Raw genomic sequence first — 57,671 nt, 5'->3', positions numbered from 1 at the left:
GCGCGAAGTCCGGACAGCTTCACCTATCGGCTTCAAGTAAAAAAGCGGGACAGCTTCCCTAAAAGATGTCTGTTGCTTTTGTATATGGTTATTTTTAATTTGAATTATGCACATTGTTAAAATAGTAAAATTGAATTTTGTGGTTTTTATTCTAATCGTTGAACCCACCCATCCCACTCCAATAAAATGGTGTTTTAAGGAATTAATTCGTGTCTATACCATGCACATTTGAAAAAACCTACCAAGAAAAGAATCGAATAACTGCTGATCAAAAGCCCTGCAAAAGTGTGTATGCATTATAAATTGTCACAAATACCTCTTCCTCACCCTGCCCGGCTTTTTTAAATCGTGTAAATCTACTATAATAAAAGAAAAAATCTGGAGCTGTTTGCATGAATATTGATGAATTAAAATCCGTTTTTTTACACAGAACCCCGGATATACTGGGCAGTGAAAATCTGTCTAAATTTTCATTGCTGCTTCCTCTCGTTCAAAAAGAAGATGGACTTCATGTTTTATTTGAAGTCCGTTCTCTGTTTATGCGGCGGCAGCCAGGTGAAATTTGTTTTCCCGGCGGTAAAATTGACCTTGACGATCCAGATCCTGAATTTGCGGCAATTCGGGAAGCACACGAGGAACTTGGGGTTCCAGCGGAGAATATTGATCTTCTCTTCCCTCTTGACTTTATGCTCTCCCCGTTCGGTACGATTATTTACACCTACGCAGGAATGATTAACTTGTCCGAAATGAATTTAAACAAGGCGGAAGTCGATGAAATATTTACAGTGCCACTTGATTTTTTATTAAAAGCAGTTCCGGACATTCATTACATTCAGCTGCGACCTGAGCCGGACGAAAATTTTCCATTTCATTTAATTAGCCAGGGAAAAGAGTACAACTGGCAAACAAAATCAATGGAAGAATATTTTTATTTTTATGAAAACCGAATCATTTGGGGATTAACCGCCCGGATTCTTAAGCATTTTCTTGATGTGATCCGGGAGCACCCACCTGTACTTGACAAATAGTCAGAATATACGATAATAAAGAAGAATATTGATAAAATGATGGGATCAGTAAATGACATGTATCCGGATCAGAGAAGGGGTTCACCGGCTGAAAAACTCCTGCGGAAAACATCATTGAACCTGCCCTAGTAAACATTGCTTATGAAAACATAAGCCGGTTTTTCCCCGTTACGGATGTAAAGTGGGCGCAGTTTCGCGTCAAAAAAGGTGGTACCACGGAAAGCATACCCGTCCTTTATGGACGATTCGGTGTGCTTTTTTTTATTGAAAAGGAATGAAGACTCATGAAAAAACAACGTATTGTCGTGAAAATCGGCAGCAGTTCGTTAACAGATCACAGCGGAAATATTGTTGAAGAAAAAATTGCTGACCACACGTCGGCTATTTCGGCGATGAAACAAGCGGGACATGAAGTCATTGTTGTCTCATCGGGTGCAGTGGCTGCCGGCTTTCGGGCACTCGGTTATCCATCCCGCCCGAAAGTGATGGCTGCCCGCCAGGCATCTGCCGCCGTTGGGCAAAGCTTATTAATTCAGCGATACATTTCGCACCTGTCACCAAAGGGCATTACAGCTGCTCAAATACTTTTGACGAAAGGCGATTTTTACTCAAAAGGACGGTTCCAAAATTTTTATACATCGATGACCGAACTTTTAAATCGCGGTGCCGTGCCGATTATTAATGAAAATGACTCTATTTCAATTGAAGAATTGACGTATGGAGACAACGATATGCTGTCAGCACTCGTCAGCGGCTTTTTGCAGGCGGATGGACTGGTCATTTTAACTGATATTAATGGGCTTTATGACAGCAACCCGAAAACAAATCCGGATGCGAAGCGGTTTAATTTCGTCCCTGCTATTTCTAGCGAGATGCTCCAAGCAGCCGGTGGAAGCGGGTCGTCAGTCGGAACCGGCGGCATGAAATCCAAACTATTAGCAGCGGATAAAGCACAATCTCTTGGTGTTTCTGTTTTTATCGGCAATGGCACTGGTGAACGCAAGCTGCTGGACATCGTCGAAGGAAAAGGCGATGGAACGTACATCGGATCACCGATGCAACAGCATATGCAGCGAAAAAAGCAATGGCTTGCCCACCACGCTAAACCATCTGGAACCATTACGATTGATACTGGGGCGGAAACCGCCGTCCTAAAGGGTCGGAAAAGCCTCCTTCCTGTTGGAATTATAGCTATCGACGGTTTATTCGATGCACTAGATGTAGTGGATGTGCGCAATAAAAACGGCAATCTCCTTGGCCGCGGCCAAGTATTTTATTCATCTATCGACCTTGAAAAAGTGAAAGGACTGCCAGGCCCTGAAGCAAAAGCGTATTCAATTAACGAACGGGCTGAAGTGATTCATCGTGACAACTGGGTCACATTAAAAAATGAAGGCTAGGAGTGGGGAAAATGAGTGAACTTTTACAAAAAGCCACGCTTTTAAAACAAGCATCTTTTGACATGGCGATGAAATCAACGAAAGAGAAAAATGACGCACTTCTGCTTATTGCAGATGCTTTAATCGATCAGACACCTGCTATTTTAGCTGCTAATGAGCAAGATATGGATGCGGGGCGCGAAGCCGGTTTCACCGATTCACTGCTCGATCGGCTGCAACTGACTGAAGACCGCATTTCAGCGATTGCAAACTCAGTCCGTCAGCTGACGAAATTAGACGATCCGATTGGGGAAGTCGTGGAATCATGGACAACGGAACACGGCCTGAATATTGAAACGATTCGTGTTCCGCTTGGCGTTGTCGGCATGGTCTATGAAGCACGCCCAAATGTAACTGTTGATGCTGCGACACTTTGTTTGAAAGCAGGCAATGCAGTATTGCTGCGTGGAAGCACATCTGCCCTCCATTCCAATAAAGCGCTGACTGCTGTTATGAAGCAGGCACTTGATCAATCACCAATTCCAACTGACGCGCTCCAGCTTTTGGAGGATACAAGCCGAGCGACCGCATCAGAAATGTTTAAGCTAAATGATTATTTAGACGTGCTCATTCCGCGCGGGGGCGCCGGATTAATTCAATCTGTTATCAAGCAGTCTACAGTTCCTGTTCTTGAAACAGGCGTTGGCAATTGCCATATTTTCATCGATGAATCGGCCGAAAAAGAGATGGCTATAAACATTGCATTAAATGCAAAAACACACCGTCCATCTGTGTGCAATGCAGCAGAAAGCCTTTTGATCCACCGTGATTGGCCGTACCAGCAGGAATTAATGTCCGTCCTTCAGACTGCGGGTGTAGAAGTGCGTGGAGATGAAGAATTAACCCGTGAGTATAATAATGTCATTCCTGCTTCTGAAGAAGACTGGGGACAGGAATACTTAGCAATGACACTTTCTGCTAAGCTCGTTGGAGATACGCGGGAAGCCGTTTCTCATATTAACCGCTACGGTACAAAGCATTCCGAAGCGATCGTAACAGAAAACGATGAGCATGCGGATTTATTTTTCCGTGGGATTGATGCCGCCGTTTTATACCGAAACGCCTCCACACGATTTACAGATGGAGAACAATTTGGTTACGGCGCTGAAATTGGTATTAGTACACAAAAGCTCCATGCGCGTGGTCCAATGGGATTAAAAGCGATTACAACAGTGAAATCACTCGTCCGCGGTTCCGGGCAAATACGGCATTAAAAAAGCGCGCGGGAATTATTTCCCGCGCGCTTTTTTACATAAATGCTTTGTGAATGTAGCTGCTTTCTTTTAAGATAAAACCATCCTGGATAAGCGATTCCCAAAGCGCACGATCAATCGCGTAAGGCGACTGTGCCTGCAGCTGTCTTAATGTTTGTTTATTTAAAACAAAAGAGTAAGAAAAACCATCGATAATAAAAAAACCAAATACATCCTCTGATTGCTTTTCCCAGTTGAATAAAAGCATGGTGTTAACGCCCCAATCAACCAGCTGTTTCTCCATGCAGTTAATAACATGAAAAAAGAAGCTTTCCTGATCCATTACTTTGGCTAAATAACCGCGCAGCATTCCAGATGTATTCATATATCGCATCCCCCTATTGCCCATTAAATCGCATAGTTTTTTCTTCCCTTTTCTTACTCTTTTAAACGAAAAAAAGCGCATCAGAACACGATACGCTTTCTGATTTATTATTTTACATCATTAATAACGAGTTGTTCCCCGTTTTCTACATAAACGAATGTTACACTATCGCCTGTTTCCATCGCTTCAAGTTTGGCCATCGTCTCACTGCCGGCTTCTACCTGATACGCGTTTGGTACGCCGTCTACTTCAATTTCAACTGTATGGGGATCAGCCAGACCATTGAATGTACCAGTTGCTTCTGTTCCTTCAACCGATGATTCTTCTGTTTCATTTTCAATGCTCTCTTGTACATCATTCGTGCCTTCTTCAACTGTTTCACCAATGCCGGCCGCCTCTTCTTCGACTGCATCTGCCGCTTCTCCAAGGCTGTCCCGGGCATCCTGTGTGGCTTCATCTACTTCTTTAGCAGCATTTTCTGTTGATTCAGATGCACTGCCTGCTGCATCTTCAGCCGTTTGTTCTGCTTTTTGTGTTTCCTCTGTTTCTTCTGTTTCTGCCGGTACTGTTGTTTCCTCTACTGTATCTTCTTCAGGTGCCGCATTTTCAGAATCTGCTGAACAGCCGGCAAGCAATCCTCCAGTAAGTATTGCAGCACCCATCAAGCCTGTTATCTTCTTCATTATGTACTTCCTCCTTACATGTTGTTACCACACATCATACTTGTTTTTTCTTTTGAAGAAAAGCAATATGGCAATAAAGGGGAAGGAATGAACGCTTTTCGCTATTTCGATGGTCCTGCCAGTCAAGGTGGATCCGGTCGATATGTTTTTTTAAATGGCACAAAGATGGAATCAATCTGTCTTTGAATTCTGAACGGGTTTAGGCTCATCAGTATACGTGGTTTATCATTATACAGCCACATGCTTTTGCGTTCAGTTCGGTGAATCAAGACACTTCCTCTTCTTTTGCCCATTCAAGCACCTCTTTCGCATAATAAAATTATAATTTTACTTCTTTTTATATCATACGAATTGAATATGAATAATATGTGAATATTTTCTAAATAACTGTAAATTCACCTTTCTTTTTTCAATTCCTTGAAAAAGCGGTATAATTACTTGTTGAAAGATAAAGAGGTGTTTCAAATGAAAAATATAATTTCGCCTGCGTTTGATCCGTGGGAAAGCTACATAGATATCGATCAGTCCAGTTCTGCCGGCTGTCCAATATTGAATTTACGACGACGACTGTGACCGCGCGACAGAAAGGAACAGTTTACGATAGATAAAGTGACATAGTTTATAATCCTGCCCATCCTACAGCTCTCCTTTGTATTTAATTACAGTAACAAAGTCCTTTTCTCCACCTACATCAGACTGCTCTTTCCAATAGTAAACTTTATCTACAATCTTATGTAACAGCTTATTAGCCTTTGTAGGATTAGCCTCTACATCCATAGAAAAAAGCATCTCTACCTTAGCCTTAGCTTTCTTATGTCTGTCTACCTCAGACTTAGCATCTGCTCCCTCTAGGTTTTTCAGCTCCTGCTGTACTGCTATCTGTTGCTCCTTAATGGACTTAATCTCATCAGTAGCCTCATCCTGCTCATATATACCTGCTTTAAAGCCATCCTGTACCCTTTTTTTTTGAGCCTCTAACTTATTGTATTGGAGAGTTAGCTCCTGTTGTTTAACAGCTACAGCATTTAAGGAGGTATTATCACCTGCTACAATAGCCTCTATCTTTGCATCTAAGTCTGTCAGATACTCCCTGAGCTTGTTAAATATGTCCTGCTCTACTCTAGCTGACCTGATACCATTGTTTTTACATCTAGCCTCTCCTGATGCCTTATGCTCTGCTTTAGCTTTCTGACCTTTAGAGGCATGACAGTTAAGGACATACAGCTCTCTAGAGTCCTTATCTAAAGCAGCTCTCCCTTTCCTGTTATTGTATTTCATACAAAAGGATAATGTTTGTCCACACTTAGGACATACAAGCAACCTAGACAGAGTATATATGCCTCTCTGAGACTGCTGAGGTACTACCCTTTTACCTACTCTTATAGCCTGAGCCTTATTGTAAGTATCAGCATCAATTAAAGCAGGATGAGCCTCCTCTACATGGATAACATCCTCACCCTCTAACTCATAATGTACAATCCCTCTGTAAGCTACATTAGACAGTATTAAGGATGTAGCTCTGACTGTAAAAGGCTTACCTGCTCTAGTCAGCTTACCTCTCATAGCTAATTGCTCTACAATCTCAGCCTGATTAAGTCCATCATTGACATACATACTATAGATGTCCTCTACTACTTGAGCCTCTACAGGATGAGGTATCAGATGCTTTGCCTCATCTTTATCATAGCCATAAGGAGCAATCCCAAAGAATACACCTTTCTTAATAGCTTGGATTCTACCCCTTTTGAGCTTTCTCTTAGTCATCCTCATAAAATGGTTATACATCTCAGACTGAATACCTGATGTAAAAATGTCACCATCATTCATAAAGTTATAAGTTTTGTTAAGAGTAAAGAGCTGTAATCCCTCATTTTTCATAAACCTAACAAATAGTCCAAAGTCTGTTCTATCCCTTGTTAATCTGTCTTGGTCTGTACAAAGGACTCCATCATATATATTCCTTTTCAGCTCCATCAACATCCTCTGAAACTGTGGTCTATTCCAATCCTCAGAGCTACCCTCCTCAGAGAATACCTCATACTCCATATTATTCTTTTCTGCATAATCAGTAAGTAGCTCAAGCTGTCTGCCTATCTCCATACTGTCAGCATCTTTAAGCCCTGACTTTCTTACATAGATTGCTACTAGCTTTTTCTGTACTTGTGCCATCCCTTAACTCCCTTTCTTCCTCTATGTAACCTAAAGCCTATTATAACAAGTATTTAGAGAGGTGAAAGATTTATTACATTCAATGTTCCAATGAACTTTACATGTTATAAGGAGTTACACATTGACATAAGTTATGCCACCTGCTCATAATAATAGAGGATTAATAAGATAGGAGTAGTTGAAATGATTAACCAATTTAGAACCATACCCAAAAGCAAGCAGACGCCTGCTACTGATGCATGGGAGGCTTACTTAGATGTAGAGAGATATGGTAAAACAACTTTATCAAGTATAGAATTTACTACCACTACCCTCTGTAATATGAGATGTGCTCACTGTGCTGTAGGACATACCCTCCAACATAAAGACCCAAAAGCATTACCTTTAGAACTACTGATACAAAGATTAGATGAGATTCCTACCTTGAGGACAATGAGCCTCACAGGAGGAGAGCCTATGATGTCCTTAAAATCAGTAGAAAATTATGTATTGCCTTTACTGAAATATGCTCATGAGAGAGGTATATACACTCAGATAAATTCTAACCTGACTCTTGACCTTGACAGATACAAACTGATTGCTCCTTATTTAGATGTATTACACATTTCTCATAATTGGGTAACAGAGGATGAGTTTATAGATACAGGATTTGCCATGATGAAAAGAAAAGGTACAAGGGAACAGAGAAAGGCACTTTTTGACAGAATGATTAGTAACTCTAAAGCTCTGTCTGAAATGGGAGTTATGGTATCTGCTGAGACAATGTTAAACAGCAGAACAGCTCCTCACTTAGAAAAGATTCATAAGCAGGTAGTAGAGGAGATGGGCTGCAAAAGGCATGAAATTCACCCTATGTATGACAGTGGATTTGTTGGTATAACTGCATTAGATAAGATGCAAGATTCCACATATTCCATGAATCAAAGTGATTTCGCAAGTGCACTTGAATCGTTAACTCTGGATGAAACACGCAGTGCGATCCATCATTTGCTTGACGTACGCAATCCGAATGTGTGGATGCTCTTTGGGACGCTGCCGTTTTTTGCCTGCAGCCCGGATGAACGGGATCGTGAGCTTGTCTTCCGCCTGCAAAATGAACCGCTCGTAACTGTCCGCAATGATCCTGATGGCCGTTCACGTTTAAATGTGAATATTTTTTCCGGTGATGTGATTGTGACGGATTTTGCCGATGCCCCGTCTCTTGGTAATATTCAAACCAATACCCTTCAGGAATCCTTTGATGTCTGGACTAATTCCGTGCTGGCGAAGGAAATTGACTGTCATTGTTCTTCCGTTCGGTGCCTTGGTCCGAATTTGCTCGTTAAAAAGGCGTATTATCCCGATTCGGACTTTACAAAACGAAAAGCTTTTACAGAAAGAAAGGAATTTCAGCGATGAAAAAAGAAACAGCAATTTTCGCCGGCGGCTGCTTTTGGTGTATGGTCAAGCCGTTTGATCAGTGGGAAGGCATTGAATTGGTCGTCTCCGGTTATACAGGTGGTCATGTTGAAAATCCAACGTACGAACAAGTAAAAACCGGCAGCACCGGCCATAAAGAAGCGGTGGAAATCACGTATGACGCAGATGTTTTTTCATACGATCAAATCCTTGAAATTTATTGGCAGCAAATTGACCCGACGGATGATGAAGGCCAATTTCAGGATCGCGGTGATTCATACCGAGCTGTTATTTTTTATCTAACAGCTGAGCAGAAAGAAGCGGCAGAGCGTTCAAAAAAGAAGCTTGCGGACAGTGGGTTATTTAAGAAAATGATCGTTACCCCGATTTTGCCGGCAGGCCGCTTTTATCCGGCAGAAGATTATCATCAGAATTTTTATCAAACTCATAAGGAAGAATATGAATCAGACCGTCACCAGTCGGGGCGTGATCAATTTTTCCATGAGCATTGGACAGCTCATGAAGCGAAGCATTAAATCAGATGGAGTCGCCAGCTGGATTAAAGACCAAATTGCCCTCGGCAAATGGTCGCTCGGCATGAAAATCCCAAGCCAGCGCGTTTTAGCCGAAGATTTATCCGTTAACCGCAGTACGGTTATTGCCGCACTTGAACAACTAAAAGCGGACGGCATCATTGAAGGTGTCATGGGAAAAGGAACGATTGTCGCTAATAACACATGGTCTCTTCTCGCTTCACTGCCTCCTGACAATAAGCCGGCATCTCAAACAGCACATACTGGCATTATCGATTTAAGCAAAGGTGAGCTTGCGGAAGATGTGTTTCCAGAAAACTATTTAAATGATATACTCAGCCGGGTGTCAGGAAAAATCAACTCGCTCGGCTATGAAGATCGAGGTGGATATGAACCGCTTCGTGAAGCGATTGCCGGCTATATGACTCGTCAAGGAACGCCCGTTACTCCATCGTCCATATTAATTGTTTCCGGCGCAATGCAAGGGTTTCAATTAATCGCATCCGGCCTGCTCGAACACCGTTCATCGATTTTACTTGAGGAGCCTTCTTATTTGTATTCTATCCATACATTTCAGTCGCTTGGCATGTCTCTAAAAGGCATTCAAATGGATCATGAAGGACTGCGGCCGGAATTACTGCAATCTGCTTGGACATCCGGTCAAAAAGGGGCGCTTTATACGATTCCATGTTTCCATAATCCGACCGGTATTTTAATGAGCGAAGCGAGAAGGAAAGAAATTCTGTCTTATTGCAGCTCAAATAGGCTGCCAATTATTGAGGATGACATATATCGTGATTTATGGCTTGACGCGCCGCCGCCGCCTTCTCTTAAATCGATGGACAGCTCGGGAAATGTCCTTTATATTGGCAGTTTGTCGAAAACGTTAAGCCCTGGTCTTCGTATTGGCTGGATTGCCGGAACTGATTCAGTCATTGAGCGATTATCCAATGTAAAAATGCAGGCGGATTATGGAACAAGTTCTCTCTCGCAGCGTGTGGCTGCTGAATGGCTTGGCGAAGGACTTTACGAACATCATCTTGAATACGTCCGAAAAGAATTGCTGAAACGACGTCAGGCAGCCTCCGCTTCATTACAACGACACTTGTCAGATTTGGCAGAATGGACGATACCAAGCGGTGGATTTTTCATTTGGCTTCGCCTGAATCAAAACATTTCATTAAAAGAATTATGTACAGAAGCATTAAATGAAGGTATTTTATTTCATCCGGGCAGTATTTATACAGAAGGAACGTCACGCGCGATCCGATTATCTTTTGGGTATGCCCCCCCTGATCAATTTGAAGAAGGCATTAAACGGATGAAGAAATGGATTATTGCATTATCTAAATGAAAATAGGAGGAAACAAAACATGATAATTACAGACCATACACTTGAGAAAACGGATGACCCGTTTGGCATTTTAGAAGGAAGTCGGTATGAGTACCATCTTTTTGCAGCAGTTGAAGAGGAAGATGAATTATATTCACCGGAAGGTTTTTACATCCGTGTACTATATGTAGTAACAGAATCGGAACATAAAATAGCCAGCTTGTTTTTGCATAACCGCGCAGATGATACGGTCCTGGATTTTGAACTTGAAGATGATGAAGTAAAACTTGTTCGTGAATATTGCGCGGCCCATTTAAAATAAGCATGTGTAAACCCCGTCTGCATTGTTTTGCTGACGGGGTTTTTAAACTGCATCCTCACTGGCTGTTTCCGTAACAATCAGTCCTTTCTCTTCTATTTTAAATGGCTTTTTGGATATACAATTGAATTTGATCTTCTGTTAAGTTGTGCATAAAGCGATAAAACGGAATACTCTTCATTCCAAAGCCCTCACACATTTGCGTATAATATTCATAAGCTTCTCGATACATTTCCAATTTGCTCACCCTTTCTGTTATATAACAATTTTTATTTTGTGTTATTAATATATAACACAGTAAATGAGTTGTCAAATGTTTTCAAATAAAAAGCAGAAAAAATTCTTTTTTTACTGAACGATAATTTGGTCCTCATCTTCCGGATCAACCGCTTGATCGATAAATACTTTCGTCCGGATATACCATTTATGTGTATCATCTGTTTTGGGTCCTTTTTCAGGAAGTTTTAGTGAAAATGGGATGGAGTCCGCCTCTCCTGCTTTTATGTTTCTGTTTAATTCAATATTCACTTCTTCAATGTGTTTATCATGCCAGGTAAAATCACTGTCTTCTTTTACCTTTTCATATTGTAAATAAAGCAGCACTTGAATTTTTTTGATTGGTTCATCTGCCAGGCCGCCTTCAATAAGAATTCGCCCATTTACTGTTTCACCTAGTGCAGCTGTTTGATTTTCTAAAACCGTATCTACTTTTACACTATCGATTCCAATACTTGAAAAAATTTCTTTCCACATAAATAAATCTCCCCCATTCTTTTTATTTTTATTCCCTTATTTTTATTATTTTAATAAGGTTTTTAAAAATTATTGTTTGAATTTAGCACATAATGTATTAATAAAAAATGCCGTAAAAACGGCATTAAAATTCTTTTTTCCAGACAGGGTAAAAAAACTTAGTTCCTTTTTTATTGGCCGGAAGCAATTTCATGTCAGCTAATAAATGGGAAATGTAACTCAAAAGAAGAACGGCAAGAAGCCCGTCGGATGGGTAAGCCCGTGTAATTTCAGCAGCGACGAAATAAAAAAGCGCGATGCCAACGATCGAATGCGTCCACGTCCGGTGTGAAACGAGTGAAGCAAATAAAATGAAAAATCCTATGTACATGATCCAGGCTTCATTTATGTACCAGCCTGCGTATACAACCAACGCTCCTGTTAAGAAAAGCATCATTCTTTGTTTAATGAATAATCTCGGCAAAAGCAGCAATCCGACGCTGACGATAAATCCGGCCGCCTGCTTTACACCGAAAAGCATAAAATAGCTGTAAAGAGCAAGCAGCAAACCTGCTGCAGCAAAAAATAAAATAAGCCATTTTTTTTCAACGGTAATCTTATTAGCGAGTTTCCCATTTACATCAAGGTCTGGCACTAAAGCAGCAACTGCCCCTGTACAAGCAAAAAGTGCTGTGTCAATCAGCGGCGACTGCATCCAGACCGCCACACCGACACCTGTTGCTGCGCCAATAACCATGTGTGAAGATCCTTTCAATGTTCTCATCCTTTCTCATGCAAAAAGCCGCCCGATGTGAGGCGGCTGTATATCTTTATGAATGTTCAATTACATGCAGGACCCAATCTTGTACTGCTTCAATGTGTTCCGCTGAAATCTCCATTTCGCATAAAACAGCGCCTTTACCGATAATTTTCAACACGGGTACAATTGCCGGTTTTTTTGGGTTATATGAGTATACAACAGTATCCACATGTTTGAGTGGTATACGCGTATGCGTCACCATTCCTGTACTTTTTAAATACCCATCTTCAATTTTAACACTATTTTTCTTCCAGCAATATGATGAATCCGTCACAACTGCTTCTGCTTGACTCTCTGTAAAGATTGCCACCATGATTGATAACCCCTTTTTTTGTTCACCGTAACTACTATAAAATAACAGCTTCTCTTTCATTTGTAAACAGCAATTTTAAGTTTACATAATTAAATTATTGTTTACTTTAAAATTCAAAAAGAAAAAACGGAGCTTTGTCCGTTTTAAATGACTTTTGCTTTAATGTATACATTTGGGTTTTGCGCTTTCACGGATTTAACGAGGCGATCCGGATCACGCAATATAAAAAAGTAAGATACATTGGAGCGTGTATAAACCGCTATCCGTTCTTTTTTTACATACGGACGGACAATATATTTTTCAAAAAAGGACGCATTCTCTGACATTTCATCCATTTCAAATACTTCAACGATTTCGTTCATTGGAATAAATGTCTCCAGGTTGCCTGTTTTTATAACGAGTACTCCATCTTCCACTTTATGACCGGATAATAACCGGCTCACCAGTACTGTTCCGACAATAACAATAATCGCTGCTGCAATATAGATCATAATCATCCTCCTGAGCGCTCTTTATTCATTTCTTTGCCATCACTTATTCTACTCATTTTTTTTGAAAAAACACCTATTTCCAGCTTGGAAATGTAGTGTTTTTGTGCCAAATGCCCGCACACGTATTAATAACGTTTACAAAGTATACGTTTTCAAAATAAGAGCTTCAAAAAATGAAAAACAGGTGAAGCATTAGCTTCACCTGTTATGGTTTCAGTCAGAATTAATTTTTTTCTACGTTAGCAGCTTGTGGGCCACGTGGTCCTTCAACCACTTCAAATTTCACGGTTTGGCCTTCTTCAAGTGATTTGTAGCCTTCACCTTGAATAGCTGAGAAATGAACGAATACATCGTCCTGTCCTTCAACTTCGATAAAACCGAAGCCTTTTTCTGCATTAAACCATTTTACTTTACCTTCTAGCATGTTATGTCCTCCTCGCGCTTGATGCGCAAATCTTTTCTTGCTGTTTGCTGTTATTTCAAGATGAAACACTGGACGTGATTCCTTTTGAAACGAGCGAACAACTATCTTTACTATAGCATCTTTTTTTTTTGCGTGCAACCGCAACCTTTCAATTTTTCTCAATTCCCAATGTTCTTACAATGTGCAAAAGGTGTGCCGGAATGTCCCATTTTATTGTACGATCCGGATAGATCCACACCCTAATAATATCCAATTTATCAAGACCGGTCTCGAGTTTTGAGACCACCCATTTCATACGGTCAAGGCCTGGATTCGCCATAATAAACAGGCTTGGGTTTGCGGCTTCTCCCTGTACACGAATCAATTTTTCAATTTGATCCCCCGTGTTTCCGCGAAGCTGGTTATTATCATATACCATACCTTCCTGCTGTCGTTTCCCACGTGACCCTTTGCATTTTATATAAGCATTCCATTCCTGTTTGGCTGCGACAAGGTCATGCCCGCCGGCTGCTGCTTCCAATTGCACAGTCCAGCCATGTGTGATTAAATAATCTATCACTGCTTTTATTACTTCTTCTTGTGTTAAGACAAATTCATCCGGTACTTTTAGTCGGTCAAGGCTGATCGGCACGTATTTTCCCTCCCGTTCTTCTTTCTATAATACATTCCACTCTAAGGACTTGTTTCCCTGCCTAGCGCAAGACTTTCCGGACAGTATTCACACGGCCTTCATATGGAGGATAAAGCAAATTTGACTGAGGCGATGATTTTTTACGCAAAATGCTTTTTTTATGTGAAAAAAGATCAAAACTTGCTTTTCCATGGTACGCATTCATCCCAGAAGCCCCAACACCGCCAAATGGCAAATATGGACTTGATACATGAATAAGTGTGTCATTAATGCATGCACCGCCAAACTGGATAGACGAGATAACTTTTTCTTCCATTGATTTTTCTTTTGTGAAAACGTAGAGAGCAAGCGGTTTCGGAAACTTTTTCACCCGCTTAATTGCCTGATCCAGTTCCGTATAAGAGAGAACGGGCAAAATCGGACCAAAAATTTCCTCTTCCATTAATGCGTCATCCCATTCCGCTTCAACGATCGTTGGCGCGATAAATAAATCTTCCCGATCCATTTCGCCGCCTTTTAAAACGGTGCCTGCAGTTTTAGAAAGCATTGTTTGCAGCCGGTCAAATTGCCGTTCATTCACAATACGTCCAAAATCCGGGCTGTTCTGTGGATCTTTTCCATAAAAATCAAATACAGCGAGTCTTAATTCTTTTAAAAAGGATTCTTTCACATTTTGATGGATAAGAACGTAATCTGGAGCAATACATGTCTGGCCAGCATTGGAAAATTTACCCCAGGCAATGCGCCGGGCTGCATTTCTCAAATCGGCGGAATAATCGATAAACGCGGGGCTTTTGCCGCCAAGTTCTAATGTTACGGGAATAAGCTGCTTTGCGGCGGCGCCCATGACTACTTTCGCCGTTGCCGCACTTCCGGTAAAAAAGATATAATCGAATGGTGCATTGAGCAAGGCTGTTACGGTTTCTTTACCGCCTTCCTGCACCCCGATAAATGCTGAATCAAACGTTTCTTCAAGGAGCGCTTTTAAGACAGCTGATGTATGTGGAGTGCTTTCTGACGGCTTAACAATCGCTGTGTTTCCTGCCGCAATGGCACCGATGAGCGGTTCTGCGACAAGCTGGAATGGGTAATTAAATGGACCAATAATGAGGATACTGCCATACGGTTCTGGCACAATATAGCTTTCAGCCGGCTGTTGATGAATAGGCGTTTTCACTTTCTCAGCAGCAGCCCATTCCCGCAAATGTCGAATCATGAAACGAATGCTTTCATACAAAAATCCAATTTCGGTTGTATACGCTTCAAATTTATTTTTTCGTAAATCGAGGTGTAATGCTTCCATTATCTCATCTTCACGTTTTTTAATTGCTTGTTTTAATTCCTTCAGACGATTTATTCGCCAGTCAACGCTGCGGGTGGCTCCCGAATCAAAAAAAGCCTGCTGTGCCTGTATCATTTCAGCAACGTTCATGCTCATCATCTCCGCTATGTATTTTCTTTATTTTAACAGCCTCTCTTTAGAGCGTCAAAAATGGCTTTCCTATTCATCGCTAAATGCGTTATGATGACAAGCAGAGGTGACGTTCGTGAAAGTAGTGTTTTGGACAGCTGGTGCTTGTCTTCAGGCAGCGGCTATGTCGATTTTTTTATTTCCGCATGCAATTTCATCCGGTGGGGCGGCCGGCATTAGTATTATGATGAATCATCTATTCCATACGCCTTATGCCGCATCGATTTGGGGTGTTAACGTTGTGATGATCGTGCTGGCGTTTAAATGGCTCGGTCTGAAAACAGCCGCTGGCACCATGTATTGTGTGACGATTGCAGCGATGGTTATTAACTGTTTAACGCCTTTTTTTCCGGTTCCCCTAGGAACAATCTGGACAGACCTTCCTGCCGGTGCCCTTCTTTTCGGCATTGGGCTTGGCATGTTGTTCAAATCGGGCGCTTCTTCCGGCGGTATGGACATCGCCGCTCTTATTCTGTCAAAATGGCGCAATTGGCCGCCGGGCCGGTCTCTTTTTTATATAAATACAACGATCTTAATTGCGACTGGCCTCGTTGTCGATGTAAAAACAATTCTTTACGCAATTGTTTGTCAATGGATCGCGTCGCGTGTCATTGATTTTATTCAGTTATTTTCCATTGAGTCAATACGCAAAAAGCCGCTTCCGAAGCAATAACTTCTAGAAGCGGCTTTTCTTATTTGTTCATAGCAGTTTTGAGCGTCTCGATATTTTGTTCCATAATCGACATATAATCTTCCCCAGCTTCTATATCCTCTTCTGTTAACGTAGCTAAGTTGTGAAGACGAAGGGATTCAGCTCCGATTTCCTTTTGGATCACTTCTGCAATTTTCGGTGTAATGTTCTGCTCAAAAATTACGTAGCGGATGCCATGTTCCGTCGCAGTATCTGCCAGTTCTTTTAACTCTTTTTGTGACGGTTCATCCGTCGGTGATAGACCGGCTACACTAAGCTGTTCAATACCGTATGACTCTTCCCAATAGCCGTAGGCCGCATGAGAAACGAGAATTTCTTTCTGCACTGCTCCATCCGCCATTGTGTGAAAATCTTCATCCAGCTGTTCAAGTTCCTTGGCAAGCGCCTCGTAATTTTCATTGTAAAGCGCTTCTTCATCAGAATTAAGCGCCACCAGCTCATCCTTTACCACTTCGGCCATTTGCTCAGCCAGTGTCGGATCAATCCAAATATGAGGGTCTACTCCGCCGTGATCATGGCCGTCATCCTCTGCTTCATGATCATGTTCGTCCTCTGTATGCTCTTCTTCCCCAGCACTATGTTCATGGCCCGCTTCAATATCCACGTGCTCACCGACGTTAACAATTACGACATCTTCAGCTGAAAGGGTTTCTTCTACTTTTTCTGCAAATGGCTCCAGGTTAAGACCGTTGTACAAAAACAAGTCGGCAGCCGCAATATCAAGCATGGTTTTGGATGTAGGCTCATATGTATGCTCATCTGCACCTGCCGGCAGCATGCTTTCTACTTCTACCGTCCCGCCGCCGATTCGTTCTGTAAAGTATTGGAGCGGATAAATGGTTGTATAAACTGTCAACACTTCATCAGTTGATTCATTTGTTTCATTGGATGTTTCACTGCTTTCATTTCCGCACGCAGCAAGCGCCAATAAAAGGCTCGCAGTTGCCAATGTCCACTTTTTCACGTATATCCCCTCCAAAAGTAAGTGTGTCTTTTATAATATAGTAATCATTCCGATTTGTAAACAGTAACTGTTCCGATTTAAAAAAACATTCACCATTTGGTGAATGCTTGTTGATTATTTCGTTAAAATAATTGGTTCTTCTCTTGTGACTACTACTGTATGCTCAATTTGTGCCACACGGCTGCCATCTGGTGTTTTAAACGTCCAACCGTCACCTGATTCTTTAATCATATCTGCTTTTTCTGAAACAAACGGTTCAAATGCGATCACCATTCCTTCTTTCAAAAGAGCATTGTCCCACGGGTCAAAATAATTTAAAATATGGTCTGGCGCTTCATGAAGCGATTTACCGATGCCATGTCCCGTCAAGTTTTTAATCACTGCAAATCCGTTACGGCGTGCTTCATTAGCCACTGCTTTGCCAATTTGATTTTGCTTCGCTCCTGCTTTAATTTTCAGCAAACCACGTTCAAAAGCCTGTTCAGCCGCTTCACACAGCTTCGTTAAAACAACGTCTCCTTCCCCGACAACAAACGAAATGCCGGTATCCGCAAAGTAGCCATCCAATGAGCCCGAAACGTCAATATTGACAATGTCTCCTTCTTGAATGACGCGGCTGCCAGGAATGCCATGAGCGACTTCATCATTGACGCTGATACACGTAAAACCTGGGAAATCATATTCCCCTTTTGGGCCGGATACCGCTCCATGTTCCGCAAACAAGCGGCCGCCAAGCTCATCAATTTCTTTTGTCGTAATGCCGGGCTTCGTAAAGCTGCGCATTTCATCCCGAATAACCGCGACAATTTTTCCGATCTTTCTTAACGCTTGAAGTTCTTCATCTGTTTTTACAATCATTATATCCATTCCTTCACTTTTAATTTTCCATTACTCATTATAGCAGAATGTTAAGATTGTGTTGAAATTATGTGTTTTCTATGTTTGATCCAGCCCTGGGGTGTTAAACTAAATAGTATACGCGGACAACGCTGTCCCGATCGAAGGAGTGATTCCGATGACAAAATGTGTCATATTTGATTTTGATGGCACCATCTCTGATTCTATTCAAGTGTTTATAAAGGCATACAACGATTTCGCCGAAAAAGAAGGCTACAATCAAGTTGCCCATGAGGAACTTGATGATTTAAAGAAAATGAGCATTCCTGAGCGCTGCCGCCATTTAAATTTCCCAATGCGCAGCATCCCATTTGCTGCTCCGAAGCTGTACCGTTCCGTGCGCGAATCAAAAGCCTCTCTTCCGCTCTTCCCCGGCATTAAACAAATGCTTGATGAATTAAGTAGCCGTGGCATTCACATTGCGATTATTTCATCTAATGCAATAGATATCATCGATCACTGCTTAAAATCGAATGGGATTGATTATATTCACGACATTTTATCGTCCAAATATATTTTCAGCAAAGATAAAATGATCAAAAAGCTGTTAAAACAATACGATTATTCACATGAAGAGGTTTTTTATGTCGGCGACGAGCAGCGCGACATTGATGCTTGCATGAAAACAGGGCTTCGTGCTGTTTGGGCCTCATGGGGGTACGATCACGAATCTCTTATCTCAGGTGAAACCTCGAAAGCAGCTGTACCGGATGACGTTGTCGATTTTGCCTTAAGAGCATAGATGAATCCCCCGCTTGCGCCTTCACCTGCAAACGGGAGATTTTCACTTTAAAAGACAAAAAAGTGCGGATGTAGAATCCGCACTTTTTTAGTGTACTGAACTGGGGACATCCCGATGCTTTTTTCCTCTCGCCCAGCGAATACAAATCATAAGCGTGACGACAATAATAATCGCCCCAAAAATATATGGAAGCCCCATGTTGATATCAAATAACATGCCTGCAAGCGCGGGACCGATCATATTTCCAATACTCATGTATGCATTATTCATGCCGGCAGCAAAGCCCTGCTCATTGCCGGCCATTTTCGAAATAGTCGTGTTGATGGACGGACGCAGTAAGGAAGCCGCGGTAAAGAATACTGCCGAAATAAGCAATACCGATATAAAACCAGTCGCAAACAAAATACTGATCATCGATAGAGCCGCAACAACAAGCATTGTATTCATAATCCGTACTTCCCCAAAACGCTCTAACACTCGATCGAGCACAAAGGCCTGCACGATGACACCAACTAAACCGCCCACAACCATCAAAATGGAAATATCCGATGGGCTGAAGCCGAATTTTTGATCTGTAAACAAACTAATTGTTGATTGGTAGTTCGCAAGCCCGAATGACAAGGTGAACATCATAACGAGCAAAATAAAATAAGGCTTTTTCGTGGAAAGAGCCAGCTGCTTTACAAGCGATTCCCTTTGTTTTGATAATGCTTTTGCTCCTTCTTTTACCGGTTCTTTCAAAAAGAAAACGGAAAGGACCGCTGCCATTGCCGCAACTGTTCCAGCAATGACAAAAGGAGCCCGCAGGCCGAATGCAGCTAAAAACCCGCCGACGCCTGGTCCAACAACGAAGCCGAAAGACATTGCTGCCCCAAGGCGGCCCATTCCTTTTGCGCGCGTTTCCACTGTCGTAATATCCGCCACAAACGCCATCATCGATGGAATCATAAATGCCCCACCAATACCACTGATCATACGTGATACATATAAAAGCGCTAAATGGTTAGAAAATGCGAATAAAAATTGAGCAAGTGAAAATAAAACAAGACCGAAAATGATCGATTTTTTCCGGCCATACCGGTCTGATAAATCACCAGCAAGCGGTGAAAATAAAAACTGGGCAAACGCAAACGTCGCAATAAGAAATCCGAATGTTTTTCCGCCTGCCCCAAACTGATGAATGATCGTCGGCATAATCGGGATAACAAGCCCAATTCCGGTCATGACGATAAACATGTTCATCATTAAAATTAACAGCGGAAATTGCTGTATCTGTTGTCTCGACATGTAAAGCCTTCTTTCTTTTATAAATGAATCGTTTCAGGCATTTTTTGCACAGCCTGTTCTAGCTCTTCTGCGAGTGGCTTCATGGATGGTATGCTTTTCAAGTTAAACAGCATCCCATTAAAAATCGCTGTGCGTGGTTTTACATCAAGTAATTCTTTTTCCAAAATTGTAATCGAATCCAGCACAAAAGCCGATGCTTTTTCCTGAACAGCCATTTCCTTCAGCTTCTTAATAAAGTGAAGAGGATGAATACCCGGCGCACATTGCGGCTCTTCTCTTTTATCTAAATGAGAACTGAAAATCGGCTCCGGTTTTTCATCGAGCATCCACTTGGAAGAAGCATCCAGGTGCTTAAATAAATAATGGGCCAGCTGGTCAAAATCTTGCCGTGATTCTCTTTCGATAATTTCTCTTAGGTATGAAATCATTAATCCCTTTAAAGAAACAGTCAAATCAGCCGCATAAGGAGCAATCTCCTCTCCATACATGGTTATAATCCGCTTTTCAGTCTGCTTTATTAAATGAAAATTTTCCCTGCGGACGAATTCATTTAAAGACGGATCTTCAAGTCCGCGAATTTCTTTCAGCTGCATCATAAAAAATTCCTGAAACGCACAATAATGCCGCGTACGAATCGCGATCTCTCGGATAAAGTCTTCTTGAAGGCTGTCCGATTCGTCTTTAGCGGCTGCGATTTGATCATGAAGCATCTGGTAATAATACGTAAAAATATCGGAAAGCAATTCTTCCTTTGACTTAAAATACGTATATAAACTGCCTTTTGACAAGCCGCATACATCGGCAATTTGCTGCATCGATGTTTGGTGGAAGCTCGTTTTTGAAAACAACTTCATAGCCGTCAGCAAAATTTTTCTTTTTTTCTCTTTCATTTCCGACACCAACCGAACAGTTTTTTATTTGACCATGCAGTCAATCATAGCATATGGCTGTTTAGAACGCACGAAAAATGTTTCGCCTGTCGAAATAACGATAAAAAAATACGCCCGGACATTTGTCTGGACGCAAGTTTATAGCTTGTTGGATTTTAGCAAGTCACGAATTTCAGTTAACAACTCTTCTTCTTTTGTTAATGAAGGAGGGGTTTCTTCCTCTTTTTTCTCTCGCGTATATATTTTATTAAACAGTTTAATAAATAGAAACATAAGCTATTTTTCATGAGGGGAGTCTTTTTTTCCATTTACTCGACGGTTCCACTTTTGTTCGGATTTAAACAGCTTGATAAACAACGTGATGAAAAAAACAGGAACTGCGTAAATAAACATATACAGCAATCCGGCTATCCATTGCATGCTTTCGCCTCCTCAGCTTGATGTTACCTTCGTCTTTCTCATTATATAAGTTGTTTTGTTTTTTTTATACTAATTTGAATTTTGCACATAATGTATTAAAAAAAGCTTCACGTCATTTCGATCGTGAAGCTTTTTTCCTATTCTGCTTCTTTTTCAGTAATAAGAAGCATTTGAACCGCTCCTTGTTCTTTTTCGTCGACAATAAAAGAACCATTCGAGTAGCGGTCTACTTTCTTTAATGAATTCACATTTACTTTTACATCAGCACCTTTTTTCATGCGCACGTAATAATCACGGCTCTCATCCAGACGCGCTGCACCAACGATGCGATGCGGATTTGCTTTTAATTCCCGTAATAATACGACACCCCGCTTAGCACGTGACGCTTGTTCAAACTGGCCAAATCCGCCACGTTTCGCAGATCCGCGATTTGTCACCGCAATGAACTGAGCATCTTCAGCATCGTTTGATACAATGACCGCGACTGTGTAATCATCTTCTTTTAAACTGTTGCCTTTTACCCCAGCGGCACGTGGTCCGACAACCGGCACTTCTTCTTCCGCAAACCGCAGCCCATAGCCATAATGCGTAATCATAAGAACGTGGCCGCTGCCGTCTGTCATAGCCGCTGCACACACCTCATCGTCCCCTTTTACGTTCATAGCGGTTAACGGACGTGAATAACGCTGCACGTTAAATTGTGCAAGCTCAGTTCGTTTGATCATCCCGCTTTTCGTCGCCAGCAAAATAAATTGCTTTGTTGAAAAGTCACGGACTGAAAACGCTGCGATAATCGATTCATCTTTAAATCCGCTGACAATGCCTGATGCGTGCTGTCCAGCGTCTTTCCAGCGAATGTCCGGCAATTCATGCACGGGCAAATATAAATAACTGCCTTTATTCGTAAACACGAGCAGTACATCGGTCGTGTTCATTTCCTGCTTAAAAGTGAGCCCGTCAGACTCTTTCATCGCGGGCAGACCGCCGGATGCCGAATACGAGCGCAAACCGGTCCGCTTAATATATCCTTCACGCGTTACCGAAACGAGAACATCTTCACTTGGTATCATTGCTTTTTGGTCAATTTTAATTTCCTGAATCTCTGCTTCGATGACTGTTCGACGCTCCGTCGCATACGTTTTTTTCATGTCTTTCAACTCATGTTTGATGACAGATTCAAGTTTTTTCGCACTTTCTAAAATCGCCTGCAGCTGCCCAATCGTTTTTTCAAGCTCAGCAGATTCTTTTTCAAGCGCCGTTATATCCGTATTCGTCAAACGGTAAAGCTGTAACGTGACGATCGCTTCTGCTTGTTCTTCAGTAAATTCAAACTGCTCTACCAGCCGATTTTTCGCGTCCTGTTTGTCTTTTGATGAACGAATACAGGCAATAACTTCGTCTAAAATCGATAAAGCTTTCATAAGCCCTGCCACAATATGGTGCCGGGCTTTTGCTTTTTCAAGGTCATAAGCAGATCGGTTTGTCACTACTTCCTTCCGATGTTCAATGTATGCATCAAGCAAACGGTGCAGCCCCATTAAAACTGGCCGCTTATTGTAAATAGCGACCATATTAAAATTGTAGGCTATCTGTAAGTCTGTCGCTTTATATAAATAATTTAAAATAAGTCCAGCATCCGCTTCTTTTTTCAAATCAATGACCACACGAAGACCCGTCCGGTCTGTTTCATCGCGTACCTCAGCAATGCTGTCCAGTTTTCGGTCGACACGTAAATCATCCATTTTCTTTACGAGCGATGCTTTATTAATTTCATATGGAATTTCTGTAATAACAATACGCTGGCGTCCGCCACGCACTTCTTCGATCTCTGCCTTGCCGCGAATGACAATTTTCCCTTTTCCTGTCTTATATGCTTTTTCAATACCGTCAATTCCTTGAATAATACCGCCCGTCGGAAAGTCAGGACCAGACAGAACCGTCATTAAGTCTTCAACCGTACATTCCGGCTTTTCCATTCGCATGATTACGGCGTCAATGACTTCATCGAGCCGATGAGGTGGAATTTCAGTCGCATAACCCGCCGAGATTCCTGTTGACCCATTCACAAGTAAATTCGGGAACCTGGCCGGCAAGACGACCGGCTCGTTTGTCGTTTCATCAAAGTTCGGAATAAAATCGACCGTTCTTTTTTCAATATCCGTTAATAATTCGCCGGCAATGGCGGACAGTCTTGTTTCTGTATACCGCATGGCTGCTGGCGGATCGCCGTCGACCGATCCGTTATTGCCATGCATTTCAATAAGCGGTGTCCGCAATTTCCAGTTCTGGCTTAACCGGACCATCGCATCATAAACAGATGAATCACCGTGAGGATGGTAATTACCGATGACGTTCCCGACGGTTTTTGCCGCTTTTCGAAACGGCTTTTGATGCGTATTGCCTTCTGTATGCATTGAAAATAAAATACGGCGCTGCACCGGCTTTAATCCATCTCGTGCATCCGGAAGCGCCCGTTCTTGAATAATGTATTTACTATACCGGCCAAATCGGTCGCCCATGACGTCCTCAAGCGGCAATTCTTGAATATGTTCCTTTTCCACTGCTTATTCCTCCCTGCTGCCGGACAACTGCTCGTTTTCTAAGAGCACTGCTTCTTCTTCTAATCCGAACGCAACGTTCGATTCAATCCACTTTCTGCGCGGTTCAACTTTATCCCCCATTAGAACAGTTACCCGCCGCTCTGCGCGCGCTGCATCGTCAATCGTGACACGGATCAGTGTTCTCATTTCCGGGTCCATCGTTGTTTCCCATAATTGTTCTGCGTTCATTTCACCTAATCCTTTATAGCGCTGAATTGTCGTGCCTTTGCCCATTTTTTTCAGCAAAGCATCCAGCTCACGCTCTGTCCAAACATACTCGGCTACTTCTTTTTTTCCTGTTCCTTTTGATACTTTGAAAAGCGGCGGCATAGCAATATATACTTTACCGCTGTCAATAAGCGGCTTCATATAGCGATAGAAAAAGGTAAGAAGCAAAACTTGAATATGGGCTCCATCCGTATCAGCATCAGTCATAATAATGACTTTGTCATAATTAGCGTCACCCACAACACAATCCGGTCCTACACCCGCGCCGATCGCATGAATAATTGTATTGATTTCTTCATTTTTAAAAATATCGGCAAGCTTGGCTTTTTCTGTATTGATCACTTTTCCGCGAAGCGGTAAAATTGCCTGGAATTTCCGGTCACGTCCCTGCTTTGCCGAGCCGCCGGCTGAATCACCTTCGACAAGATACAGTTCATTTCGTTCCGGGTTGCGTGACTGGGCTGGTGTCAATTTCCCCGACAAAATGGATTCTCCTTTTTTGCGCTTTTTGCCGTTACGGGCGTCTTCCCGTGCTTTACGGGCCGCTTCACGAGCCTGTGCAGCCTTTACCGCTTTTTTTATGAGCAGCGCGCTTACATCCGGGTTTTCCTCCAGAAGATAAAGCAATTTTTCTGAGATGACTTGATCTACAGCTGATCGGGCTTCTGCTGTTCCAAGTTTTCCTTTTGTCTGTCCCTCAAACTGCAAAAGGTTTTCTGGCACACGAACAGAGACAATGGCCGTCAATCCTTCCCGAATATCGGTTCCTTCCAAGTTTTTATCTTTCTCTTTTAACAAACTGCTTTTACGCGCATATTCATTGAATGTGCGCGTCATTGCTGCTCGCGCGCCGGCTTCATGTGTACCGCCATCTTTTGTGCGGACGTTATTGACAAACGATAGTATGTTTTCGGAAAAACCATCGTTAAACTGAAACGCAAATTCCGCTTCAATTTCATTTTGAATGCCTTCAAACGAAGCAACCGGATGAAGCGTATCTTTTTCTTCATTTAAATATTTAACGAATTCTTCTATGCCGTTTTCAAAAAAGAATTCTTCTTTTTGTTCGCGGTCTTTTCGTTTATCTTCAAGTGTAATTTTTAACCCTTTTAATAAAAAAGCCGATTCTCTCAGCCGCTCACTGAGCGTATCGAACTGAAAAACAGTCGTCGAGAAAATCGTTTCATCCGGCTTAAAATAGATTTGCGTACCGGTCGATTTTGCTTTTCCTTTTTTCTCAAGCGTCGTGACCGGCTTGCCGCCATGTTCAAAATGCTGCTCGTACTGAAAGCCATCGCGCCAAATCGTCACTGTTAACGATTGGGACAGGGCATTCACAACAGAAGCCCCAACCCCGTGCAAGCCACCGCTCGTTTTATAGCCGCCCTGTCCAAACTTTCCGCCGGCGTGAAGAACCGTCATAATTACTTCTGCTGTTGGTTTGCCTGTTCGATGTATTCCGGTCGGCATGCCCCGTCCGTAGTCACGAACACTAATTGAATTATCCTTATGAATCGTGACATTGATCTCGGTTCCGTGTCCGCCGAGCGCTTCATCAACCGAGTTGTCAACGATTTCATACACTAAATGGTGAAGCCCACGACCGTCTGTTGATCCTATATACATCCCCGGACGTTTTCGAACAGCTTCAAGCCCTTCGAGAACCTGGATGGAGTCATCATTATACACTGATTTTTTTGTTTCATCCGCCATGAACTAAGTCCCCTCTCTTTCCAACACCCGCACATAAAACGTATGTTCCTAACTATCATATCATAAAAGTCGAGTGTTCTCCAATACGTTTGTCGATTCCGTTTTAAAGCGTACGTTACTTTCCCGTGAGAATCAACCGAAATAATTTTCCCGCCATTCTTATCCCCGTGGTAAAATGAATGAGAACGTCATGCACATGATTATACAATACAAAAAGGGAGAATGAGAAATTGATTCCAGCACTTATTTTAATCATCGCGTACCTTTTAGGTTCGATTCCATCCGGCCTGATTGCAGGAAAAGCATTTTTCGGCATTGATATCCGCGAGCATGGAAGCGGTAATTTAGGTGCGACTAATTCGTTTCGTGTACTCGGCAAAAAAGCCGGTTCGTTCGTGACAGCAGCTGATATTTTAAAAGGAACCGCCGCTACTTTAATCCCAATTTTACTTCATTGGCAAGGGTTCGTTACGGGTGTCCACCCGCTTTTAGCAGGTCTTTTTGCAGTCATCGGTCACATATTTCCATTATTTGCCGGATTTAGAGGAGGAAAAGCGGTCGCCACTTCTGCAGGTGTATTACTTGCCTACAGTCCTTTATTTTTCCTGCTTTTAGCTGCGATTTTTGTGAGCGTTCTTTTGATTACAAAGTACGTCTCCGTAGCGTCTGTTTCCGCAGCCGTCGCGGCGTTTATTTACGCTGTTATTCATACGATTTATACAAAGGATTTCCCTTTTTTGGCTGTCGTTGTCGCATTATCCTTTTTTGTGATTTACCGTCATCGTGCTAATATTATCCGTTTGCGTAATGGGACGGAACCAAAAGTGTCTTCCGGCAAAAACAAATAGAAAAGCCGGTTTAACGGTCACCCGTTAAACTGGCTTTTTTAATGAGGCCGTCTTCTCCAACAAATAAGCACACCGGTCCTTCTTCATGATAAAAGGTGAGCTGCTTCATACCAAATTGAACGCTTACTTCAAGATGTACTTTCAAAAATTCAATTCTCCCGATTGCCTGGATGTCAAACTTTGTTTTAACCCCACTTTCGGACCCGGCTTCTTTTATTTTAATGAACGTGCCAGCATAAACAGAACCGCCTTTTACATAAGGCGGAAGTGTAAAAAAGAGTTTATACAAATGCATGGATAATCCGCTCCATTCCTCATCAATCAAATTATGGCAGCGGGTTGTTTTTTGAATAAATTGTTTAATTTCACTTATCATTGGTGCATTTTTTTTGCCGGTTATGAGCCGAAATACATCCCACGTCTGTGACACTTCAAGCTTCCTGATTTTTGCTTCGTTAAGTAAAAAATGAAGTGACTTTTGGACATGTTCCAAATGGATGACGATTTCCTGTAAAGTATTGGTTAATTCGGATACAATCATGTTTGATTTTCCAGATGACAGAGTCGAGGAAAAGACATTGCCTTTTACCTCGATACAATGCCCCGATTGAACAGCTGCTTTTGAAACGGAGCGGTCAATGGCCACGTCTTCTTTAGCCTCGACTTTCATGGCGTCATCGACATTTCCTTTTATGTGAATGTCGCCGTCAAAATACATATTGCCGCTCTTTAAATTCACATCTCCATCATGCTCATATTGTTTTAACAAGTCTATCTTTACCCGATTGCCGCGTTTCTGGACATGTGGCCGGCCAGACATTAAGGAAATAATTTCTTCTTGACCAAGCATTCGCACTCCTTTTCCCGCGCGAATGACGATTCCTTTTACGGGTTTTGGGAGACGTTGTTCTCCTTTAACAGTGACGCCAGGTGTTCCAGGAACCGCTTGTGTTATTTTTGCAATGGGTACTCCTTCTCCGACAGTTGGAATAAAACTGGACTCTCGATAATCTACTGTGCCGTCCGCTAATTCTTTCGGTTCAGCTTCACATGAATGCTTGTTTCGGCTCACTTACCGTTTTCTCTTCTGCCGTCAATAATTGATTATTTAAAACAGCCAGGTCCGGCCCATCTTTTTTTGTCACTTGTACAACAGCTTCTTTTTTTTGCAAGCCCCAGAAAGTGGTTCCGCCATTTTCAAGAATCATAATGTTCACATCCGTTACAGAAGTATTCATCATGTTGAGTGCTTTATGAATCGCTTCTTGTACGGTATTCCCTTTTACAACAATTGTTTGATCCATGGGAAGACCTTCTTTCCTCACGTTGTTGTGAACTATTTTGAGTAAGCCCGTTTCCATGCTACACTATGAAAAAAAGAATGGAGTGATCCGGTGTGAAAATCGATATCACCAGCCAAGCAAAAAAATGGTTCAAAGAAGAAATGCAAGTGGGAAAAGGGGATTCCGTCCGCTTTTACGTACGGTACGGCGGGTCAAGTCCGCTTCATGAAGGTTTTTCGCTTGGTGTGGCAAAAGACGAGCCGGTTGAACCGGCTGTCACCGCCGTGCATGACGGCATCACGTACTTCGTGGAAGAAAAAGATGTCTGGTATTTTGACAACCACCACCTAAAGGTAGGATTTAATGCTGCGCTGCAAGAACCTGATTATGACTACATAAAAGAAACAGGGGCTACTCAAGATTAAATCGCTCAATATGATGAAAAAGCTTTTCATGCTTTAAAATGAAAAGCTGCTTCTCACCAAGCAAATCAAAATGAGGCCGGGATGGATTGCGCATATCAATCCATTCCGGCTTTAAATCATATTGCCGGCCCCAGCTTATTAATTTTTCCACATCAAGGCAACCCGCTTTTGTGACCGTCCGGCAATGCGGAAAACGGTCGTCCTGCCAATAATGCGTTAAAAAAGAAATCTCGCCCATGGCCACTTCTTTCTTCCACTTTTCAACGTCCGCCCGCTTTAGTCCAAATGCCATTATTGATCCTGTTTTTCTTTCTCATATACAGCGTGCCATTCCGGAAATTCTTTTTTAAATTTCACCAGCCGGAATGTTTCTTTATTGACCACTGTATGTACGCTTGAACCGATTACACATATGTCGCCTTTTTCATTAACAATTTCATACGCATATGTCGTACGAATGCCGCTGTGTGATTGAATCCATGTGCGGATGGTTGCCGTTTCCCCATACCGAAACGGGCGTTTATAGGACAGCTGAATATCCGTTACCGGCGAAACAAATCCCGCTTTTTCCATATCCGCGTAATGAAAACCTAAATCTTTAATCAACCCAGTCCTGCCGATTTCAAACCAGACAACATACTGGCCGTGATACACAACCTGCATCGCATCTGTTTCTGCATAGCGGACTTCTACTTGTGTTTCAGAAATAAACAAAACAAAAACTCCTTTAATTGAGACGAATTCTACTTCTATTTTACCATGTTTGTTACGTACGTTTATGTATTTTGTTTTTTCGGGTAAACCTAAAAGAGAATTACAAGGAGGAATAGTCGTTGATTACCTATTTAAAGCAGGAAAAAGAAAACATGATTGAACTTTTGGAGAAGCTGGTCAATATAGACAGTAACTCTTACGATAAACAAGGCGTCGATAATATTGGCATGGCTCTACAAAGGGAATTTGAAGAGATCGGGATGTCCGTTGCTGTTCACCGCGAAAAAGAATATGGAAACCATTTAAGCATCACTTCCCCACATGCCAAACACCCCAGCATTTTAATTATCGCCCATATAGATACTGTTTTTCCGGACGGAGAAGCGGAAAACCGGCCATTTGAAATCATTAGCGGCAAAGCTTACGGTCCCGGTGTGAATGATGAAAAAGCAAGTCATGTTCAAGTTCTTTACGCAATGAAAGCACTTAAAGAAATTGATTCATTTGCTTTTCATAATGTGCATATTCTTTTTAACAGCGATGAAGAAATTGGTTCTCCTTCTTCTAAAGCATTAATTAAAGAAGCGGCAGATGGGAAGAAATACAGCTTAGTCGTTGAATGCGGGCGTCTAAACGAGGGGGTGGTCACCTCCCGCAAAGGGGTTGGCCGGTTCACGATGCGGGTGTCCGGCAAAAGTGCCCATGCGGGTGTAGAGCCGGAAATTGGACGAAGCGCCATTGAAGAAATCGCGCATAAAATTATTAAATTGCAGCAGTTAAATGATCATGAAAATGGCCTTTCTGTTAATGTTGGGTTAATTAAAGGCGGGACGTCCGCCAATACCGTGTCACCAGAAGCGGAAGCGGTTATTGATGTCCGTGTGAATAATAAGCAGCAGGCAGACGAAGTGGTGAAGGATATATACGCCATTGCCGAAGAAGACACAGTTCATGGGACCGATACGGAAGTGGAAGGAAGAATTGCCCGCCCGCCAATGGAAGAAACGGAAGAATCCAAACAGCTCCTTAAAGAAGTAAAAGATATAGGCAAACAAGCAGGGTTAATGATCCATGGAGAATCTACCGGTGGTGCGTCTGATGCCTCATTTACGGCAGCAGAAGGCATTCCAACTATTGATGGAATGGGACCAGTTGGAGAATTTTCACACAGCGAAACAAACGAATATACCGTTGTTGATTCGCTCATTGAACGGACCGCTTTACTCGCAAAAACAATTGAAAGGCTATCTCAGCTTAAAACGGAGGACAACTAGATGACAATGGATCATATTTGGAAAAACCAGAAAAACGATTTACACGAACAGCGTGCCCGTGGAAAAAAGGGCATGACCGCAAGTGCGACAGAAGAATCGTCAGCCATTGGCGCTGATGTTTTATCAAAAGGCGGAAATGCGATGGACGCACTTGCGGCCATGCAATTTGCGCTTGCTGTAGCAGAGCCTTTCAATACCGGGCTCGCAGCCAGTGGTTTTATTATGTACTATGACGTAAAGAAAAAGAAAACATTCGTCGTAAATGGGCATTCGAAAGCACCGAAAAAAGCCCATAAAAATGTTTTTGTCGATGAGCATCAAGATGTCATTCCTTTTTTGGAGCGCTCAACCCCGGGTACAGCTGTTGCGGTACCTGGGATTTTAAAAGGAGTAGAAAAAGCATTGGCTGAGTTTGGCACGATGTCTTGGTCTGATGTAATGGAGCCTGCTGTACAGCTTTCTGAAAAAGGCGTGCGTGTGAATTTAACATGGAATACAGGCTTAGAGCGGTTTAGCGACCGGCTGGGCAAGGAAGCAAAAACATTCTTTTTTCCGGATAGTGTTCCTCTTACAGAAGGAGAAGTTGTCGTTAATAAAGAGCTGACAAAAACACTTAAACTTTTGCAGGAAAAAGGAGCGGACGTATTTTATCGTGGAGAAATTGCTGATAAAATAGTCGAAATCGTTCAATCATTTGATGGATTTATGGAAAAAGAAGATTTGCTTTCATATGAAGCAACCGTATCAGAAGCAATTAACGGAACTTATAAAGATTATACAGTGGCTGTTCCTGCACCTCCAAATGGCGGCGGCTTTGCTCTTCTTTATATGCTGAAGCTGCTTGAAAAAGTGGATATTGCTCAATATGACATTCATTCATGGGAAAAATATTATCTTTTTGCAGAAGTGATGCGGATTATGACGGCCGATAAACTTGCTTTTATGGGTGATCCCGCATTTTATGACATCCCATTAAATGGGCTTTTAACGAAACAATATTTAGATGACAGAGTAAAACTCATTAATTTTGAATTTAGAAATGCTGACATTACAGAAGGCAACCCGTGGGAATATGATGACAAACAGCCTCATCATAAAAATGCGGGCACGACCGATCCAGGTCCGGATACGACCCACTTTATTGCGGTTGACGAAGAAGGCAATATCGCTGCCTGCACGTCTTCGTTAGAGCACTTTTTCGGCTCTGGTATTATGGTGCCAGGCTACGGGTTTTTATTAAACAATGATATGACCGATTTTGACCCGGATCCGGCCGGGATTAATTCAGTTGAATCAGGTAAATACCCTGTGAGCATGAAAACACCGACCATTGTTTTTAAAGACGGTGCACCTGTTTTAACACTCGGATCACCAGGCGGACCGACCATTCCCACCTCTGTTTTGCAAACAATGATTCATATTTTAGATTATGGAATGGATGTTAAAGACGCTATCGAAGAGCCTCGGATTTATAATGGCACCGGGCCGCTCATTTGGCCGGAAGCTGGCATTCCGGAATCAGCTAAACAGAGACTTGAGAAAATGAATTTTCAATTTGACTCCATTGCTCTCTCAATTGGCAACGTGCAGGCTGTTTTAATCAATCCGGATACTGGAGAACTGTTTGGCGGCAGTGATTCTTCCCGTCCCGGCATTCCTATTGCACCGGATACTAAATAATAAATAAAAAAAGATTTCCGGCAAAAAGCCGGAAATCTTTTTTTATGATTCTCCCCACTTATTATAATAAATTAACTGGTCCAGTTCTTTTCTTTTTCTCCATTTTGCCGTTTCTAAAATAGGCTCTTTCGGATATAGATCTGTGTATCCTATTGAGATTAATGCAACTGGATCAACATGATGAGGGATTCCTAATATGTCCCTTATGTCTGCTTTCTTATAAAAGCTGACCCACCCCATCGCTAATCCTTCTGCACAGGAAGCAAGCCACATATTTTGAATGGCGCATGCGGTCGACATCATATCTGTTTCCGGTATCGAATTTCGCCCTAATACATGTGATCCGCCTCTTGACGGATCGGACGTAACGCAAATCGATAATGGCGCTTCTTTTAATCCTTCAATTTTTAATTTCAAAAATGCGGATGACCGCTCATCATCTTCATAATGGATCGCCAGTGCTCTCCGTTCTTTATCTGCTGCCCAGGCCAGCTTTTGTTTTATGTTATCTTCATTGATCAAAATAAAATTCCACGGCTGCATAAATCCAACAGATGGCGCATGGTGAGCTGCTTCCAGTATTCTTTTTACAGCTGACTCATCCACTGGATTGGGCATAAAATTCCGTACATCCCTTCTTGAAAATATAACTTTATAAATTGCCTGCTTCTCTTCATTTGTAAACATATAAGCCTCCTCTACTCCTGTCCCGATATTTGAGCTGAATCAAATGTAGCCATCTCCTTCAGCATTAAAACAGCAGATTGGAGAATCGGAAAAGCAACAGCAGCTCCCGATCCTTCCCCTAACCTCATTTGGAGATCAAGAAGTGGTTTTTTCTCTAATAATTCCATTATTATCTTATGACCGGGCTCAACTGAACAATGTCCCATAATCATATAATCTGTCACGTTACTGGAAATCTTTTTGGCTGCTAATGCAGCAGTCGCAGCAATAAAGCCATCTATAAGAATAGGGGTCCTATTTGCTGCAGAAGCGAGCATTGCACCCGCCATCGCGGCTATCTCCAAACCGCCCACTTTAGATAAAATATCAATAGGATCATCTGCTTTCGGCTTTCTTTTTTCAAGAGCTTGTTTAATGATCATTTGTTTATACTTGATTTTTTCCTTTTCAATGCCGGTCCCCATACCAACAAGCTTTTCTACACTAATGCCGCTGATTGCCGCTGTTACTGCACTGCTTGCTGCTGTATTGCCAATACCCATTTCTCCAGGGATAAGACATTTAACACCATCGCTGATCATTTTTGATGCTTGTTCATATCCAGCTTCTAGTGCTTTCATTGCTTCATCACGGCTCATTGCGTTTTCATTATAAAAATTAGCTGTTCCATACCGAACTTTTTTCATCTTTAGCTGTTCATGCTCTATATCACTGGCTACTCCAATATCTACCACACACATCTCTGCACGAATAGACCTGCTGAAAACATTGATCGCGGCTCCGCCATTCAAAAAATTCCGTACCATTTGTACAGTAACCTCTTGTGGATAAGCAGAAATTCCTTCACATGTAATCCCGTGATCCGCAGCAAATATAATCACCCCTGGAGGTGAAATAACAGGAAATACTTCTCCAGTCATTTTTGATAGTTCAACAGCTAGTTCTTCCAGCCTGCCAAGACTGCCTTGAGGTTTTGTAAGTGAATTTATGTATTTTCGAACTTCTTCACCGGTTTTTTCATCTCTTTTCGGTATATGTACAGCCAGCAAACTCTCTTCTGTCAATGTAAAAACATCCCTTCCCCTATATACATAAATATAAAAAAACCTTAACTCGTGAAGTTAAGGTTTGCAAATAAGCCCTTTATCAATAAAAGAGAAAAAGCGTTTTTCAATCCTTTTCTTCCCACCGAAGAATTTAGAAGTGTCTATTTATAAGCAGGTTTCCTGGCTTAAGCATGTTTAAACAAAATGCTTTTACAGTAGCGGGGGCTGCTCCGGATTTCTACCGGATTCCCTATTATCTCTCAACAATTTTGTTTCGAGCACTCATAAATAATTATTCATTTATATGTATCATTAAACTACAATCATATTTGAATAGCAACTGCATCACGAAAAAAAAGTCGGTTCCCTTTATCAGGAACCGGCTTCATTCACTTTATTAGTTATTTGCGTTTACACTTTGCAATTTGCCGCGAAGGACCATTTGCAAAATACCACCGTGGCGGTAGTAGTCAACGTCAACTTCAGAATCGAAACGAACGAGCGCATCAAATTCTGTTTTCTTGCCATCTTTAGCTGTTGCTGTTACTTTTACAATTTCACGTGGTTTTACGTTATCAGTAATGGCTACTTCAAATGTTTCTTCACCTGTTAAACCAAGTGTTGTTGCATTATCACCTAACTTGAATTGAAGCGGGAGCACGCCCATCATAACAAGATTTGAACGGTGAATACGCTCATAGCTCTCCGCGATGACTGTTTTAACGCCAAGTAGATTTGTTCCTTTGGCCGCCCAGTCACGTGAAGAACCCATTCCGTAGTCTTTACCTGCAAGCACAACAAGGCCAGTACCCTGCTCTTGATACTTCATGCATGCATCATAAATCGGCATTACTTCGCCTGTAGGCCAAAATGTTGTCAATCCGCCTTCTGTACCTGGTGCGATTTGGTTACGGATCCGGATGTTGGCGAACGTACCACGCATCATTACTTCATGATTCCCACGGCGGGAGCCATACGAGTTAAAGTTACGAGGCTCAACGCCTTTTTCACGCAAGTATTTTCCTGCCGGTGTATCTTTGCCGATTGCACCTGCTGGTGAAATATGGTCCGTTGTGACGGAATCACCGAATTTACCCATTACGCGAAGTCCCGCAAGTGCCTGGATCGGTTCCGGGTTTGTAGAAAGATTTTCAAAGAATGTCGGATTTGCAATGTAAGTAGAATCCGCATCCCAGCTATAAAGCGCTTCGTTGCTCGTTTGAATTTGATTCCATTTTTCATTGCTGTTAAATACTTGACCATATTCTTTGCGGAACAATTCAGGCGTTACTGTGCGTTTAACCGCTTCTTTTACTTCTTTTGTTCCTGGCCAGATATCTTTAAAGAAAACATCCTGTCCATCTTTTCCTTTGCCGATTGGATCGTTTTGAAGATCTACGTTTACGTTCCCTGCAAGTGCGTATGCGACAACAAGCGGCGGTGACGCAAGGTAGTTTCCTTTGACAAGCGGATGAATACGGCCTTCAAAGTTACGGTTACCTGAAAGAACAGATGTAACAAGAAGATCAGAATCAATAATCGCTTTTTCAATTTCTTCTTTCATTGGGCCTGAGTTCCCAATACATGTTGTACAGCCATAGCCAACAACATTGAAACCGATTTTTTCCATATAAGGAAGAAGACCTGAATCGCGAAGGTAGCCTGTGACAACTTTTGAGCCTGGTGCTAATGATGTTTTCACGAACTTCGGCACTTCAAGACCAAGTTCAACCGCTTTTTTGGCAACAAGGCCAGCTGCAAGAAGAACATATGGATTCGATGTATTTGTACAAGATGTGATCGCCGCAATGCCGATTGCACCTGTTTTCATTTCAGCTGTTGCACCATCATTAAATTTAACAGTTGTTGTTCTGTCAAGCTCATCTGCTGTTAATCCGAAGCCATGATTGCCTTGAGGCGCACTGACCGCTGTTTGAAATGACTTTTGCATTTGAGAGAGTGGAATCAAGTCTTGTGGACGTTTCGGCCCGGACAAGTTCGGCTCAATTTCAGCAAGGTTCAGTTCAACCACTTCTGTGTAAATAGGATCTTCATTTGCCGGCGTGAAGAACATATCGTTTTCTTTCAAGTATTGTTCAACAACTTGAATATGACCTTCATCACGGCCTGTTAAGCGCATGTAATCAAGTGCTTCCGAATCAACCGGGAAGAATCCACAAGTTGCGCCATATTCAGGTGCCATATTCGCAATTGTTGCACGGTCTGCAAGCGGAAGTGATGCAACCCCTGCACCAAAGAACTCAACGAATTTACCAACTACGCCTGTCTGACGAAGGACTTGTGTTACTTTTAGAGCAAGATCAGTCGCTGTGGCGCCGTCTGGAAGTTCGCCTATTAGTTTAACACCGACCACTTCAGGAATTGGGAAGTATGAAGGCTGTCCAAGCATACCTGCTTCCGCTTCAATACCGCCAACGCCCCAGCCAAGTACACCGATGCCGTTAATCATTGTTGTATGGGAATCTGTTCCGACAAGTGTATCCGGATATGCATCAAATTCGCCATTTTCTGTTTCAATCGCGTGGACAACATTTGCCAGGTACTCCAGGTTTACTTGGTGAACAATCCCCGTTGCCGGCGGAACCGCCCGATAATTGTCAAATGCTTTTTGTGCCCAGCTTAAAAATTCGTAACGCTCTGCATTGCGTTCAAATTCAAGCTCCATGTTACGCTCCAGCGCTTCCGGTGTGCCGTAAGCATCTACTTGAACAGAGTGGTCAATAACGAGGTCAACCGGGATTTCAGGGTTAATGACTTGTGGGTCGCCGCCGATATCAGCCATCGCTTTACGAAGAGAAGCTAAGTCAACGACAACTGGAACTCCTGTAAAGTCTTGCAAAATAACGCGTGAAGGCTTGAATGGAACTTCTGCTTCCGCATCAGCATCCGCGCCCCATTTCGCCAAGTTTTCAACATGCTCTTTTTTAATCACATAACCGTCAAATTGACGGAGTACAGATTCAAGTAATACTTTAATCGAATATGGCAGGCGTGAAACATTCGCCGTACCCGCTTCTTCGAGTGCCGCCAGACGGTAGTAATTGTAGCGCTTACCATTCAGGTCAAAACTTGCGCGGGCGTTAAAGACATCATTAGTCGCCATTTCGGTTCCCCCTCTTAAGTTGAATATGTAGTGTAAGGCAGTCGGAAAATTAGTTTTTTTATTTGTTCTAATTTTTCACACCTTTTATCTTATTACATTCATAGATATAAGTAAATAACAAGAACTTTATCACTGTCCATAAGAAAAATGAATCACTTAAAAAAAGATTTTTTGCTGCGGACAGCCAGAATATCACCCATCCAGCCTTTTTTCTTTAGAAAAACATAAAGAGCAAATGTAGATGCTCCGATCAACGTGCCTGAAAATAAATAGCCGTATTTCCATTCCAGTTCCGGCATATGCTTGAAATTCATTCCCCAGATCGCACCGAGAGCCATAACTGGTGTGAATAAAGTCGTGATGACCGTGAGTGTTTTCATAATTTCGTTCCCACGGTGTGTCGACACAACATTTTCAAGATCTAAAAGCGCATCTATTTCTTCTTCATATTCACGTATAAGCGTCCTTGAACGCTCTATTCGCCTCTTAGTCCGTTTATATTGTTTTCCTTCCATCACTTCGTCGCCAAATGCTTCTTCCACTGCCATCCGAGTTTCCATCATTGGAATGATGAGGTTTTTCCAAATCAGCAGTTCGTGATCTGTATTAGCCGCCCGATCTAAAATACTCGTGTTGTTTCTTTCTTTTATCTCCCACAATAAATCCCGTAGCTTCACTTCAAATTTATCGATTTCCATTAAAAAATGCGTCATGATCTCCCCAATTAACACAAGGAATCCTTCTACCGATGTTTCAGAATGATGCATTTTTTCTTTCATCGCTTTCACGTTTGCAAAATCAAGCTTCGATAAGTCTAAATTGGCTGTGACCATTTCATTTCGTGTCAAATAAAAATGGAAAACATGCCGATTATTTTTTTCGTCTGCATGCTGTAAATAAACAAGTGAGCCCCAAAGCACTTCTTCACCGGGCGTCCCTGTATACATTTCGAGAGAATTGGTTTTATTCGTCTTCACATCTTCAATCCATTTTTTGCATGTATGATGCTTTTTCGCGAGCTCTTTCGCCTGTTCATCATTTTTTATATCGAACTCTTTCCATGTCCATTGTGAAGAGTGGAATGAATGTTCCATCGTGCCCACTTCCTCTCTTAATCAGTTTATCCTTAACATATCATTATTACCCTCATCTATCGTCTTTAAACCACTTTCTTTTTTCATCCAGCTATGTTTTGAATAGGAAAACCGCGGGTAAACTATTCTCAAGCAAGCGCCCTTTGTGGCAGCTATGAAGGAGGATTTTTTCATGTATAACAACAATGTAAATAAAAAACAAAAAAACGGCGGACTTGGCTACCTTCTCGTTGGCGCCAGCGCGGCTGCATGGTGGCTGTCTAAAGAAGAAAATCGGACAAAATTTGACGGCTGGATGACGCAGGCGAAGAAAAAGCTGAATGGAGAGTCCCAGCCATCGGCCGAAAATTTCCCCGTTCATAAAGCCGGCAATCCTCATCCAGATGATACTGCTGACAACAAGATGGTCGAGGAAGGCGCCCAGTTCGCTGTCGACTATTACAATAAAAAAGAACAGTGATCTGTAGATTGAAATAAACCTACTTTTAAAACTTTGATATATTAGAGTTCTCCAAGTTTAAAACTATTTTCTGCTTTGTAGTTTCCTGTATTCTCCCCATTATTTTGGGAGACCATGTGGGAGGCACTTAATTTCAGGACAGACGCTCTACAAAAAGAGTCCTTTCACGGACTCTTTTGCTTTTTCCTCTCTTATATACAGCGTTCTTGGTTTCCCCTTTTCCCATTCAACATATCCTAATTCTTTTAACCGATCCAAGTGCTCTTTTACAGTCAATCTAATATATAAATTTAAAATATTACATTAAATTTTCGCAGCTAGACAATAATGGGCGTTCTTCTTTTTATTTAAAGCGATGACGCCCATTTCATTGCTCCTTTCCATTCTATCTTCTGAAATCGCTTGTTCATAAGCGATTTTTTATTTTTTTAGAATAGTTACATATGCCGCTTCAAAAAGCCTGATAGCCTCATACGTTATTGTATAACACGGAAAAGGAGGTTTAAAGTTATGTCAAGAAATCATGATGAGGATGACTACAAAAAGCCAAGACGTAAGCAGAGTGAGAACAACAATGAACACGACGATTCAGATGTTCTGCAGGAAGGTATTCAGAAATCAGTCATCGAACAAGAATCCGACGAGCTAGTGTGGATTAAAGATTCATGCAATATTGAGGTTCAAACAACAGATACGCAGGCAGCTGTCTCCCTTCAAGTAGGCTTGCAGCTAGCCATTGCGCTAATTATCAGCATCACCATTGGCGATTCGGATGAAGGCCAAACTGTAGCGCAAGAGCTGTTCCAGAAATTTGATTCTGAGCAAACGAATAAACAGAAAATTCTTATTGAAAATTCAAAAGATGTCACAGTCACAACGACTGACACCGACTTGGCCGTCAACATCCAGGCACTCCTACAAGTGCTGGTTGCGCTAGTTATTAAACTAGACATTTTGTAACTAAAATCCTAAAAGAAAGAGGTGAATAACATGAGTGAGAAAAAGTGGAGAGCATTGGATCATTGTGACGACAACAGTAACCAAAATGATGCAGATGTTTTGCAAGAAGGCGATCAGGCTGTTTCAAGTGAGCAGAAATCTTTTGAGTGGATTATCGTTAAAGATTCTGAAGATGTTGAGGTCCGTACAACAGATACGCAGGCAGCGGTTTCTTTACAGCTCGGAATCCAGGTAGCCATTGCCACCGTCATCAGCATCACTCTCGGTGATTCGGATCAAAGCAAAGGCGTCGTTCAAGACCTAAAGCAATTCATGAAGACAAAACAGCAAAACACTCAAAAAACGGTCATCGAAGGATCAAAGCATGTAAAGGTGACTACAACTGACACCGACTTGGCCGTAAATATCCAGGCATTACTTCAAATTCTCCTCGCTATTGTGGTCAAATTAGATGTTCTGTAATAGGTAGACTAATTCAGAAAGAGAGGGGAAACAGATGGATAATACAGGTAAGGAACTAGTTGAACAATTACGCAAGATGAACGAGCAATCCATGAAGGAGTTGCTGAGAGATTCTCGTCACAAGCGCAGCAAAGCGAAATTTAAACAAAATCTTAAAGAAAACCAAGCTAGAGCATTAGAAGAGTTAAAAAAGCAGTATGCACCAACGGCGGATTCAACCAACTCATCTCTGAACAAAATACTAGGCAAGTTATTTGATTAATTTATAAGAGAATCAATACGTAACATTTACCTTTTACGTAAAGCAGCTGATCCCATGAGGAAAGAAAAGATCATTATGGTGTGCCCTTTAGTAATGAAGAGATTGCGGTGCCTGGCCGAAACTCGACGAACGAATTATTGATAAAAGAACATTTAAGAAAATATTAAAGAAGTATTTGTGACTGGCTACGGCCGGTCTTTTTATTATCCATTTAGTAATGATAAATTGACAGCTACCCTCTCCTTCTATCTCTCCAAACGTATATAATGAATTGTATAACCTTGGAAAGGAAAATATTATGAAGATACTTCAATGGAACATCCCACTATAAGTTGTTCTTTATCGTTGTCGATTAGCTTTCCTTTAGTTATAAACTGTAACGACCCATAGATGGAATCATACTGTTGTTGAGTTTGTACAAATGATTTTATAACGCTCCATTTTTTCATTTTAGAATCAAACTGATAAATCTTCAGCAAAGTCTGATCTGTGTAGTTATGTAAACCGCCTTCATATTTCTTCAATCTATTTACCTCCACATAAAATTTAACCAGGACTATAATATCAAAATCAAAAAAACATAAAGAAACAACTTTATCAATACAGGCAATTATTCTTACTCTCTTTTATAATTTTAATTTTTCTATTTTATACCGGCTATTTAAATAGTATAATTTACCTGATTAAAGTTAGGAGAGTGGAGTAATGCAGTATAAAAAGCTAGTTAAAATTTCCTTAACCATCATTTTATTTTTACAATTGGCGTTTCAATTTAACCCTGCTCATTCAGAGGCAGCCTCTTCAAAGTTGGGTTACGTTACCATTAGTAGTGGTGTTCTTAACGTTAGAAGCGGACCTGGAAATAATTATAAAGTGATTGGTTCACTAAAAAATAATGCTTCTGTTTCGGTTTACTCTCAATCTAAGAACGGCTGGTCGCAAATTGGCTATAAAAAAGGAAAAGCTTATGTGTCTTCTCAGTACCTACGGATGTATAGTTACCTACAAGATAAAACAAAGATTTATACATATGAATATGAACAAGAATCTTTTACTACATATTATGTAGGTAAATATTATGGCTGGGATAAATGGCTTCATTCAAATAACGATCCTTACTTTTTATATGAAGATAACACCGGGCTATATAACACTTGGCTCTCATCTGATACTTCCACTGATATTACCTATCCTTTAAAAGTCGGAAACAAGTGGAAAGACTGGGACCACTTACCGATGTCTAGAATAAAGGATATCAATGGTACATTAACCACACGAGCAGGAACGTTCAAAAATGTGGTAACGGTGAAAAGAGATGACGGCTATATCACGTACTTTGCTCCAAATGTGGGGCTCATAAAGTCAGTTTATAATGGAAAAACTGAGAAGGAGTTAGTTCGTTTAGCTAGAAAATAATAAAGTTATGACATTGACCTCATTATTTGATGAGGTCTCAGATTGTAGACAAAGTCAACAGTCGCTTTTCAGTGAAAGGTAAATGATAGGTTCTTTCAAACATTACTAAAATTAATTTAGGTGTTAGAGACAAAAAAATTTCTACACCCTTGGATGCAACTCCATTGTGACAGAATAGAATTGCGAGTAATATTTTAACGGCCGGGGACTTTTTCTCGGCTTTTTTGCATATTTCTTTTTTTACCGCATATAAATTTATTGTTGGTAAGTTTTTTATAGTTCTTCCTAATACACAGTCAGGGAAACCTGGCTTTTTTTATTTGCATAATTTTTTCTGAAATGAGCATACTTTCTAATTTTCGACTTTTCAACCGTCTCTAAAAACCCTTTTTCATTTTTTGCCGGGGATCTCCTCGGCTTTTTTACTTTGTTTGTATAAAACTTTCTGAACTTGTCCATTCTATTGATAGTGAGGAAACCCCATCCTCTCATGCAATATCCGAGTAACACAGAACAGTCAGAGCCCCCTTTGGCTGTTTTTTTATGCAAATCCCCACCGCTTCTTCGCCATTTCTTCTGGTGTCCACTGCTGTTCAATTACTATTCCACGGTATGCCATTTTAGTTTTCGTCCCGTCAGTTCTTCAAACCATTTCTTGTCACCTGTTAATAACGCCAGATCGATCAGCGTCTCCTTGTCCCGGTGCTTATCCCAAAAATCGCCGATGGGCTCCAGCTGCTCTTCTGTGAAGATGCCGGGTGATGGTTTTCTTAAAAGGTATTTACCATCCGTAATCCAAATTACTTTCGTCAATTCAACCCTGTAGCCGTAAAATTCGCTTTGGACGATATTGCTCACATATCCAACGGCTGTCATACCGCCAATTTTTACTGTTTTCCACTCTCCCTCTCTCAACAAGGCTGCCACCCCTTTAAAATAGTTTCATTTGTTCAAAAAAATCGGTTCTTTAGGTTTATCCAATGGTTTTATACATATCTATGTGTATTCCAGATCCATAAGCAATGACAAAGTACGTTTTTCCGATCATTTTCTTTGAATGATCCCAGCACCAAATGAGTTTTGCAGAGTGAATTTTGTTTCTTTCGATTTCAACCGTTCGTTTTGGCGGCTCCGGTCGCCATTTTTGGCGCTTCGTTTACTTCTGCTACCCAAAGTTCTTCTTTTCAAAACAGCCCGTATGCGCACCTTTCTGCGGAAATCTGAATGCATACACATAATCGGTACCGGCCGGAAAAAGAAAGAATGTCTCACCCGCCGGCAGGATCTCTGCATCAAGGCATGTTCCTTGAAGCACGCTCCTCCCTTCTTGCGGCTATTTTTGAATGCACATTAATACCCTTATTAGTACTGATAAGGGTATTAATGACCAATGATTTGTTTGGACGAACTATGTATGCATTTAATGTAAATAAAAGAAATATTCTTTCAGCTTGAAAAAGAGCAATACACTACAAATGATACGGGTTCTTCTGCTCCGATTCTCACTTCACGTTCCACGAATGTTTAATTCCTTCTTCAGTCATCTGACACACCAAAATCGTCCCTTTTTTTCATTTCGGGAGAAAAGTGCTGCAAGAGACCGTCTAACTCCCAGTCTTCATCCACAAAGGATTTGTATTGCCACGCATTTACTAAGCCAATAAAATTGGTATCACCAAACTCCATACAAAACTTCATTTTATCTTCCCCAGTTTTCACGTTTTTTTATCTTCTCCACCAAATTATACCTTTTAATAGAGAACGTTTAAAAGATAAGCGGCTCCCAACATTATATATTTTATTATAAAAAAACCCTCCTGCGTGTTTAAAAAACAAACACATAAGAGGGTTCAAATTCATTATTGCAATTCTTCTTTTGATACAACGAACTTAATTTCTCCTTCATTCATCGAGAAGGACGGCTCATAATAGATTTCGTACGAGTCCGATTCCGGTACGTCAAACGCTACTTTGCCGGCGTATTGTTTGCCGACTTTCACTTCATTGCTGAAGCTCGTATCATCGTAGCTGTAATATTGCTCATGCATATTGCCTTCAGCGTCTGAAATGGTAAATTCGGTATTATCGACATAAGCATTTTCTTCCGAGTTGTTTTTCACTGCGACTTCTAACGTGATAACCTTACCTTTTTGAGGCTCACCGTATTCTGCTGCATCTGTAAACTTAGCTGACTTAATTGTGATTTCCACACCATCAATGCTGACGTTATCGCCGACCTTATACGTTTCTTCAAACACGTCATTCGCTTCTTGTTCTTCGGTTTCTGCATTTGCTAATGCTTCTTTTGTTTCTGTTGGAATGTCCGCTTTAAACTCACTTCTCAGGTCTTCAAAAGCGGTTCTGTATTCAGCCTCTTCCGCAAACGGGCCGTATGCCATGACAAATTTCCCGTTAATTAAGGCAGCGATTGATTCTTCTAATCCTCCTTCCTGATCCGTCGAGTGAACAAGAACCAGTGTGGCTTCTTCGCCCTCTTCTTTTTTATGTATGGATTCAATGACTCTCAGATCATTAAAATCGTCAGAACCTTCCTCATCGGCACCAAAAGAAAATAACAGAGCCGTGTCTGCATAGACTTTTTCACTGACAAATTGTTCTTTTGCTTTTGCGTCTGTCCCTTTCATATACACCTGATAAAATTCAAGCGCCAGCTTTTCATCTTCGTTCAGGTTCTTTTTGGCCTTGTAGTTTTCTTCGGTTTTCTCGGACGTGGCGTCATCCGATACTTTTTCAATGTCTGCTTCCCCACAAGCCGCCAGTCCAAAAGAAAGTGCTCCGGCAAGAAGCCATTTTATTGCCCATTTCATTCAAAAATTCCTCCTCTAAACTAAAAACCCTTTTAAATACTATCATCAACAAATTTACATATCTACAAGTTAAACCTATTAATATGCACCATTTATGGTAATAAAAGGAATTAGTGGTTACCTATTCTTTTTTATCCAAAACAAAACCCTCTTACTGTCATGCGTAAGAGGGATTAAGACTATACAACGATCCTTATTCACTTCTGTTTACAAAAATTAAAATTATGTTAGCTTCCGCCGTCTTGTCCTTGTTTCCCGGCTTCTTCCGCTGCTTTTAATAACGTCTCTTCTATTTTGGCTTTATACAAAGGACTTGATAACGTCTCATTGATCACGTCCTGAAGATGCTTTCTGAATTCCTGGTTTTTCATGGCTTCCTGCATCGTTTTTTGCATCTCAGGGTCTTGTAAAACGTCTGTTAGCATTTTCTGATAGTCCGGATCTGCCATTAAGCCTTTCAGTACTTTTTCGTGTTCTTTTTGCATGCTTTTTGCATAGCTTTCCACAAATTTCGGGTCCTCAAAGGCCTTTTTCCAAAACTCTTTCCCTTGATCAGATGTTAAGGTCGTTTGAATGGTTTTTGTTACAGCCTGTTCGTCCATGACAAGAGCCTGCTTGATCTCTTTATCCTTTAATACTTCCTGGAGCGCTTTTTTTCCATCATCTGTTTTTAATATATCAATGACCATTTTTTTTGTTTCGTCATAATTGGCTTGACCTCCTGCTTGACCTTCGGCGGCACAGCCAGCAATCAGTACACTCATGAATGACAATGTCAGCACCATGAGGAGCGAGTTTCTCTTCATGTTCATCCAGCTCCTTTCTATTTGCAATTTGCTATTTATATTTTGAATGAGTGAGGAGAATTTATACGGGGAAAATGCTGGGCTTAGTGTAAAAACCATTTTCCTAACAAAAAAAACCCCTTATCGTGTGTTGGTTTTCAACACAACAAGAGGAGTTCATCGGTGACATTTAATCCGTAATTTTACATAACCAAAATCATGACTTCTTCGTTTGGCGGGATGCTGATTCATAAGAAATAGAGCGCTCGGAATGTCTTTTTTATAAACTGCACATTTTTTCTTTCCAACCATGATATCTTTTTTGTAAATTATTCCATCCTAAAAACGGACGTTTTTTCCATCCACCTTTCAGAAGGTCTACACTGAGCAACATTTTTTACCGGATATTCCTCTTAGGGTTGGACGGGGTTTTGGTTTTGTTTGCACGGGGCGGAACTCCATTCCCTCGAGAGTTGGCTGCCTGTTTTACCGTGTTTGTGATGTTATGAAGCACCTCACCCACATCCTGGGCAGATTCCAGCAGCGGATCGACTGTCCGCATTTTATGTTTGGCATCGACCGTTACCTCATTGGCTGTATGGATCAGCTTACTGGATTCTTGTGTCAGGCCATGTACCGCATTCCTCACCTCAACAAGGGTACGGTTGGTTTCGCCCAGCGTGACCACTCCCTTTTGAAACAGCCTGATTAAAAATACAACCAGCAAGATGAAGGCTATAGCGATGGCAGCAACACTGAATTCAATAGTCATAAAAAGAAACCCTCCCTTTTTACGATTTTATGTACAAGCCCTGCAGATATTCCTTTCTTATACACTTGATGATCGCTCCCCTTTTCAGCTTCTCCTTATAACTTTTCATGCAAAAACAAAAAATACGAAAATTGCTTCCCGTTACATTCGGAAAACAGTATTCGTATGCGACTTAAATATAAAGTTTGTGTAACACGTCCATACTTCAGGTGAAATGGAGTGAATACACGATTAATTAATTCTAAGCTTCACGATCCCATCTGATGTAGATGTGATTGTGTTTACATGACCATCGTTATCTGGTGTATAAATGTCTGCACTTGCAGGAAGGTCTTCGACAGGCGCTTTCCAGGCAGTAATTGCTGGCTGATGATTAGTGTCAATGGTTTCGCTTGGAGGAGTCTCGTTGTTTTGAACGATCCCGCTCTGTTTTACTTTATCGGTTACACTATGAACCACTTCACCTACATCCTGGGCAGATTCTAACAACGGATCAAGGAATTTAATTTTACTTTGGATATCGACAGTGACCTGTTCGGCGGAATGGATCAACCTTTGTGATTCTACTGTCAGGCTGTTGACGCTATTTTTCAATTCCGCAATTGTGAGCTGGGTTTCCCCGAGTGTTTGGATTAATTTAGCAGCCACACAAACAAAAGCAGCTGACGCGCTGGCTACGCTGATCTTAATAATCACTAAGCTTCACCTTCCTTCCCTTTACTTAACCTTATGTATTGGCCGTAAGCTATATTCCACTAGTTACAGGCGGCTGGTTCAAACTTGTCAGTTCCGCGGAGAACAAGGTTCTTCTTCCACTAACCTGCCGTCTATATTTTTCATTTGAATTAGATAGCTTGTTTTTTACATTAACACGCGTTGCAGCTACTCAGGCCAGGCTGAACAGCTACGCTTTTTTTTGACAGCGGCTTCATCGCAGGACATATGGACTTTCCAAGATATGATACACTTTTCTGTTTTTTGATTTAATTAAAGAAATAATGTTAATACTTGTTGTTGAGAAAGGGGTGGAGACTCTTTGCCAAATGAAAGTAACAAGGATTCAACAGAATCTGAATTACAAATGAGTGACGATCAACTATTAATGATAGCTAAAAAAACATACGAGCACGTAAAGGTAATTAAAAAGGAAGAGGAAGAATAAAAAGGCCGTGAATGGTCCTGTTTATAAATGCATCTATGCCGCTGGATTTGTAATGGAACAATTGATGGGAATATCCTGCGCAGCTTCAAAAATCGCGCACATCTGTAGAAAAAATGAGAAAGAAAGGTGTGGTCAGTATGAGTGAAGAAAAAAAGTGCCGGGATTCATTCGTAGTAAAAACCAGTGTCGTATTGCCTCCAGATACGAATAATCATGGAACCTTGTTTGGAGGCAAGCTAATGGCTTATATAGATGATATAGCCTCCATCGCCTCCATGCGTCATTCTCGAAGAAGCACAGTAACGGCTTCGACTGATTCTGTTGACTTTCTCCATCCCATTTATGAAGGGAACGCGGTTTGCCTTGAGGCATTTGTAACTTATACAGGCCGCACCTCAATGGAAGTATTCGTGAAAGTCATTGCAGAGGATTTATTAACGGGAGAACGGAATGTATGCGCACTTTCTTTTTTAACCATGGTTGCTCTCGATGAAAATGGGAATACTACACCCGTTCCCCAGGTGGTCCCTGAAACAAATATGGAAAAAGGGTTATTTAATACAGCAGCAGAAAGAGCCGAAAACCGCAAAAGAAGAAGAAAAGAAAGCGACAGCCTGGCAAAGGATTTTGGTACCGGTTTACCCTGGTAAAAAAAGATGCTTTAGATTAAGCATCCTTTTTTACCAGGGTATCTATGATTAACATTTTTTTGATATTTATCGAGTATCAAATGCTAGAAAAAATACGCCGTTTTGACTTGATGGGATTATGCTTTATCACTTAAAATCATTTTTTTATTAATGGTTTGTACCTGTCTTAGTAAAAATAATTTGATGGAAGTATATTACGTAAGCTTTAATAGTTCCTAGCAGCATATAAATAAAAAGCCATCCAATAAAGGACAGCTTCACACTTTCATATTAAATCACTGGAATGTTTTCAAGTTGATCAATACTTATAATATTATATTCTTCTTTATGGAAAGCGGACAATTCTTTAAAGTGTTCACCTGCTATTATCTGTGCATTGTGCAAACTGTCAGACTCAAACTGAGATATTTCAATCTTTTCATTAACAGTATAAACTACGATAAATTTTAACATGATGTCTATTCACTCTCCTGTTAATTGTTATGTAATGCTAATCATATCCACACATGAACGGCTCGGCCATCTGCCTCACATGCATTCACCTCTTGCAATCCTATTCCATCTTGACACGCAACAACGTTACACCGTATAACTGTTCCCTCTTCATTAATAACCTTAATCATATTACTCATAGTATCCAGCCTCCACAAATGATCCATCCTCATTCATCATATGTACGCCATGTATAAATAAAATATACTCATCGTACATATCAGCAAGCATACGAACCGTGTAAGCTGCTTTCTCCTTATCTTCATCCTCTTGCATATGTTCCGTTTTCATCCTTTTTTGCTGTCATAAAAACTTCCTGTTTTCATTCATTATATTGTATTAAATAAAACGTAAATATCTAAAACGCTACATTAAGGTTACTTGTTATATAGAAAAAAAGCGCCCTCCCTTCAATATCAAAGGATAGAGCCTGTTTTGTTTATCGGTTATGAATGCAACATAATAATAATTATGTCTCACATTCTTGAGCTAAAGAGTGCGTTAGTTCAAGAATGGATTAAACAATATTATTGTTTTTCAAATGACTTATTTTAAATGTTCACTTTGTTTAACCAAATCTTCAGAACCACCAAAAGTGATATTGTGTAATTGCATAAGGCCCTCTAATATCTCATTATCGGGAATCGATTTAAATGAGTGTACTTAACATTCAAATAATTCACTTTCCTTTCTTGTAAACATCTTTAATGTAATTATTCTGCGATACATATAGACAATCCTTCTTCAACTAACCTGCTCGTTAGCCATCCATGCAGCGCAAGCACTGCACCGCAGATTATGTAAGAAACCCCGTTCTTATATGGGAGTTTGGTCACATTTCCAGCAAGATTCTTACAGCGTGAATTCATTCTCATATTTCATCAAAATGTTGCATGCCTTTTATTTTGAAAGTGCCTCTTTCACAACTTCGGCACCAATGTCATTTCACCAAATCGTTGATTTAAAAGTCCATTTTCCGGCATTGTTTGGTGGAACGCTGTGTCAAATACCGCTACAGCCGGCACATTTGGCCCAATTGCTGAAACCAATACAGCAATTTTATTTGCGGAGGGGCGGAGCAAAGAGTTTGCTTAAAAAAAGGCCAGATCAGCATAAAAGCTGATCTGGCCATTTGTCATAAAGTAAGCTGTGCTGCTATTTCGGCTGTTACGTATTTTGCACTTGTTTTGTTGTCCAGGATTCCACATTCCAAATGTCCGTGGCAATATCCTGATAAAACTCAGACTCATGGGAAATCAAGAGGATGCTTCCTTTGTACTCTTTAAGCGCCCGCTTTAATTCATTTTTCGCATCAACATCCAAATGGTTGGTCGGTTCATCAAAAACGAGAACATTGCTTTCCCGGTTCATCAGTTTACAAAGCCGCACTTTTGCTTTTTCGCCGCCGCTCAGTACGGATATTTTACTTTCAATGTGTTTTCTCGTTAGTCCGCATCTTGCTAATGCCGCCCGAACTTCGCCTTGCGTTAAACTCGGAAATTCATTCAGCACTTCTTCAATGCACGTGTTATGGTTTTCTTTTTTTACTTCTTGTTCAAAATAACCGATATACTGGTAGTCTCCCCGCTCTACGCTTCCGGAAAGAGGGTTGATTTCACCGAGTATGCTTTTTAACAAAGTGGTTTTTCCGATTCCGTTTGCTCCAACCAAAGCAATTTTTTGGCTGCGGTCCATCAAAAGGTCAAGCGGCTTGGAAAGAGGGTTATCGTAGCCGATCACTAACTTTTCCGTTTGGAAAATCAGCTTCCCAGATGTTCTGGCTTCTTTAAAACGAAAATCAGGCTTTGGCCGGTCTCCTGCCACTTCAATAATATCCATTTTATCCAGCTTTTTTTGTCGGGACATCGCCAGGCTGCTTGTTGAAGCACGTGCTTTGTTTCTCGCCACAAAATCTTTTAAATTGGCGATTTCCTGCTGCTGCTTTTTAGAGGCTGCTTCTACTTGCAGTTTTTTTGCTTCATATACTTTTAAAAAGTTATGGTAGTCTCCAACGTAGCGGGTTAATTCTTTGTTTTCCAAATGATAAATAATGTTTACAACACTGTTTAAAAAAGGAATGTCATGAGAGATCAGAAGAAACGCATTTTCATAGTTCAGCAAATAGCGTTTTAACCATTCAATATGCACTTCATCCAAATAGTTGGTTGGCTCATCGAGAAGTAAAATATCCGGTTTTTCAAGAAGAAGCTTAGCAAGAAGAACTTTTGTCCGCTGCCCTCCGCTTAAATCATATACATCTTTTTCAAGCCCTATCCCGTCTAAGCCGAGCCCTCTCGCTACTTCTTCCACTTTTGTATCAATCGTGTAAAAATCATTGGTTGTCAATGTATCTTGAAGCGTTCCGACTTCATCGAGCATTTTTTCCATTTTTTCCGGAGTTACATCGGCCATTTGGCCGTAAATGGTATTAATGGCTGTTTCTATATCAAATAAGTATTGAAAAGCCGTTTTCAGCACATCACGAATCGTTTTTCCTTTTTCTAAAACGGCGTGCTGGTCAAGATAACCGACCCGCTGATTTTTGGACCATTCTACTTTTCCATCATCCGGCTGAATTTGTCCGGTAATAATATTCATAAACGTCGATTTGCCTTCGCCATTAGCGCCGACTAATCCAATATGTTCCCCTTTTAACAAACGAAAAGATACATTTTGAAAAATAATGCGGTCACCAAAATCATGACTTAAATCTGTTACCGTTAGGATACTCAATTATCGTTTCCTCATTTCGTTTCAAAATTTCCATTAAATTTTGATTATATCACACTGGTCTGCTTTCAATCAAGAATTCGCATCCAAGAAACTGGATTGTCCACACTAAATCAAATAGCTTACCTGTAATGGATTCATCAATACCCTTACATATTTCATCGAATTTAGCATTGTATAATTTATAATCATGTAAACTGGCTACAAAACAAACTTCAATTAAAATACGTTTTTTATTCGTATTATTTAGAAAACCATTAATGGAGGACGCAAGGGTGGACAAAATAGCCGTCCTTAAGGAATCATGATAATTCATAAAGAAGAGAATGCTTATAAGCGTTCTCTTCTTTTATGTTGAATGGTTTTATAATGCTGCAGGTATTTTTAATGCAACATAACATAATAAGTAGTCTTCTTTTTTATCTGTACCGCTCTCTCAATCATCACATTCTTCAATTAGCTTTTCTAAAAGGTTTAATGTCTTTTTTGTGACTGACAGATTATTTTGCAAATCAAAACATAAAGTTAATTTTCTAACTGCTGTTTCATCTTAATTGCTTTTTATTATATAAAATATGGAAAATTCCATGGTTTTCATACAGCCCTCGTGGAAGTCGCCAGCTACAAAACCTGTCCTATCACTACAAAGTATACATCTGTTACGAATAATAGTGTCTTCATTCCCCCTTCACCTGCTTTACATTTATTTTCATTGATTTTTAAAAAATGAAAAATCCCGAAAATTAAAAAGTCAGCCAAAATGACTGACTTTCTCTTTAAATCATTTTTAACATAGCATCTTTTCCAAGCATACCTTTATGAATTCCGATTGCTTCTGCTTCCAATGTAACTGATTCTAACGGTGCTTCCAAAAGCTGTTCAACTGTTTTTACACCAACAGCTCTACCAGCAATGATCTTTCTATCACTTAACCTCTCATTTAGCAATGAGACATCAAGAGCCCCACACATAATATATCCTTTTTCGCTGGTAACCATGACTAAACCTGTTTTTGGCAACATAACAGAGATGCCTAAAAAGATATGTCCATTTATTTCAATTGGAAATAAATTAACCATCTATTCCCCCCCCTCTCTTCTCATTTTCCTTATTAAATAATATGTTGAGAGGGGAAAAACGTGTCTCATTTGATTTACTATCCTAGCTTCAATTCTCATGTTTGCAGGTAAATTATAAATATTCGTTGTTAAAGAAACCTGCTTCGTTAGTTTAAGTACATCTTTTCACAATTTATATACTTTTTTTAATCCATAGTTGAGTTTTAAGGCAAAATTTCTCCACTCTTCCTTAGTGTTTTTGATTAATAGACTAATGCGTTTTATCTACTCATCAGCTTTTTCCCGATATAACTCTTAAGTTCTCTAATTGTCCTCATCCCAAACGTTTTATCGCCAAACTATAATACAACAAAAAACGCGGAAATCCTCGATACATAAGGAGTTCTCGCGTTTAGTTTTATTATATGGTTCCTACTGGGTTCGAACCAGCGACCTCTACCCTGTCAAAGCGAAACAAGCTGTTCACTTTATATGAACTTCGCCAATATGTTCCCTTATTCTACATGTGTGGACCGTAATTGACAACATACGGGATGTTGGTGATTATACAAAAAAACTAACGGAACCAATATGACCTGATTCCGTTAGCAATATTTCATTTAAGACGCCATTTTAGCTGTGTTTTTTACTTATAGGCTGATAATTTATCTAAATTAAAGAAGCAATAACGTGCTTTGAAACAATTTTTTGATTATTAGCATACAGAGTAATTAATGTTCCATTTTTAGTTAGACATAAATGATCTTCCCCATTTGCGTACTTTTAATTTGCAAATTCATAACCTAATATAGATTACTTTAATAACAAACGTATAAAGCAAAAATTGGAGGGAATGAGTCCGGTTCAATACCGTCTTCACACCAGCCAATTATCTGCTTAGTATAAACTCTAACTTTTTGGGGGCACACCAGTTTAGTCCTACTTCGCTTTTACCTTGAATGGGGACACTTCTCCTGCTCCCCCATTCTATCAAGATTCTTTGACCCAAAGTCATTGAGCAGTGAACGTGCTTCATCTGTGGACGCTGTGTTCATTAATTGATTTCTTAATTCACTTGCCCCTCGAAACCCACGGACATATATCTTAAAAAAGCGATGAAGAGCCTTGAACGGACGCAGCTCTAATTTGGAATATTTATCATGTAGATCCAGATGCAGCCTTAAGAGGTCGAGCAATTCCTTACTACTATGATCTTTCGGCTTCTTTTCAAAGGCAAATGGATTATTGAAAATACCACGCCCAATCATAATCCCATCAATACCGTATTGATGAGCGAGCTTTAAGCCAGTTTGACGATCAGGGATATCCCCATTGATCGTCAAGAGTGTATCTGGTGCCACCTGGTCACGAAGTTTCTTAATCTCCGGGATTAGTTCCCAATGAGCATCTACTTTGCTCATTTCCTTTTTTGTACGCAGATGAATGGAAAGATTAACAATGTCTTGTTTCAATATGTGTGTTAGCCAGTCGTGCCATTCGTCTACATCCGTGTAACCAAGCCTTGTCTTTACACTTACGGGCAATCCTCCTGCTTTTGCTGCTTGTATTAAATCTGCTGCAACTTCTGGACGACGGATAAGGCCACTTCCCTTCCCATTCTGTGTCACATTAGGTACAGGACAGCCCATATTGATATCCACACCCCTAAACCCAAGTTTCGCCATACCAATACTCATTTGACGAAAGTATTCAGGCTTATCCCCCCATATATGAGCTACCATTGGTTGTTCATCCTCTGTAAAAGTCAAACGCCCACGCACACTATGGATCCCCTCTGGGTGACAATAACTCTCCGTGTTTGTAAACTCTGTAAAAAACACATCAGGTCTGGCTGCTTCACTCACTACATGGCGAAAAACAACATCCGTCACATCTTCCATTGGTGCCAGTATAAAAAAAGGTCGTGGTAAATCACGCCAAAAATTATCTATCATATTCAAATTCAAATCCTCTCATTATGGATACCAGGCCAATCCCTTATCCCAAAATTAAAAAACAAAATGTCCCTGCTTCTTTTACACTTATACCATGCTTAAGCACTTTTTATCAAACTGATCGGAAATGTTTAGTTTAACTTCACAATCTCTGTACAACTAAAATAATCTCCTGCTAAAATCCACTCCATCAACCAGCATTACACTGTTCAAGTTAAAATAAAGTTTTGCTAAAAAAGACTAAAAAGAAAATTGAAAAAACACTGGATTGACAAGGGTGCAACGGGAAAAAGACCCCGAAATCGCAAAAGTATTTTTTAACGAAATCAGGGTCGAACTGGCAAATGTTTATTTTAACTAGCAAGAGCAGTTTTTAATTAGACATCTTCAATGGTAAAGTTAGAAACTAGCTTTCTTTTGGAAAAGCGGCTTTCAAGGTCATTAAACAGATTATGATAGTTCTCCAGTGTGTGCTTTGATAAACCTTCGAGTTGCTTAATTCGTGTGACAACCTCTCTTGCTTTTTCAATCGATAATGCTTCTTGAACCTGCATTTTTCTTTTCTTTTTTGCCAAAGAAAAAAACCCCTTAGTGTGTGATTATTTTCAACACATAAGAGGTTTTGAGGGTGAAATTCAAATCATGGTTTTATTTCACCAAATATTTGATTTAAAAGCCCATTTCCCGGCCTATAACCATCACCAAGCATTCACGCTAAACGTTGAAGAAACGCCTTACACTCCTGTTAAACGAGAAACGTCACGGGCAATCATCACTTCTTCGTTCGTTGGGATGACGATTGGATAAAAATGTTAGATAAATCCTTAGTTTTGTACTATCTCACGCCCGTATTACCATAAATGGTAGTTGTTGCATAGTATTTTCTTAACTTGCCACTTTTTCAGCCGTAATAATTAATAATCCCTTTTTCGTTTTATCAATATTGTTAATCTGCTGTTCAGTCTGTATTTGGAAATTAAAAAATGCTGTTTACGGCAGTATGTTTTTTGAAGGTAAGAAAGCCGAAAACATACAAGGAATGAATAAAAACTTGCATATTTTCGGCTTATGATAACTTTGGATATTAAACTAAAGCCCCCTTTAGTGTAAGTACATCTTTTCACATTTAATCTAAATCAAACTCAACTTAAAACCTGCAAGTTTAGCTTATCAAATACGTTTCATGAAGTCCTTTTTCGTTGGGCACATGAAACTGGACATATTTTAAAGAATCCAGTTGCAACAACAATATATATGTCTTCTAGTTTGAATACCCTCTTTTTAACTTTAGTAATGAAAATAAGCCGATATTATGCAACTCTGTATAAAAAGCTGCATAATATCGGCTCTAAGGATTTTATACGTTATAGAAGATTAGCTTTTCGTTACATTAACAGAGACAGCCATGCTAATAAGATTCGCACCATGGCGCATGAAAAAACGTCTTTTTGGAAGGATATTTTCAGGGTAGCCTTTCTAATTAAAAATTATAGGAAAAGTAAATGTAACGAAAGCTGCCCAAAGTCCGTAGACCGGCAAATACTTAGTAACGGCATCTTGGATAGTTGAAGGTCCGAATTTGTTTTGTAGAAAACGCATATAGGAGAGCATAATCCAAATTAGATTTGCCCAGATAAGTATGTTTACTCCTAAAACAGCAAGTCTATTAGGCGTAATCCCATAAGAAGAAAGTCTGAACACGATGGCTGACAAAGCCACACTGTCAATGATAAGCGCAAGAACAATTAAAGCAAAATTTATATAATCTGAAATGTTCTTTTTCTCGTCTGAGTCGCTCTCGATAATGGAAAATATGGTAACGACCAATACACCAAGGAGTATTCCGTTGAAGGCTATCAAGAAATTGCGGTCCAAGAATGGGTTTTTTCCGACCCATATAACCGTTATAAGATAGACCAACAATGTGACCAGGACAAGAGGACTAAAAATTTTAGCTATATATGGTGTAATATTCTTAGCAAGTTTAAGATTCATTGATACCAGGTATGCAGCCACAATAGCGAGAGCGGCAGCACCAAATAAAACGACATTACTAAAATAGAAGTCTTTTATATCCAAGCCAACAAAGCTAAATAACTGCATGGTTAATGCTGCTAGTACCATTCCGCTAACTGCCATGCTGGCGTAAAGAATACAATATTCCAAATTAAATTTAATATAGGCTAATCTTGTACTGCCTTTTGAATATTCATTTCCTGTAAATGCAAGCCCTACTAATACCCATAAGAATATGGGAAGGTGTAAATAAGCAAGGATAATACTGTCTTTATAATTTAATGGCAGCATATTAAGATAAAGCCCGGAAATTAGGAACAACGCTGCAAGGGAATAAATAACACTTTTTTCCGGAGTATTATTGTAAACAAAATAGGCAGCAATAAAGGGAATTATACCAAAAGCCAGGTTAATTGGAGCAATTGCTTCCTGTTCGACAAAATGGAAAATGATCCTGGTGCTTATCCCGGCCAGAATGGCTAAAATGCCCATGAATAAGAAACCTTTTTGAAGCAAGGAAGATTTTTCTGTATTTGCCGTCTCCTTGAAATGCAATCTTTCATACCAAACACCAAGAACCTGAGAATCAGGATTTTGTTCCCATGCGTGTGAGAATGACTTTTTAAAAGCTTTCGGATCTTTTCTATACATTCTCTCCAGCTCATGAGGGTTAGCAATATTTTCAATAATCAAATTGTTAATGTCCATAGTTATACCTCCCCTAATAATTGTTATATTAAGTTTCCTCCACAATGTGTTTAACTGTCTTCGTCACTTTTGTATTCTAAAATATCTCCAGGCTGACATTCTAAAGCCTTACAAATTGCCTCTAAAGTGGATAATCGAATCGCTTTTGCCTTTCCATTTTTCAATATAGAAAGGTTCGCCATTGTTATTCCAACCTTCTCCGAAAGTTCTGTTACGCTCATTTTCCTTTTTGCTAACATCACATCAATATTGATTATAATTGCCATTGTTATTCACCTCAGACCGTTAAATCATTTTCTGATTTGATATTAATTGCTTCTTGTAAAAGTTTTTGGAGAACAGCCGCAAAGACTGCGATAACCATCGAAGCAAAAGGAACAACCAATCCGACAAAGATAACTCCTGGTGCGTCGTCTACTTCCGCAAAGATATAGAAGAGCGGCCAAACTAGCACATGCAAAATACTGATTGTGATGGCACAGTATTTGATTTTCTTTAAAGCTTTTACAGATAAATCGGAGAAAGCTTTATTTTTGTCAATATAGCGTAAGAGTTTGAAAGCCTGATACAAAGCAAAGTAAAAAGGTATCGCCGATGCATCAAAAGCGGTGAAAACGAGATATTTTATAAAAGCAAACTCTGGAAGCAATTTTACTGCAAGATTCGCCATCTCAGGCACCAAAAAGATGCACAGAGCAAGAACTGGGACTCCTAAAAGAATAACAGCTATTTTTAAAAACAACGTTGTTACTTTTTCCATAAAAAGCACCTCACTTATTTATTCTGATTTTGATTTTAATATATATTTTATCGTTTTACAATAAATTTTTATTAATACGGATAACATTTTTATTGTAGATTTTTGTTTTAAGCAAAAATAAAAAGCATTCCTCATTCAAAGAAATGCTCTATAACTTTAAACCATTAAATTTATAACTTGTACAGCTAACCTCCCTCTATAAACA

At 40.6% G+C, this 57,671-nt stretch carries 62 protein-coding genes, 2 pseudogenes and 1 riboswitch; of the genes and pseudogenes, 21 read left to right on the top strand and 43 right to left on the bottom strand.

Going from position 1 to position 57,671, the window contains the following annotated elements; genetic code table 11:
- Positions 1–392 precede the first annotated feature (392 nt).
- The 3 genes from VQ00_RS15525 to VQ00_RS15515 all read left to right on the top strand — a co-directional run bounded on the left by VQ00_RS15525 (position 393) and on the right by VQ00_RS15515 (position 3,681).
- Positions 393–1,028: an NUDIX hydrolase gene (locus tag VQ00_RS15525; protein ID WP_046181038.1), complete on the top strand. Its 636-nt coding sequence runs from the start codon at positions 393–395 to the stop codon at positions 1,026–1,028.
- 284 nt (positions 1,029–1,312) lie between these two features.
- Entirely contained in the window at positions 1,313–2,428 is a 1,116-nt protein-coding gene (gene proB, locus VQ00_RS15520; RefSeq protein ID WP_046181037.1) for a glutamate 5-kinase, read from the top strand.
- 11 nt (positions 2,429–2,439) lie between these two features.
- The gene (locus VQ00_RS15515) at positions 2,440–3,681 is read left to right on the top strand and encodes a glutamate-5-semialdehyde dehydrogenase (protein ID WP_046181036.1); all 1,242 of its coding nucleotides are present in this window, start codon (positions 2,440–2,442) and stop codon (positions 3,679–3,681) included.
- Positions 3,682–3,715: 34 nt separating this feature from the next.
- Here VQ00_RS15515 and VQ00_RS15510 read toward each other — a convergent pair whose 3' ends face one another.
- The 3 genes from VQ00_RS15510 to VQ00_RS15500 all read right to left on the bottom strand — a co-directional run bounded on the left by VQ00_RS15510 (position 3,716) and on the right by VQ00_RS15500 (position 6,897).
- Entirely contained in the window at positions 3,716–4,045 is a 330-nt protein-coding gene (locus VQ00_RS15510) for a hypothetical protein (RefSeq protein ID WP_046181035.1), read from the bottom strand.
- A 107-nt stretch (positions 4,046–4,152) separates the two neighbouring features.
- Positions 4,153–4,728: a hypothetical protein gene (locus VQ00_RS15505; RefSeq protein WP_046181034.1), complete on the bottom strand. Its 576-nt coding sequence runs from the start codon at positions 4,726–4,728 to the stop codon at positions 4,153–4,155.
- Positions 4,729–5,364: 636 nt separating this feature from the next.
- On the bottom strand, positions 5,365–6,897 hold the full coding sequence (locus tag VQ00_RS15500; protein ID WP_046181033.1) for a recombinase family protein: 1,533 nt from the start codon (positions 6,895–6,897) through the stop codon (positions 5,365–5,367).
- Positions 6,898–7,080: 183 nt separating this feature from the next.
- Between VQ00_RS15500 and yfkAB the strand changes: the two genes are divergently transcribed.
- Genes yfkAB through VQ00_RS15480 form a run of 4 tightly spaced genes read left to right on the top strand, consistent with a single transcriptional unit; the run spans position 7,081 to position 10,483 of the window.
- Positions 7,081–8,295, top strand: a complete 1,215-nt coding sequence (gene yfkAB, locus VQ00_RS15495) for a radical SAM/CxCxxxxC motif protein YfkAB (protein WP_046181032.1) — start codon at positions 7,081–7,083, stop codon at positions 8,293–8,295.
- Complete coding sequence (gene msrA / locus VQ00_RS15490) at positions 8,292–8,831, top strand: peptide-methionine (S)-S-oxide reductase MsrA (protein ID WP_046181031.1); 540 nt, start codon at positions 8,292–8,294, stop codon at positions 8,829–8,831. The genes yfkAB and msrA overlap by 4 nt, the downstream gene beginning before the upstream one ends.
- Positions 8,797–10,182, top strand: a complete 1,386-nt coding sequence (locus tag VQ00_RS15485; RefSeq protein ID WP_046181030.1) for an aminotransferase-like domain-containing protein — start codon at positions 8,797–8,799, stop codon at positions 10,180–10,182. The genes msrA and VQ00_RS15485 overlap by 35 nt, the downstream gene beginning before the upstream one ends.
- 19 nt (positions 10,183–10,201) lie before the next feature.
- Entirely contained in the window at positions 10,202–10,483 is a 282-nt protein-coding gene (locus VQ00_RS15480; protein WP_046181029.1) for a DUF6509 family protein, read from the top strand.
- Positions 10,484–10,828: 345 nt separating this feature from the next.
- Here VQ00_RS15480 and VQ00_RS15475 read toward each other — a convergent pair whose 3' ends face one another.
- The 7 genes from VQ00_RS15475 to VQ00_RS15445 form a co-directional block, all read right to left on the bottom strand.
- Positions 10,829–11,233: a sporulation protein gene (locus VQ00_RS15475; RefSeq protein ID WP_046181028.1), complete on the bottom strand. Its 405-nt coding sequence runs from the start codon at positions 11,231–11,233 to the stop codon at positions 10,829–10,831.
- A 124-nt stretch (positions 11,234–11,357) separates the two neighbouring features.
- On the bottom strand, positions 11,358–11,987 hold the full coding sequence (locus tag VQ00_RS15470; protein WP_046181027.1) for a metal-dependent hydrolase: 630 nt from the start codon (positions 11,985–11,987) through the stop codon (positions 11,358–11,360).
- A gap of 55 nt (positions 11,988–12,042) precedes the next feature.
- Entirely contained in the window at positions 12,043–12,345 is a 303-nt protein-coding gene (locus tag VQ00_RS15465; protein ID WP_046181026.1) for a hypothetical protein, read from the bottom strand.
- A gap of 143 nt (positions 12,346–12,488) precedes the next feature.
- Positions 12,489–12,836: a hypothetical protein gene (locus VQ00_RS15460; RefSeq protein ID WP_046181025.1), complete on the bottom strand. Its 348-nt coding sequence runs from the start codon at positions 12,834–12,836 to the stop codon at positions 12,489–12,491.
- 223 nt (positions 12,837–13,059) lie between these two features.
- Entirely contained in the window at positions 13,060–13,260 is a 201-nt protein-coding gene (gene cspD, locus VQ00_RS15455; protein WP_046181024.1) for a cold-shock protein CspD, read from the bottom strand.
- A gap of 148 nt (positions 13,261–13,408) precedes the next feature.
- A complete protein-coding gene (locus VQ00_RS15450) occupies positions 13,409–13,891 on the bottom strand; it encodes a hypothetical protein (RefSeq protein ID WP_046181023.1) in 483 nt (160 codons plus the stop codon).
- A gap of 61 nt (positions 13,892–13,952) precedes the next feature.
- On the bottom strand, positions 13,953–15,329 hold the full coding sequence (locus VQ00_RS15445) for an aldehyde dehydrogenase (RefSeq protein WP_281175939.1): 1,377 nt from the start codon (positions 15,327–15,329) through the stop codon (positions 13,953–13,955).
- A 109-nt stretch (positions 15,330–15,438) separates the two neighbouring features.
- Here VQ00_RS15445 and VQ00_RS15440 point away from each other — a divergent pair, with 109 nt between their 5' ends.
- A complete protein-coding gene (locus VQ00_RS15440; protein WP_245618132.1) occupies positions 15,439–16,035 on the top strand; it encodes a YitT family protein in 597 nt (198 codons plus the stop codon).
- 19 nt (positions 16,036–16,054) lie between these two features.
- Here VQ00_RS15440 and VQ00_RS15435 read toward each other — a convergent pair whose 3' ends face one another.
- Positions 16,055–17,038, bottom strand: coding sequence for a metal ABC transporter solute-binding protein, Zn/Mn family (locus tag VQ00_RS15435; protein ID WP_046181020.1), 984 nt, complete (start codon positions 17,036–17,038; stop codon positions 16,055–16,057).
- A 114-nt stretch (positions 17,039–17,152) separates the two neighbouring features.
- The gene (gene map / locus VQ00_RS15430; protein ID WP_046181019.1) at positions 17,153–17,896 is read right to left on the bottom strand and encodes a type I methionyl aminopeptidase; all 744 of its coding nucleotides are present in this window, start codon (positions 17,894–17,896) and stop codon (positions 17,153–17,155) included.
- Between the two features lie 157 nt (positions 17,897–18,053).
- Here map and VQ00_RS15425 point away from each other — a divergent pair, with 157 nt between their 5' ends.
- Positions 18,054–18,677 (top strand): HAD hydrolase-like protein, encoded by a 624-nt coding sequence (locus tag VQ00_RS15425; protein WP_046181018.1) that lies wholly within the window; start codon positions 18,054–18,056, stop codon positions 18,675–18,677.
- Positions 18,678–18,764: 87 nt separating this feature from the next.
- Here VQ00_RS15425 and VQ00_RS15420 read toward each other — a convergent pair whose 3' ends face one another.
- From VQ00_RS15420 to parE, 6 genes and pseudogenes are all read right to left on the bottom strand, one after another.
- Positions 18,765–19,964 (bottom strand): MFS transporter, encoded by a 1,200-nt coding sequence (locus VQ00_RS15420; RefSeq protein ID WP_046181017.1) that lies wholly within the window; start codon positions 19,962–19,964, stop codon positions 18,765–18,767.
- A gap of 17 nt (positions 19,965–19,981) precedes the next feature.
- Positions 19,982–20,854 carry a TetR/AcrR family transcriptional regulator gene (locus VQ00_RS15415; RefSeq protein ID WP_046181016.1) on the bottom strand — a complete coding sequence of 291 codons (873 nt, stop codon included), beginning with the start codon at positions 20,852–20,854 and terminating at the stop codon, positions 19,982–19,984.
- Between the two features lie 138 nt (positions 20,855–20,992).
- Positions 20,993–21,127 (bottom strand): annotated as a pseudogene (locus VQ00_RS19240) (large conductance mechanosensitive channel protein MscL); the annotation flags it as partial.
- 3 nt (positions 21,128–21,130) lie between these two features.
- On the bottom strand, positions 21,131–21,274 hold the full coding sequence (locus VQ00_RS18690; RefSeq protein WP_156154087.1) for a hypothetical protein: 144 nt from the start codon (positions 21,272–21,274) through the stop codon (positions 21,131–21,133).
- A gap of 137 nt (positions 21,275–21,411) precedes the next feature.
- On the bottom strand, positions 21,412–23,835 hold the full coding sequence (gene parC, locus VQ00_RS15410) for a DNA topoisomerase IV subunit A (RefSeq protein WP_082091601.1): 2,424 nt from the start codon (positions 23,833–23,835) through the stop codon (positions 21,412–21,414).
- A gap of 3 nt (positions 23,836–23,838) precedes the next feature.
- Complete coding sequence (parE, locus tag VQ00_RS15405) at positions 23,839–25,815, bottom strand: DNA topoisomerase IV subunit B (RefSeq protein ID WP_046181015.1); 1,977 nt, start codon at positions 25,813–25,815, stop codon at positions 23,839–23,841.
- A 230-nt stretch (positions 25,816–26,045) separates the two neighbouring features.
- On the opposite strand from parE, the gene plsY reads away from it, so the two are divergent.
- Positions 26,046–26,663 (top strand): glycerol-3-phosphate 1-O-acyltransferase PlsY, encoded by a 618-nt coding sequence (gene plsY / locus VQ00_RS15400; protein ID WP_046181014.1) that lies wholly within the window; start codon positions 26,046–26,048, stop codon positions 26,661–26,663.
- A gap of 10 nt (positions 26,664–26,673) precedes the next feature.
- On the opposite strand, the gene VQ00_RS15395 is transcribed toward plsY, so the two are convergent.
- On the bottom strand, positions 26,674–27,735 hold the full coding sequence (locus tag VQ00_RS15395) for a FapA family protein (protein WP_046181013.1): 1,062 nt from the start codon (positions 27,733–27,735) through the stop codon (positions 26,674–26,676).
- Positions 27,710–27,967, bottom strand: coding sequence for a Jag N-terminal domain-containing protein (locus tag VQ00_RS15390; RefSeq protein WP_046181012.1), 258 nt, complete (start codon positions 27,965–27,967; stop codon positions 27,710–27,712). The genes VQ00_RS15395 and VQ00_RS15390 overlap by 26 nt, the downstream gene beginning before the upstream one ends.
- 92 nt (positions 27,968–28,059) lie before the next feature.
- Between VQ00_RS15390 and VQ00_RS15385 the strand changes: the two genes are divergently transcribed.
- On the top strand, positions 28,060–28,371 hold the full coding sequence (locus VQ00_RS15385; RefSeq protein ID WP_046181011.1) for a HesB/YadR/YfhF family protein: 312 nt from the start codon (positions 28,060–28,062) through the stop codon (positions 28,369–28,371).
- On the opposite strand, the gene VQ00_RS15380 is transcribed toward VQ00_RS15385, so the two are convergent.
- Both VQ00_RS15380 and VQ00_RS15375 read right to left on the bottom strand, forming a co-directional pair.
- On the bottom strand, positions 28,358–28,663 hold the full coding sequence (locus tag VQ00_RS15380; RefSeq protein ID WP_046181010.1) for a hypothetical protein: 306 nt from the start codon (positions 28,661–28,663) through the stop codon (positions 28,358–28,360). The genes VQ00_RS15385 and VQ00_RS15380 overlap by 14 nt on opposite strands.
- Complete coding sequence (locus VQ00_RS15375; protein WP_046181009.1) at positions 28,663–29,085, bottom strand: acyl-CoA thioesterase; 423 nt, start codon at positions 29,083–29,085, stop codon at positions 28,663–28,665. Before VQ00_RS15375 ends, VQ00_RS15380 begins: the two co-directional genes overlap by 1 nt.
- 119 nt (positions 29,086–29,204) lie before the next feature.
- Here VQ00_RS15375 and VQ00_RS15370 point away from each other — a divergent pair, with 119 nt between their 5' ends.
- Both VQ00_RS15370 and ggt read left to right on the top strand, forming a co-directional pair.
- A complete protein-coding gene (locus VQ00_RS15370) occupies positions 29,205–30,359 on the top strand; it encodes a M20 family metallopeptidase (protein ID WP_082091599.1) in 1,155 nt (384 codons plus the stop codon).
- Positions 30,360–32,039, top strand: coding sequence for a gamma-glutamyltransferase (ggt, locus tag VQ00_RS15365; RefSeq protein WP_046181008.1), 1,680 nt, complete (start codon positions 30,360–30,362; stop codon positions 32,037–32,039).
- 42 nt (positions 32,040–32,081) lie between these two features.
- Here the strand turns inward: ggt and bluB are convergent, their stop codons facing one another.
- The 4 genes from bluB to VQ00_RS15345 form a co-directional block, all read right to left on the bottom strand.
- Entirely contained in the window at positions 32,082–32,726 is a 645-nt protein-coding gene (gene bluB / locus VQ00_RS15360; RefSeq protein WP_046181007.1) for a 5,6-dimethylbenzimidazole synthase, read from the bottom strand.
- Positions 32,727–32,737: 11 nt separating this feature from the next.
- Positions 32,738–33,772 carry a nicotinate-nucleotide--dimethylbenzimidazole phosphoribosyltransferase gene (gene cobT, locus VQ00_RS15355; protein WP_156154088.1) on the bottom strand — a complete coding sequence of 345 codons (1,035 nt, stop codon included), beginning with the start codon at positions 33,770–33,772 and terminating at the stop codon, positions 32,738–32,740.
- A 153-nt stretch (positions 33,773–33,925) separates the two neighbouring features.
- Positions 33,926–34,073, bottom strand: a riboswitch (cobalamin riboswitch).
- 96 nt (positions 34,074–34,169) lie between these two features.
- On the bottom strand, positions 34,170–36,896 hold the full coding sequence (gene acnA, locus VQ00_RS15350; RefSeq protein ID WP_046181006.1) for an aconitate hydratase AcnA: 2,727 nt from the start codon (positions 36,894–36,896) through the stop codon (positions 34,170–34,172).
- A 152-nt stretch (positions 36,897–37,048) separates the two neighbouring features.
- Positions 37,049–37,990, bottom strand: coding sequence for a magnesium transporter CorA family protein (locus VQ00_RS15345; protein ID WP_046181005.1), 942 nt, complete (start codon positions 37,988–37,990; stop codon positions 37,049–37,051).
- A 172-nt stretch (positions 37,991–38,162) separates the two neighbouring features.
- On the opposite strand from VQ00_RS15345, the gene VQ00_RS15340 reads away from it, so the two are divergent.
- The 4 genes from VQ00_RS15340 to VQ00_RS15325 all read left to right on the top strand — a co-directional run bounded on the left by VQ00_RS15340 (position 38,163) and on the right by VQ00_RS15325 (position 40,134).
- Complete coding sequence (locus tag VQ00_RS15340) at positions 38,163–38,450, top strand: hypothetical protein (protein WP_046181004.1); 288 nt, start codon at positions 38,163–38,165, stop codon at positions 38,448–38,450.
- A gap of 510 nt (positions 38,451–38,960) precedes the next feature.
- Positions 38,961–39,410 (top strand): spore coat protein, encoded by a 450-nt coding sequence (locus VQ00_RS15335; RefSeq protein WP_046181003.1) that lies wholly within the window; start codon positions 38,961–38,963, stop codon positions 39,408–39,410.
- 30 nt (positions 39,411–39,440) lie between these two features.
- Positions 39,441–39,872, top strand: coding sequence for a spore coat protein (locus VQ00_RS15330; protein ID WP_046181002.1), 432 nt, complete (start codon positions 39,441–39,443; stop codon positions 39,870–39,872).
- A gap of 34 nt (positions 39,873–39,906) precedes the next feature.
- Positions 39,907–40,134: a hypothetical protein gene (locus VQ00_RS15325; protein WP_046181001.1), complete on the top strand. Its 228-nt coding sequence runs from the start codon at positions 39,907–39,909 to the stop codon at positions 40,132–40,134.
- Positions 40,135–40,430: 296 nt separating this feature from the next.
- On the opposite strand, the gene VQ00_RS15320 is transcribed toward VQ00_RS15325, so the two are convergent.
- Positions 40,431–40,658 (bottom strand): hypothetical protein, encoded by a 228-nt coding sequence (locus VQ00_RS15320; RefSeq protein WP_046181000.1) that lies wholly within the window; start codon positions 40,656–40,658, stop codon positions 40,431–40,433.
- Positions 40,659–40,839: 181 nt separating this feature from the next.
- Between VQ00_RS15320 and VQ00_RS15315 the strand changes: the two genes are divergently transcribed.
- Complete coding sequence (locus tag VQ00_RS15315) at positions 40,840–41,550, top strand: SH3 domain-containing protein (RefSeq protein ID WP_046180999.1); 711 nt, start codon at positions 40,840–40,842, stop codon at positions 41,548–41,550.
- Positions 41,551–42,150: 600 nt separating this feature from the next.
- On the opposite strand, the gene VQ00_RS15305 is transcribed toward VQ00_RS15315, so the two are convergent.
- The 6 genes from VQ00_RS15305 to VQ00_RS15280 form a co-directional block, all read right to left on the bottom strand.
- Positions 42,151–42,468, bottom strand: coding sequence for an IDEAL domain-containing protein (locus VQ00_RS15305; protein ID WP_046180997.1), 318 nt, complete (start codon positions 42,466–42,468; stop codon positions 42,151–42,153).
- A gap of 618 nt (positions 42,469–43,086) precedes the next feature.
- Positions 43,087–43,269 (bottom strand): hypothetical protein, encoded by a 183-nt coding sequence (locus tag VQ00_RS15300; protein ID WP_245618131.1) that lies wholly within the window; start codon positions 43,267–43,269, stop codon positions 43,087–43,089.
- A 140-nt stretch (positions 43,270–43,409) separates the two neighbouring features.
- Positions 43,410–44,378, bottom strand: coding sequence for a DUF4352 domain-containing protein (locus tag VQ00_RS17810; RefSeq protein ID WP_052728602.1), 969 nt, complete (start codon positions 44,376–44,378; stop codon positions 43,410–43,412).
- Positions 44,379–44,605: 227 nt separating this feature from the next.
- Positions 44,606–45,184, bottom strand: a complete 579-nt coding sequence (gene gerD / locus VQ00_RS15290; RefSeq protein ID WP_046180996.1) for a spore germination lipoprotein GerD — start codon at positions 45,182–45,184, stop codon at positions 44,606–44,608.
- A 376-nt stretch (positions 45,185–45,560) separates the two neighbouring features.
- A complete protein-coding gene (locus VQ00_RS15285) occupies positions 45,561–45,935 on the bottom strand; it encodes a DUF948 domain-containing protein (RefSeq protein ID WP_052728600.1) in 375 nt (124 codons plus the stop codon).
- 231 nt (positions 45,936–46,166) lie between these two features.
- The gene (locus VQ00_RS15280) at positions 46,167–46,631 is read right to left on the bottom strand and encodes a DUF948 domain-containing protein (RefSeq protein WP_046180995.1); all 465 of its coding nucleotides are present in this window, start codon (positions 46,629–46,631) and stop codon (positions 46,167–46,169) included.
- A gap of 603 nt (positions 46,632–47,234) precedes the next feature.
- Here VQ00_RS15280 and VQ00_RS15275 point away from each other — a divergent pair.
- The gene (locus tag VQ00_RS15275) at positions 47,235–47,747 is read left to right on the top strand and encodes an acyl-CoA thioesterase (RefSeq protein WP_046180994.1); all 513 of its coding nucleotides are present in this window, start codon (positions 47,235–47,237) and stop codon (positions 47,745–47,747) included.
- Positions 47,748–48,017: 270 nt separating this feature from the next.
- Here VQ00_RS15275 and VQ00_RS15270 read toward each other — a convergent pair whose 3' ends face one another.
- The 5 genes and pseudogenes from VQ00_RS15270 to VQ00_RS15255 all read right to left on the bottom strand — a co-directional run bounded on the left by VQ00_RS15270 (position 48,018) and on the right by VQ00_RS15255 (position 52,048).
- Positions 48,018–48,200 (bottom strand): hypothetical protein, encoded by a 183-nt coding sequence (locus tag VQ00_RS15270; RefSeq protein WP_046180993.1) that lies wholly within the window; start codon positions 48,198–48,200, stop codon positions 48,018–48,020.
- 171 nt (positions 48,201–48,371) lie between these two features.
- Entirely contained in the window at positions 48,372–48,530 is a 159-nt protein-coding gene (locus VQ00_RS18685; RefSeq protein ID WP_156154086.1) for a hypothetical protein, read from the bottom strand.
- Between the two features lie 671 nt (positions 48,531–49,201).
- Positions 49,202–49,270, bottom strand: a pseudogene (locus VQ00_RS19550) (hypothetical protein); the annotation flags it as partial.
- Between the two features lie 136 nt (positions 49,271–49,406).
- The gene (locus tag VQ00_RS15265; protein WP_046180992.1) at positions 49,407–50,972 is read right to left on the bottom strand and encodes an ABC-F family ATP-binding cassette domain-containing protein; all 1,566 of its coding nucleotides are present in this window, start codon (positions 50,970–50,972) and stop codon (positions 49,407–49,409) included.
- Between the two features lie 773 nt (positions 50,973–51,745).
- Positions 51,746–52,048, bottom strand: coding sequence for a YunC family protein (locus VQ00_RS15255; protein ID WP_046180990.1), 303 nt, complete (start codon positions 52,046–52,048; stop codon positions 51,746–51,748).
- A gap of 787 nt (positions 52,049–52,835) precedes the next feature.
- On the opposite strand from VQ00_RS15255, the gene VQ00_RS19545 reads away from it, so the two are divergent.
- A complete protein-coding gene (locus VQ00_RS19545; protein WP_082091604.1) occupies positions 52,836–52,928 on the top strand; it encodes an IS3 family transposase in 93 nt (30 codons plus the stop codon).
- 49 nt (positions 52,929–52,977) lie between these two features.
- Here VQ00_RS19545 and VQ00_RS15250 read toward each other — a convergent pair whose 3' ends face one another.
- Both VQ00_RS15250 and VQ00_RS15245 read right to left on the bottom strand, forming a co-directional pair.
- On the bottom strand, positions 52,978–53,982 hold the full coding sequence (locus VQ00_RS15250; RefSeq protein ID WP_046181041.1) for a tRNA dihydrouridine synthase: 1,005 nt from the start codon (positions 53,980–53,982) through the stop codon (positions 52,978–52,980).
- 377 nt (positions 53,983–54,359) lie between these two features.
- Positions 54,360–54,557 carry a hypothetical protein gene (locus VQ00_RS15245; protein WP_046180989.1) on the bottom strand — a complete coding sequence of 66 codons (198 nt, stop codon included), beginning with the start codon at positions 54,555–54,557 and terminating at the stop codon, positions 54,360–54,362.
- Positions 54,558–54,624: 67 nt separating this feature from the next.
- On the opposite strand from VQ00_RS15245, the gene VQ00_RS18675 reads away from it, so the two are divergent.
- The gene (locus tag VQ00_RS18675) at positions 54,625–54,789 is read left to right on the top strand and encodes a hypothetical protein (RefSeq protein WP_156154085.1); all 165 of its coding nucleotides are present in this window, start codon (positions 54,625–54,627) and stop codon (positions 54,787–54,789) included.
- 669 nt (positions 54,790–55,458) lie between these two features.
- Here the strand turns inward: VQ00_RS18675 and VQ00_RS15240 are convergent.
- From VQ00_RS15240 to VQ00_RS15230, 3 genes are read right to left on the bottom strand one after another with little or no spacing between them, the layout of a single operon-like run.
- A complete protein-coding gene (locus VQ00_RS15240) occupies positions 55,459–56,706 on the bottom strand; it encodes a DUF4153 domain-containing protein (RefSeq protein WP_046180988.1) in 1,248 nt (415 codons plus the stop codon).
- Positions 56,707–56,756: 50 nt separating this feature from the next.
- Entirely contained in the window at positions 56,757–56,972 is a 216-nt protein-coding gene (locus VQ00_RS15235; protein ID WP_017153334.1) for a helix-turn-helix domain-containing protein, read from the bottom strand.
- 11 nt (positions 56,973–56,983) lie between these two features.
- Complete coding sequence (locus VQ00_RS15230; protein WP_046180987.1) at positions 56,984–57,466, bottom strand: DUF2975 domain-containing protein; 483 nt, start codon at positions 57,464–57,466, stop codon at positions 56,984–56,986.
- Positions 57,467–57,671: the final 205 nt, after the last annotated feature.

The sequence above is a fragment of the Domibacillus tundrae genome (assembly GCF_000970675.1).
GTDB lineage: Bacteria > Bacillota > Bacilli > Bacillales > Domibacillaceae > Domibacillus > Domibacillus tundrae.
The sequence above is the reverse complement of the archived record's forward strand: the minus strand, read 5'-3'. Positions and strand labels throughout refer to the sequence as shown.

Bases quoted from the DNA above. Each gene is read 5' to 3' on its own strand.
- VQ00_RS15525 (WP_046181038.1), top strand. From the start codon at position 393: ATGAATATTGATGAATTAAAATCCGTTTTTTTACACAGAACCCCGGAT.
- proB (WP_046181037.1), top strand. From the start codon at position 1,313: ATGAAAAAACAACGTATTGTCGTGAAAATCGGCAGCAGTTCGTTAACA.
- VQ00_RS15515 (WP_046181036.1), top strand. From the start codon at position 2,440: ATGAGTGAACTTTTACAAAAAGCCACGCTTTTAAAACAAGCATCTTTT.
- VQ00_RS15510 (WP_046181035.1), bottom strand. From the start codon at position 4,045: ATGAATACATCTGGAATGCTGCGCGGTTATTTAGCCAAAGTAATGGAT.
- VQ00_RS15505 (WP_046181034.1), bottom strand. From the start codon at position 4,728: ATGAAGAAGATAACAGGCTTGATGGGTGCTGCAATACTTACTGGAGGA.
- VQ00_RS15500 (WP_046181033.1), bottom strand. From the start codon at position 6,897: ATGGCACAAGTACAGAAAAAGCTAGTAGCAATCTATGTAAGAAAGTCA.
- yfkAB (WP_046181032.1), top strand. From the start codon at position 7,081: ATGATTAACCAATTTAGAACCATACCCAAAAGCAAGCAGACGCCTGCT.
- msrA (WP_046181031.1), top strand. From the start codon at position 8,292: ATGAAAAAAGAAACAGCAATTTTCGCCGGCGGCTGCTTTTGGTGTATG.
- VQ00_RS15485 (WP_046181030.1), top strand. From the start codon at position 8,797: ATGAGCATTGGACAGCTCATGAAGCGAAGCATTAAATCAGATGGAGTC.
- VQ00_RS15480 (WP_046181029.1), top strand. From the start codon at position 10,202: ATGATAATTACAGACCATACACTTGAGAAAACGGATGACCCGTTTGGC.
- VQ00_RS15475 (WP_046181028.1), bottom strand. From the start codon at position 11,233: ATGTGGAAAGAAATTTTTTCAAGTATTGGAATCGATAGTGTAAAAGTA.
- VQ00_RS15465 (WP_046181026.1), bottom strand. From the start codon at position 12,345: ATGGTGGCAATCTTTACAGAGAGTCAAGCAGAAGCAGTTGTGACGGAT.
- VQ00_RS15460 (WP_046181025.1), bottom strand. From the start codon at position 12,836: ATGATCTATATTGCAGCAGCGATTATTGTTATTGTCGGAACAGTACTG.
- cspD (WP_046181024.1), bottom strand. From the start codon at position 13,260: ATGCTAGAAGGTAAAGTAAAATGGTTTAATGCAGAAAAAGGCTTCGGT.
- VQ00_RS15445 (WP_281175939.1), bottom strand. From the start codon at position 15,329: ATGAGCATGAACGTTGCTGAAATGATACAGGCACAGCAGGCTTTTTTT.
- map (WP_046181019.1), bottom strand. From the start codon at position 17,896: ATGATTGTAAAAACAGATGAAGAACTTCAAGCGTTAAGAAAGATCGGA.
- VQ00_RS15425 (WP_046181018.1), top strand. From the start codon at position 18,054: ATGACAAAATGTGTCATATTTGATTTTGATGGCACCATCTCTGATTCT.
- VQ00_RS15420 (WP_046181017.1), bottom strand. From the start codon at position 19,964: ATGTCGAGACAACAGATACAGCAATTTCCGCTGTTAATTTTAATGATG.
- VQ00_RS15415 (WP_046181016.1), bottom strand. From the start codon at position 20,854: ATGAAAGAGAAAAAAAGAAAAATTTTGCTGACGGCTATGAAGTTGTTT.
- VQ00_RS18690 (WP_156154087.1), bottom strand. From the start codon at position 21,274: ATGCAATGGATAGCCGGATTGCTGTATATGTTTATTTACGCAGTTCCT.
- parE (WP_046181015.1), bottom strand. From the start codon at position 25,815: ATGGCGGATGAAACAAAAAAATCAGTGTATAATGATGACTCCATCCAG.
- VQ00_RS15390 (WP_046181012.1), bottom strand. From the start codon at position 27,967: ATGGATCAAACAATTGTTGTAAAAGGGAATACCGTACAAGAAGCGATT.
- VQ00_RS15380 (WP_046181010.1), bottom strand. From the start codon at position 28,663: ATGGCATTTGGACTAAAGCGGGCGGACGTTGAAAAGTGGAAGAAAGAA.
- ggt (WP_046181008.1), top strand. From the start codon at position 30,360: ATGACAATGGATCATATTTGGAAAAACCAGAAAAACGATTTACACGAA.
- bluB (WP_046181007.1), bottom strand. From the start codon at position 32,726: ATGTTTACAAATGAAGAGAAGCAGGCAATTTATAAAGTTATATTTTCA.
- acnA (WP_046181006.1), bottom strand. From the start codon at position 36,896: ATGGCGACTAATGATGTCTTTAACGCCCGCGCAAGTTTTGACCTGAAT.
- VQ00_RS15345 (WP_046181005.1), bottom strand. From the start codon at position 37,990: ATGGAACATTCATTCCACTCTTCACAATGGACATGGAAAGAGTTCGAT.
- VQ00_RS15340 (WP_046181004.1), top strand. From the start codon at position 38,163: ATGTATAACAACAATGTAAATAAAAAACAAAAAAACGGCGGACTTGGC.
- VQ00_RS15335 (WP_046181003.1), top strand. From the start codon at position 38,961: ATGTCAAGAAATCATGATGAGGATGACTACAAAAAGCCAAGACGTAAG.
- VQ00_RS15330 (WP_046181002.1), top strand. From the start codon at position 39,441: ATGAGTGAGAAAAAGTGGAGAGCATTGGATCATTGTGACGACAACAGT.
- VQ00_RS15325 (WP_046181001.1), top strand. From the start codon at position 39,907: ATGGATAATACAGGTAAGGAACTAGTTGAACAATTACGCAAGATGAAC.
- VQ00_RS15315 (WP_046180999.1), top strand. From the start codon at position 40,840: ATGCAGTATAAAAAGCTAGTTAAAATTTCCTTAACCATCATTTTATTT.
- VQ00_RS17810 (WP_052728602.1), bottom strand. From the start codon at position 44,378: ATGAAATGGGCAATAAAATGGCTTCTTGCCGGAGCACTTTCTTTTGGA.
- gerD (WP_046180996.1), bottom strand. From the start codon at position 45,184: ATGAAGAGAAACTCGCTCCTCATGGTGCTGACATTGTCATTCATGAGT.
- VQ00_RS15285 (WP_052728600.1), bottom strand. From the start codon at position 45,935: ATGACTATTGAATTCAGTGTTGCTGCCATCGCTATAGCCTTCATCTTG.
- VQ00_RS15275 (WP_046180994.1), top strand. From the start codon at position 47,235: ATGAGTGAAGAAAAAAAGTGCCGGGATTCATTCGTAGTAAAAACCAGT.
- VQ00_RS15270 (WP_046180993.1), bottom strand. From the start codon at position 48,200: ATGTTAAAATTTATCGTAGTTTATACTGTTAATGAAAAGATTGAAATA.
- VQ00_RS18685 (WP_156154086.1), bottom strand. From the start codon at position 48,530: ATGAAAACGGAACATATGCAAGAGGATGAAGATAAGGAGAAAGCAGCT.
- VQ00_RS15255 (WP_046180990.1), bottom strand. From the start codon at position 52,048: ATGGTTAATTTATTTCCAATTGAAATAAATGGACATATCTTTTTAGGC.
- VQ00_RS15250 (WP_046181041.1), bottom strand. From the start codon at position 53,982: ATGATAGATAATTTTTGGCGTGATTTACCACGACCTTTTTTTATACTG.
- VQ00_RS18675 (WP_156154085.1), top strand. From the start codon at position 54,625: ATGGTTTTATTTCACCAAATATTTGATTTAAAAGCCCATTTCCCGGCC.
- VQ00_RS15240 (WP_046180988.1), bottom strand. From the start codon at position 56,706: ATGGACATTAACAATTTGATTATTGAAAATATTGCTAACCCTCATGAG.
- VQ00_RS15235 (WP_017153334.1), bottom strand. From the start codon at position 56,972: ATGGCAATTATAATCAATATTGATGTGATGTTAGCAAAAAGGAAAATG.
- VQ00_RS15230 (WP_046180987.1), bottom strand. From the start codon at position 57,466: ATGGAAAAAGTAACAACGTTGTTTTTAAAAATAGCTGTTATTCTTTTA.